Below are 54,257 nucleotides of genomic sequence, written 5' to 3'. Positions count from 1 at the left end.
CTGGTTGCTCATGGCATCTCCTAATGGGCCTCATCATGAGGTTTGGAGGTGTCTAAGAAACGAGGGGTGATTAATTTACAAGTACTGGCTACATTGTCGGCCGCATGACGCAAACTGCTTACTAAAAAGCTAGTTGCGTGCCTTATGTCGAGGCACGCCGCTCTGTGCTCCAAGATCAGACTCCTGCGTCTTGGCATGTCTTGGGATTTGCTTTGCTTTTTAATCCGTTCTTCAGAGCAAGAAATGGCTTTTCGATCAAATTCCAAGATATAGCCCCTGCGGCCCATGATGCAGGGACTGATATGGCTATGATCCAGTAAGGGCCTGCCCAGGGCAGTAGGTTTGCTGCTACTTGTTGTATCGGAAAGGCATAGAGATATATTCCGTAAGAGTAGTCTTCAATGTGGCTGGGCAGTTTGATTTTCTTGCAATAGGCGAAAAAAATCGTCGCGTAACAGATGGTTATATTTAATATCGCGTCAGCGGCGTCTGAGTTTTTGAATACTATGCACAAGCCAAAAAGACCAGCCAAAAGCAACGGGCTATATGGAATGCGTGATCTGAAGACGTAAAGAAGAGCCCCAGAGAGGAATAGACAGGCTAGTTTTATAGTGCCGGTTGAGAATTGCTCTGTTGTAAAATGGAGAGTAATTAGTATGGCAAAAGCTGTTGGTATGGAATTCTTAAATGGTATTCTTGGGTATATGGAAAGAATTGCTGCAGAGGCCATGAGTAGATACATTCTCATCTCTACAGGAATCGTCCACAGGCTTCCGTTAACACTGGTTCCATTATTGGTTTCAGTGAATTTAACATCCGGCAGGTTGAATTGGGTGCTGTTAAATACTGATAGCGGTTTTAGTAGGTAGGTGTATGTTGTGCTGCTCGAAAAGTAGTCTCTTGCAGGTAGCGCGGTGAATATGGGGCCAATCACAAAGGCCATCAGCAAGAGGCAGGCAATGAGTCCGGGATATATCCTGAGGATCCTAGAAATCATATAGTCTTTTAGACTGTTTTTTTCTGCGCTCGCCGTAATAAGGAATCCGCTGACGACGAAGAATATGTCAACTCCGATTCCGTGTATTGGAGTAGGTATGCCCAGGGCTATATGAGGCTCTATGCAGTGGCCACATTGTGTCGCTGCAAGCGGGAATGAGTGGCCTATTACTACCGCTGTAGCAGCTAGCAGGCGAATAAATAAGAAATTATTGTCGCGACCGCGAGCGCCAATTGTGTCAGCTAGAGACTTCATAGCAACCTTTGCTTTGCATTTTTTTTGAAAGTACCGTCCCCTTTGATCTTAAGGGGGTTTCCAGCAGCCTGTAGCTTATTTCTGAAAAGCTTAGCGTCATTGCTAGGAAAGATAGTATGTAAAATATTGTGTGTGGTGTGTCAAAGTTTGTTGGCGTCGGAGCTGTCGGTGCGCTGAAAAAAAATTGTTTTGTAAGGGAGAGGCATATTACGTGAGTCAAATATATTGAGTAAGATCTTGACCCAAGGTAATTCATTATTCTGGATATATAGTTATTCTTCGTAAAGTAGCGCTGATTGTAACTTGCAATCCAAACCAGAACGGCTGAACCGACTGCGGTCAGGCCCATCGCAAAAGGTAGCGGGGGGAGTGGGGCGGTAAGGCTCGCCAGCAGAACAATGGCCCCGAGTAGAAGGGGGGTTAGTATGTAGCCATTATTTAGGAAGGTGGGCTCAACTCTTTCGTATGATTGCGATCCATGCCAAAGGGCAAGAAGGACGCCGAACGAAATAGCATCGGTGCGCACGGCCCATAGCTCTGGAGTTGGGTGTACGAGTTGTCGATTGATAAAAAACTGGGCCAGAATCAGCACAACAAAAAAAACAGGCATCCAGCGCTTACCGAACAGCACCGCAATCAACGGAAGCGCAAAGTAAAATTGGTTCTCTAGAGAGAGGCTCCAATAGATTCCTGTATCTCCAAGGGTCCCCGCGTCTCGCGCTGAAGAGTATATGATATTGAAGTATTGGAATGCCGCAGCTGTGGCGGATGGAAGTATTTTGTTGAACTCAAGGAAGACGCCTTTATTGCTCAGGAAGTAGGAGCAAGCTAGGCATATACATATCCAGAATAGCGCAGAAGGCATTAGTCGCCAGAATCTTCTTACCCAGAATGGTGCGGAAAATTTGATGAATGACGACCATGATCTAGAGTCTGGGATTTCGTTCTTTATTGACTTTGTAATGATAAATCCGGATACGCAAAAAAATAAATCTACCCCATATCCAAATCTAAAATTTTCTAGAATTATCCAGTATTGTGAAGTGGGTGAAAGTATGACTGCGATGTGAGCCAGGATAACGAGGATAATTGCGAGCGCCCGGAGCGCTTCAATGTCACCGTTCTTCTTCATTGTTGCGTGATCGGCTGTCTGCATAGTCGTATTTATTAATCCTGCATAATCGACACGCATTCTAACCAAGGCCCGCCTCACGCGGGATTTTTTGTTTCTGGAGAAAGCCATGGACATCCGTTCCGTTTGCCACTCGATCATCGAGCCGGCGCTGTTGCTGCTGCCCGCGAAAATGGAAAACCCGCAGGCGGTTGTCATGCGGCTGGCCATTGGGCTGCAGGAGTAGCGGTTCACCTAGTGGCGCCAGATGGGCAATGGTCCGCCGAAGTCGTTCTGGCAGGCGGTGCAGGGCGGCGGGATGGTGACCGGCCTTCTGCGGTACCGCGTCGAGAGCGTCCGCGACCTAGCCACCGGCCTGTACGCCGTGTGCGGCGTACAGGCCGCAACGGGTGTGTGGAGCGCCATTGAGCACGGCGACGTTCTGGCGGCCGCCTTGGCGCGTCTGCTGCTTCATACCGGTCCAGCCCGCCTGCCCGAGTTGGGCAAGGAGTCCGTGGCCTGGAATCTTTACCTGCGTACCTGGAGGCCGGGTGCCTATGATCGCGGCAATCCCGTCCTGCGCGCCGACCTGCGGAAGAAGTGGGCAGCGAATTACGCCGCGGCGCTGGAGGCGACCCAGTAACTGGCGGGTGGAAGGCGGCAGCGCTGGAGCTTTCGGCCCGCGCCGCCAGATCAGAGACTCAGGTCTTACGCGGCCTGCAAGGGGGCACGGTTAGGCGACATATGGTTCAAATCCCTATCTCTCCGCCATTACATATGGCCAGAACCCCTGAAATGCCTAGCGTTTCAGGGGGTTTGTCTTTTTGGGGCTGGCAATCGGTCAGCGGCAAAGGCAGCTTCTGCCTGTCTGCGACCCGCTCTGGGCGACACGGCACGTCATTCTCCTTTCGCCACCAAAGCCTTTCCATTGCCGGACCAACTTCGAGTTGCCTCGTCCGACGTGGCGATGCATGTGCGTTGCCCGCTTATTACCGCGTATTGGCCGCACATCCAGGCCGTCACATTGATGTGCCTTCCGAGCTGCCGGAGAATCGGGTCATGGTTCAGGAGCCGGAGGCAGAGATGCTGAATGACTTTCGCTGCGGCAGCTGCAGCAGGTTGCTTGCGCGGGTGGGTGAATACACCCAAATACAAGTGAAGTGTGTCCGTTGCGGCGCGCTTAATCATCTGAAGGCCTCGAGCCTCCACCCATCGCCTTTGAGCGAAACGACTGCAGCATCGGCTGCTCAATAACCTCTTCGTTTCTTTTCGGGTGAATTCATAATGACGACCGTAACTGAAAAACTGATTCAACTGGCTCAGGATGGTTACTATCCGCAGGCCTTCACGGGGTTGGCTGCTGTAGGTGGTGACTCGGCGCTGAATTATCTGCTGGAGCAGTCCTATGTTCCGGCGAGAGTTGATGCTGTGATTCCGGCGTTGGGGCAGATCGGTGGCCAATCGGCCGTGGCCCGTCTGCAAGAGTTCGCGGCCAGTGACGTCGACGCTACGCGAGCCGGCGCTTATCAGGCGCTGGCAGTCACTGGCGAGCCATTTGTGGTGGACTTCCTCTTCGATGCCATTGCTGCGGAGTCGTCGCCGATCTTCAAGAGTATCGCCGTCAACTCCCTGGTTCTCGCCCTGCAAAATCAGTAACGCGCTGGCCCGGCGATAACGCCGGGCCTCTTCTCATCAAGCATCATCCGCAATACCCATCCATCTTCTGCCGATTCCCCTCCGTGGGATTCGCCTGGTACTGCTGCCGCCAGAACTGGCACGGCGCGCTGTTGAAGCGCTTTTCCTGCTCCGATTTCTCCACTTGTCGATTCTGCTGTTCCTGCGTGGCCTGCTGGCGTTGCAGGTACTGCCGGAACATCTCTTCGTTACTGCGCGCTGGCGGGGGACTGGTCGAAGTTTCCGCAGATGGTTGCGCGAGGCGGGTGACGACGGCGGTCGGAAGGTCGGGCCAGATCAGCCAGGCGGTGGCGGCGACGGCCAGGCAGCCGAGCCAGATGCCGGTGGCGATGGCGAGGGTGAGTTTCCAGAATCCGAAGGTGGGCTGCGACATGGGCTGAGGCTTTGGCTGGCTATGCCCCACTGATAACTCATCCGAGCCCTGAAGGGAAAGGGGCAAGCCCGCGGCGCTGGGGCGCCGCGGGCGGGTGCTCACTTCGGAGCGGCAGCGGACTCGTAGGCTTCCAGGGCGCGCAGGGAGTAGATGTAGGCGGCGCCGGCATTGAGGGAGATGGCGGTGGCCAGGGTCTGGGCGATCTCGGCTTCGGTGGCGCCGGCCTTGCGCGCGGCCTCGGCATGCACGCCGATGCAGCCGTCGCAACGGGTGGTGATGGCCACGGCGATGGCGATCAGTTCGCGGGTCTTGGCATCCAGAGCGTCGCCGTCAGCGGCAGCAGCTTCCAGGGACTGGTAGGCAGCGATCATCTTCGGGTGTTTCTTGCCCAGGGCGCCGAAGGCTTTCTTCACGGCGGGGACGTACTCGGACCAGTTGAACAGCATGGTGCTTCTCCTTGAGGCCGGGAGGGATGGGGTGTGGCCTTGAAGCTTAGTCTGCGTCAGCCGGCGTGCCGGGTATTGTCTGTTCCGCTCAGATTTTTCATCGATGCGCTCGACTGCTTTGCGGCAGCCCGGCACACGACCTGTCAGCGGGCGTCGAGGATTTCGTAGCGCTGGCGGGCGCTGCCGGTGCCGACTTCCACTTCGTCGCCGGGGTGGCGATGAAGCTGCGCGCTACCCAGCGGTGCGCGGGTAGTGATGACGAGGATTTCGCTGCCTTCGCATTGCACCTTGAGGCCGGCGCCATCCGGGCCGATGAAGACCCAGCGCTGCTGATCTTGCTCGTTGACCAGTTGCACCAGGGCACTGGTCTGGATGCCTTGTTCTTCATCGAAGTCGCGCAGTTGCAGGTTCTCGAACAGCGCCAGGGCGTGGCGGATCTCCTCCACGCGGCGCGACTGGCCGGCGGCAAGGTAGGCCGCTTCCAGGCCGAGGGTGTCGTACTTGTTCTCGGCGATGTTCTCCTCGTGGGTCGCGGTCTCGTGGGCCGTCTGTGCGGCGCGCACGGCGATCTCCAGGTCTTCGGCGAGGCGGGAGAGGATCAGTTGGTAGGCGCGTTTCTTGTCCATGGCGACAGGCTGGAAATAAAGGCGCCTATCCTAGGGGCTTTGCCAGGCCGTGCGAAGGAGCTTTCAAGATTTTCCTGCGGTGGCCGATAGAGCGGCTGAATTCCCGGAACAAAGGACATCCGGCATGAGCCTTTCCATCACCCCCGCCATCCAGACTTTTGCCACCCAGCTTCGCGTGGCGAGCGATGCCAGTACATCGGCAGTAACTGCCAATGAAAGCGCCGGCAGCAATGCTGAAAGCCCGCGTCTGCAGGCCGGCGGAACAGCACCGAGCGGCAAGAGCAGCAAGAGTTCCGGCAGTTCCGGAAGCTCCAGCACGACGGTCGAGCAATTGCAGAAGCGCCTGAAGGAATTGCAGAAGCAGTTGCAGCAGGAGCAGCGCGAGCTGGCCGAGGCGCAGCGGCGTCATTACTCCTCGGAGGCCGAGCGGACCGCCGCGCTGATGGCGCTGCAGAGCCGCATCGCCAGCACCAGCGCCGCCATGCAGCAGACTGCTGCGGCGCTGGCCGAGGCGATCCGCCGGGGAGGCGGCAGCGGCAGCGGCTCGATGGTCAGCGACAGCGCCTGAAGTGAATCAGTAACCGCTGAGGATGTTGACGATCACGCCGCTGGCGATGGCGACCAGGATGTAGTCGCCGTTGACGTACAGCCAGCGATGGTCGCGTGGCGGTGCGTACAGGTGACGGGCGTGCCAGTCGGTAACCCAGTAGCGGTCGCCGCGATAGCTCGGCTCCACGACCACGCCGCGGCGCCAGTCGCGGTGGGGCACCGGCATGCCGGCCTGCGGACGGTAGTCCGGGTTGCGATAGCCATGGGCGTTGTTCTGGCCGGGGCGTGCCTGCTGGTTGTAGCCGCCCTGTGGCGCGCGCTGCGGCTGCTGGTGCTGCTGTTGCGGCCCGCGGTTGTCCTGCCGGTCCTGGCCGTTGTTCGGGCCATTGTCCGGACCGGGGCCGGGCTGGGCGAAACTGGCCAGCGGGCTGCCAAGCATCAGGGCAGCACAGAGCAGGGCGACGGACTTCTTCATGGTGTTCTCCTGGCGCAACCGCAACGGCGGTGCGTATTTCTGCTTTCATCGTCCCGGACGATCCGGGTATTTCATCTGACCGCAGTGCTGCGTCAATGAGTGCCAAGGCTAAGTAAATGTCTGGTAAAGAGTTTTTCCAGTTTGTCAGCTTGTGGATACAAAGCCGGGCATGAGTCGCCAGGAGGTGGCTGCGTCCTTTTACCTTTGTGCGTATTCAGCATTTGATGATATGTTTGCAGTAAATGCACTGGATGGAGTCCCGCCATGAGCGCTCTGCTGATGGAAAACCCGGCTGCCGATGCCGTCCTAGCGAAGGCTGTGCTGACTGCCCGTGAACACCTGGCAATGACCCAGCAGGAACTGGCTGCCATCGTCGGCGTGGACCGCAGCGCGGTGAGTCGCTGGAAGCAGAACGGCCTGCGCGTGGACAGCAAGACCGGCGAACTGGCGCTGCTGCTGGTGCGCATCTACCGCGCGCTGTTCGCGCTGTTCGGCGGCAACCATGAAGACATGCGCCACTTCCTGCGCACCGAGAACCGCCACCTGGGTGGTGTGCCGTTGGCGTTGATGGAGCAGGTGCAGGGCCTGGTCGCAGTGGTCGAATACCTGGACGCCATCCGGGGCAAGGTCTGAATGTCCTTCGCAGCCGGTGCCCGTCTCTGGGCGAAGCATGAGGATTCGGTCATCGCCCCCATTCGTGGGCGCCTGGTGCGTCTGGTGGAAAGCCAGGGCCAGGTGGCGACTTTGCAACTGGTGGACACCCTGGAGGAGCAGGCGTTGCTCGAGGAGTTGCTGGAGACCAGCAAGCCCCGCATGCCACCGCCCGCCGAGTCGCTGCACTATCTATTGAAGACGCCGTTCCGCTATCCACCGCTACGCTGGGGCTCGCGCTTCGGCCGGCGGCATGAGCCGAGCCTGTTCTATGGCGCGCTCAAGCTGGAAACGGCCATGGCGGAGTCGGCGTTCTACCGCTTCGTGCTCTGGGAAGGGATGGCGACGCCGCCGCCCAGTGGGCGAATCCTTTCCGAGCATGCTTCGTTCGAGGCGCGTTTCCAGGTGCAGAAAGGCGTGCGCCTTCACCTGCCGCCGTTCCGTGAGCACGAGGCGCTGCTCGATCCGCAGGATTACAGCGTCACCCAAGGGTTGGGTAGCGCCATGCGCGATGCGGGTGTGGAAGCGTTCGAGTATCGCTCGGCGCGTTGTCCGCAGGGCGGTATCAATGTGGCGTTGTTCGTTCCCGCAGCGTTTACCGAGAAGCGTCCGCGCAATCTGATGCCGTGGCTGTGCGAGACGACTTCCGAGTACGTCGCCTTCAAGCATGCGCAGGTGCCCGACAGCCCGCGACTCTACCGGCGCGAGCAGTATCTGGTGGATGGCAGGCTGCCGCATCCGGCCTGACCGTTCATCGTTTTGCCACTGTCGTGTCATGGTGAGCGGTGTATGTTTCGGGATGGCCAAGCAGGGAGCGCCAGACCATGGATATACGGATAGCCGTCCATCCCAGCGACGATCGTCGCTGGCGCGTGTACCTCAACCAGTTCTTCTACGACTGCAATAGCCGCAGTGCTGCCGAGCGCATTTATGCGCGGGTCAGCGCCGCCGAGCGGCAGTCGATTCAGCTTCCCGAACCACCCCGCATCGTCCGGCCGCAGCGACTGCCGCGCCGCCAGGTTCAGATCGCATGAAATTCTCCGGGTAACGGCGTCGGAAGACGGAGCTTCCGGCGCGCGCGTCGCCTGTGTTGAATGCACTGTCTGCCTGAGAATACTTCTTATCCACTGCCCTGAAACGGGGCGGTCGGCTGCTGCGTGGCGCGCACTTGTGCACAATGCTGACGCACTCTGTCAAGTCCCCGAAACATTGCAGTTGGCCACCTCGTGAATTTCCTTGCGTTTTTTAACTTGTTGAAAAATAAAGGAAATTTCTATTGGTGAAAAAATCACCAATCTGTCACACGGCCCCAGTTCACTGGGGGTATGGGCAGTTTTAAGCAAGTTCTCCACTGAGTTATCCACAGCTTCTGTGGATTGTCCCGAGCGCTTGCTCAGGAGCCTTGTTCCAGGGCCTTTACAGCGGACGAGGGCTCATCGCGCGGGTGACTGTTAGACTGGCGCGATCCATTGCCACACCCGGAGTTCTGCATGCCCCTCGATCTTTCCGCCCTGTTGCTCGGTGCGCTCGCCGGATTGCTGCCCATGGCGGCGCTTGCCTGGCGTCTGCAGGCGCGCAGGGTGGAGGTGGAGCAGGAGGCAACCCTTCTGCGCGAGCGCCTGGCCACCGCGCAACTGGCACAGGACGGGCTGTCCGCCCAGGCCGAGGCGGATCGCGAGGCCTTCCAGCGCTTGAGCGGCCGGCATGGTGAACTCTCCGCCGAGGCAGCGGCATTGCGTCGTGAGGTCGAACTGGGCAAGGACGAGCGCGCGCGCCTGGGTAACGCCGAGCAGGACTGGCAGGCCGAGCGTGCCGACAAGGAAGTCGAGCTGCGTCGACTCTCTGCCGAGCATGCAGCGCTCTCGGCCGAGCTGCGCGAGCAGCAGGAGAATCACCAGCAGCGCCTGGGCGACCTGCAAGCGGCGAAGGATGACCTGCGTGCGCAATTCGCCGAGCTGGCCGGGAAGATCTTCGACGAGCGCGAGCAGCGCTTTGCCGAGTCCAGCCAGCAGCGCCTCGGGCAACTGCTCGACCCGCTTAAGGAGCGCATCCAGTCCTTCGAGAAGCGCGTGGAAGAGAGCTACCAGGCCGAGGCTCGTGAGCGCTTCTCGCTGACCAGGGAACTGGAGCGCCTGCAGCAGTTGAACCTGCGCCTGGGCGAGGAAGCCACCAACCTGACCCGCGCGTTGAAGGGCCAGAAGACCCAGGGCAACTGGGGCGAACTGGTGCTCGAGCGGGTGCTGGAGCATGCCGGCCTGGAGAAGGGCCGCGAGTACGAAACCCAGGTCAGCCTGCGCGCGCCGGATGGCGAGCGCTTCCAGCCCGACGTGCTGATCCGCCTGCCTGGCGACAAGCAGGTGGTGGTGGACGCCAAGGTGAGCCTGACCGCCTACCAGCAGTTCATCGCCGCTGATGACGAGGTGATCCGCCAGCAGGCGCTGAAGGCCCATGTGCTGTCTTTGCGCAGCCATGTGAAGGGCCTGTCCGACAAGGATTACCGCCGCCTCGAAGGCCTGCACAGCCTCGACTTCGTGCTGCTGTTCATGCCCATCGAAGCGGCCTTCTCGGCGGCGCTGCAGGCCGAACCGAACCTGTTCCAGGAAGCCTTCGAGCGCAACATCGTGATCGTCAGCCCGACCACCCTGCTGGCGACGCTGCGGGTGATCGACAGCCTGTGGCGCCAGGAGCGGCAGAACCAGAACGCCCGCGAGATCGCCGAGCGTGCCGGCGCGCTGTACGACAAGTTCGTGCTCTTCGTGCAGGACCTCGACGAGATGGGCACTCGCCTGCAGCAGCTGGACAAGACCTACGCGGCGGCGCGCAACAAGCTCTGCGAGGGGCGTGGCAACCTGATCAGCCGTGCCGAGCAGGTGAAACTGCTGGGTGCGCGGGCCAGCAAGAACCTGCCGACGGATTGGCTGGAGCGGGCACTGAGCGATGATGCGCCGCTGGTGGAAGAGGGCGAGTAACGCGGGTCTGCGTTATCGCCTGAACACCTGAATTTCCTTGTAGGAGCGGGCCACGCCCGCGATCGCGCGCATGGCGCGCTCCTACAGGTACGCACCTTCAGAACAGTGAGTAGGGCTTGCCGGCCGTCCCATCGGCGAAGCGCCGTAGCCTGAACGCATGAAGGTCCATCCCTGGTTCGCCCTTGTGAGTCCACTGGCTCATCAGCTGCCCGACGATGGGCCCCATGGCGAAGCCGTGGCCGCAGAACCCGGTAGCGATCAGCAGGCCAGGCACTTCCGGCGGGGCGTCGAGCACCGGGATGCCGTCGGGCAGCACATCGATCAGGCCTGCCCAGCTTTCCACCACCTTCACATCGCGCAGCGCCGGGAATGCTCTGGCGAGATTTTTCTGTGCCTGGAAGACGCGCGCGGTATTCGCCTTCACCTGCGGATCACGCTCGCCGAGGACCGGGCCGTTCACGCTTCTTTCCGAGCCGGGCAGGCGCTGGCACAGATCGTGGAACAGTGCGCCGTTGAGCTTGAAGGAGAAGCCCGTGCGGTGTTCCGGCAGGTGCGGCAGGTAATGCCTGGCACCGCGCAAATAGTCGAGATTCAGGTCGATGTCGGCCTGGGTTTCGTCGGCGAGGTTGAGGCTGCCGTCGGCGCGCTGACGGAAGCCGATGCCGTGGCCGATGAAGCTCTGCGCGCCGACATCCGGCCCGGGGCTGGTGCGCGAGACGGTGCAGCGCACGGCCTGTTGCGGCAATGTCAGCCCGAGGCTCTGGACCAGGCGCCAACTGCTGGCACCGGCGCAGACCAGCAGTTGCCGGGTTTTCACATAGCCACGCTCGGTCTGCACGCCGCAGATGGCGCCGGCGGCGCGGTCGATACCGGTGACGCCGCAGCCTTCGACGAATACGGCGCCGCGCTCCATAGCACGCAGTGCATAACCTGGAGCGACGCGGCGCGGCTCGGCCTGGCCGTCATTGGCGGTGTAGAGGGCGCCAAGCGCAGGGTCGCTCAGCGCCGGCATCAGTTGAGCGACTTCTGCGCGACCCAGCAGGCGGGTGCCGAGCCCGAAGTTGGCGGCGACCTTCAGCCAGTCCTCGTACTTGTGCTGTTGCTCCGGTGTTTCAGCGAGGTACAGGCAGCCGCCCTGACGCCATTCCAGCGGTAGTTGCAGCTCCTCTTCAAGACGCTCCCACAGCGGAATGGCGGCCATCATCAGCGGCACTTCCGCCGGGTCGCGCGCCTGCTGGCGGACAAAGCCCCAGGCGCGGGTGGACTGCTGGCTGGCGAGGCCGGCCTTGTCCAGCACCAGTACGCTCAGGCCAAGGCCGGCGAGCTGCCAGGCAGTGGCGCAACCCATGATGCCGCTGCCGGCGATGACCACGTCCACCTGCTCCGGCAGGCGCTCCAAGCGGGAGGACAGGGCGGGGTGAAGCGGGTAGGTTCCCATCGGCATACGGCGGCATCCCTGAATCGAGTAACGGATGCCGCAGTATGCGATCGGCGCGCGCCGCGCATCCACTGCGCGGGCGCGCCGGCAGGTGTTACGAAGCGCGCGCGGCCCGGCTGGCAGCCGGCGAGCGGGCCAGGTAGTCCAGCGCTTCCTGGGTATTGGCCTCGTGGTCGGGGTGGTACCAGGGCTTGAAGTAGCGCAGGAAGCTGGTGGCCACCGAGCTGATCTTCGGCAGCACGCCGGACTTCGAACCGTCGCGCCAGATCGCCGCAAAGGAGCGTGGCCGGGTGATGCTCGGGTCCTGTCGCGACAGGGTGCGGGTACCGAAGGCGAACAGGTAGATGATCAGCGGCCAGACCACGAACATCCACAGCTGGCGGCTTATGAAGGTGCCGCCCAGGTGCACGTGCAGGTCGTGGGCGACGTTGCGGTGCTCCACCTCTTCGGCGCCGTGCCAGCGGAACAGGTCGAGCAGTACCGGGTCGGCCTTGGCGCGGTCCAGCGCGTCGGCCTCCAGGATCCATTTGCCCAGCACGCAGGTGAAGTGCTCCACCGCCGCGACGATGGCGCAGCGCTGGCCGATCCACCAGCGCTTGAGCCAGGCCGTGCGATTGAACAGGGTAAGTCCCAGCGGCGTGTCGCTGAGCAACTGTTCGAACAGGTAGTCCATGACCTTGATATACCGCGTCGAGTCGATGCCGTGGTGGCTCAGGTAGCGCTCCAGCGCGCCATTGTGGGCGCGGGCATGCATCGCCTCCTGGCGGATGAAACCCTGCACGTCGTCGCGCAGACGGCCTTCCTTCACGAAGGGCAGGGCCTTGTTGTACAGCCGGCAGAACCACAGCTCGCCGGCCGGCAACATCATGTGGATGACATTGACCACGTGCGAAGCCTCGGGCTCGCCGGGAATCCAGTGCAGGGGCGAGTCGCTGTAGTCGAACTGCACCTTGCGTTGCACCAGCTTGTGATGAGGGTTGTTCATGGGGATTCTCAGGCAGTCAGGTTGAGGCGGGCGAACAGGCGCGACAGCCAGGGCATGAAGCGCCATTGCAGGGCGCCCAGATGCACTTCGCTGCCAACCTTCACCACCGGCTGGTTGCGTTCCACCGCGCGGGTGATACGTTCGCCGACGGTGTCCGGGCTGAGCCGGCGCCGACGGTAGAAGCGCTGTACCTTCGCGCGGTGTTTCGCCTGTTGTTCGTCATCCAGTCCGGCGAAGCGCGTGGCCTGGACGATGCCGGTATCGACGAAGCCCGGGCACGCCGTGCTGACGCCGATGCCATTGCCCGCCAGCTCGGCGCGCAGGCACTCACTGAGCATCAGTACCGCCGCCTTGCTGGTGGCGTAGGCCGGGTAATTGCGTGACGGCGCGAAAGCCACACCGGAAGCGACGTTGACCAGGTGCCCTGGCTTGCCGCTCTCGACCATCTGCTTGCCGAACAGCCGACAGCCGTCGATCACACTCCACAGGTTGATGCGCAGCAGGCGCTCCCATTCCTCCGGGGTGGTCTTGAGCATCGGCCCGGCCATGCCGATGCCGGCGTTGCTGACCACCACGTCGGGCACGCCGAGGCTGCTCTTCACCCACTGCGCGAAGCGTTCCATGGCGGCGCTGTCGCCCACGTCCACGCAGTAGCTGTAGGCGCTGGCCCCCACCGCGCGGGCCAGTTCGGCGCTGCGCTCGGCGGCGGCCGGGTCGATGTCCGCAGCCAGTACGCTGGCGCCGCGTTCGGCGAAGCTCAGCAGGGTCGACCGCCCGATGCCGCCGCCCGCGCCGGTGACCACCACCAGCTTGCCGGCGAACGGGCCGGCACCGGGTTTCAGTGCGGCGCGCTGCAGTTCCGGCGTGGCTTCGCCGCCTTCGATGTGGCTGACGAATTCGTCGATCCAGCTGCCCAGTCGGGTCGGGTCGGCGAGCAGTTGCCAGTGTCCGGCGGTGACGTCACGGCGCCACAGGCGTGGCGCCCACAGCGAGAGTTGTTGGAACAGTTGCTGGCCGACATAGCGGTCGCGCGTTGGCACGATGAGTTGCACCGGCACCTCGGTATGGCGCTTGCGCGGCTTGAAGATCGAGGTGATGAAGTTGGCCCGGTAGAGCTTCACGCCATGCTCGCCGTCGCTGGCCTGGTGCGGGTTGCGTGCGGGGTTGCGGATGCCCTCGACCTTGCGCAGGTACTGCGGCCAGGCCTTCGCCGCGCCGAAGCGCCACGACAGCGACGGCAGCAACGGCAGATGGAAGTAGTAGATGTACCAGGAGTGCAGCAGCTGGCTGGCCATCTGCAACAGCGCGCGCGGTGTCTTGCGGCGCAGGCGATCGCGCATCCAGAAGCCGACGTGGTCCAGGCAGGGGCCGGAGACGCTGGTGTAGGAGGCGATGCGCGCGCGCAGCTGCGGATCGGTGACGCTCTCCCAGGTCTGAATCGAGCCCCAGTCATGGGCCACCAGGTGCACCGCGCGCTGCGGGCTGACCGCATCGAGCACGGCCTTGAGGTCCTGGCTGAGCAGTTCCAGGCGGTAGTCGCGGGTCTTGCGCGGCTTGTCCGATTCGCCTGCGCCGCGCACATCGTAGGCAACCAGTTGGTAGCGCCCGGACAGGCGACGGATCAGCGGCAGCCAGACTTCATGGTTGTCCGGATAGCCGTGGACGAACAGCACCATCGGCAGGTGCGGTTCTCCCCAGCGCCACACGGCCAGGCGTACGTTGCCCGATTGCACGTCGAGGCGCTCCGGCGTCGGCAGTGCCTTTTCCAGCATCGCGTTCATGCCACCTCCCGCCGCGCCGGGGCGCTGATCAGGCCGCGGGCGATCCAGCGGCGCACGTGGGGCAGGTCGTCGTCCAGCCAGTAGGCGTCGTCTGCGGTGACCACCAGCAGCTCCTCGAACTTGGCGCCCACGCCGCGCAGCCCCAGGTGTGGCTCGACCGCCCAGAGGCCGGGTGTCGGGGCGTGTTGCGAGCGGTCGTTGCTCGACCACAGCGGTGACCAGCCTTCGCGGCGGCCGGTGACCAGAGCGTTCTTCATCAGCGTGGCGATGTTGCGCACGCCGAAGCGCGCCAGCGAGGGGCCGCTGTCCCGCGCGCCGAGTTTTTCCACGCGGTGGGCCAGCACTTCGAAGGGGTAGGCCTTGTGCCGCGGCAGGGTGCCCTGGCGCTGGCAGAGGCGGTCGACCGACTGGCTGACTTCGGCCAGCGGCAGGCGCCGGCGGACCTGTTCGACGATCAGGTTGCGGTGCGCCAGCAGGTCGTCCATCAGGCGCTCCACCAGCAGGTTGTGGCCCAGCGCGCCGGAGTAGCCGACGTCGGCGGTGTAGGCACCCAGGGTCGGCGCGCAGTCGAGGATGAAGGGCATGCCTTCTTCCAGACGCTGCTTGCCGGGGTAGAAGGCCAGGTTGAAGCCGCCCAGGTGGCGCAGGCCGTCGAAGCCCTTGAACGAGGTGCGCGGGCCGAACCAGGCGAAGGGCTGGTGGAACCAGTCGCGCACGCCGTGATCGAGCAGCCAGGTCTTCATCAGGGCGGCGGTCTCGCGCTCGCTGATGCCCGGACGCAGTTCGCCGGCAATGGTTTCGCAGCAGCGGTAGGCCAGTTGCTGAGTCTCGCGGAAGTGCCGCAGGTCTTCGGGGGTGGGCACCCAGGCGCCTTGGGACATGACTTTCTCCAGGCTGGTTGTTGTTATCGTGACATTGAGCAATGTCACGATCGATGCTGACCCATTGGCGGTCGATGCGCCATGCCGTGCGCGCCGGGCCTTGAGTGTTACCGGGACGCGGAGCCGCTGGCGGCGCGGGTTGTGGAGCGGCGGGGGATTTGCGGCGGGTGCAGTTCCCGTCTTTGGTTGGGCTGCCGGGCTGTGCGGCGGATCACTTTGGGACTAGTGCTTTCGATTGTTCTGAGGGCGCAACGGTGACTATCATCCGCGCCATGAGCACACCCCTGAATCTGCTGCAGCGCCTGCTGCAACGCCCGGACGATGCGCCCTCCACGGTGGAGGACGAGCGCGAGTACACGGTGGATGAGCTCGCCCGCGAGGGCGGCACCACGGTGCGCAACCTGCGCGCGTATCAGGATCGCGGCCTGCTGCCGCCGCCCGAGCGCCGCGGCCGCGCCGGGGTGTATTTCGCCAGCCACCTGCGCCGGCTGCGGCTGATCAACCGCCTGCTGGAGCGCGGCTACAACATCGCCAACATCAAGGAGCTGCTGCAGAGCTGGGAGCATGGCCACGACCTGGACCATGTGCTCGGCCTCGACGAAGCCATCGTCGGCCCGTGGAATCTGGAGTCCCCCGGCAGCATCGAGTTCAGCGACTTGCAGGCACTCTTCGGCGATGAGCTCGATGACGCGGTGATCGACCAGGCGCTGGCGCAGGGTTTGCTGGCCTTCGATGGCGAGCGCATCAGCATTCCCAGCCCGCGCCTGTTTAACGCTGGCGTCGAGCTGTACCGCGCCGGTATTCCGCTGGCGGCACTGCTGGATCATCTGGCGGTATTGCGCACCGACACCGAACACCTGGCCGCCGGCATCGTGCGGCTGGTGGTGACCCATCTGGTGGACAAGCCAGGCGCCGACCTGCTGCCCGGCGCAGCGGACCTCGAGCGCCTTGCCGAAGTCTTCCAGCGCCTGCGGCCGGTGGCCGAACAGGTGGTGCTGGTGGAGCTGGCGCGCGGCCTGAAGCGTTCGGCCAACGAGATGCTCGGCGAGCGCGTCGGGGAAATCCTCCGGCGGCTGGAAACTCCGGAGTAACGGCTCAGGTACGGCGGGTCACCTCGGCCAGTTTGCCGCGCAGCCAGCGTCGTGCCGGGTCGTCCTCGCTGGCCTCCGACCAGATCTGCACGAAGTCGAAAGGTGCCAGTTTCAGCGGCGGTTCGAAGCTCGCCAGGCCACAGTTTTCGAGATCATCCGGGAGCATCCGCGCGGCGATGGTCAGCACCAGGTCGGTGCCCGCCAACAGGCTGGGCGCGACGCTGAAGTGCGGTACGGTGGCGGCCACCTGACGGCGCCGGCCGAGTTTTTCCAGGTGACTGTCGATCTCTTCCGCCGGGCTCTGCTGCAGGGCGACCCGCAGGTGCGGGGCGGCGAGATAGTCGTCCAGGTCCAGGCGCTGTCTTTCGCCCAGGGTTTCCCTCGAGCACAGGCAGACGAAGCGTTCCTCGAACAACTGCTGCATCCGCAGTCCTTCGGGCAGCATCGGGAAGACCCCGAGCGCGACATCCAGCTCGCCGCTCGCCACCTGCTCGGCCATGCCCACCCGCGAGGCCTGCCTTACGTCCAGGTGAATGCCCGGCGCCTCGCGGCGCAGGAGCGGCAGCAGGGCCGGTAGCACTACCCAGGCGCCGTAGTCGGACATGCCCAGGCGCAACTCCATCTCGGCGCTGGCCGGGTCGAAATCGTCGCCCAGCACCAGCCGGCGCACACCGCCGAGGATTTCCCGCAGCGGCTCGGCCAGTTCGAAGGCGCGGCGGGTCAGTTGCATCTGGTTGCCGGCGCGCACCAGCAACGGGTCGTCGAGCAGGTCGCGCAGGCGGTTGAGCGCATGGCTCACCGCCGGCTGTGTCATCGCCAGCCGCTCCGCCGCGCGGGAGACGTGGCGCTCGTCCAGCAGCGCATCGAGGATCACCAGCAGGTTGAGGTCGATGCGGCGCAAGTCATGAATCGAGTGCATCTGTGCTGTACCGATCATTCATTTCCATGCGCGGGATGGATAGCAGAAGCTGAAGGCATCGACAAGAAACGGAGGAAAGTCGATGTCGAAATTGCTTCTTCTGCTGCCTGCCATTGGTGTGGGCGCGCTGGTCGCCCTGCAGGCCGGCAGCAATTCCCTGCTCGGTCGCCAGCTGGGGCATCCATTGAGTGCCAGCCTGACGTCCCTGGGCGTGAGTCTGGCGGCGGTGATCATCGCCCTGCTGGCCTTCCGTGTGCCGTTGCCGCCGGCAGCTGGCATCGCTACCACGCCGTGGTGGGGCTGGCTGGGTGGGCTGTTCGGCGCGGCTTACCTGACGGTTGCGGTAATGCTGGCGCCGCAGCTGGGGGCGGCGACTTTCCTGGCCTGCGTGGTGGCGGGGCAGATGCTGATGTCGGCGTTGTGCGACCAGTTCGGCTGGGCCGGTTTCCCGGTGCGGCGGCTGTCAGTCGAGGGCTTGCTGGCCGTCGGGTTGATCATTGCCGGGGTGGTGTTGCTGCAGTGGCGGGGGAGGGTGGTTTGAGTTGAGTGCGGAGCTGGCCGGGAATCCCCTCTCCCTGAAGGGAGAGGGCGGAGGAGAGGGTGCCAAGCCCGCGCTGAGGACCATCACCGCAAACTCAAATGCCGACTCAACAACGCCCTTAGCGCCGCCGGTTTCACCGGCTTGGGCAGGAAGTCCAGACCGGCTGCGTGGATCTGCGCCACCAGTTCGGGACGGGCGTCCGCGCTGATCACCACGCCGGGCACAGGCTCGCCCAGACGGGTGCGCAGCCAGGCCATGAGGTCGGTGCCCAGCTCGCCGTCGTCGAGGTGGTAGTCGATCAGCGCCAGTTGCGGGCGCGCATCGCCTTCCAGCAGCGCCTGACATTCCTCGCGGCTACGTGCGGTGAGCACGCGGCAGCCCCAGCGGGTCAGCAGGCTGTTCATGCCGGTGAGGATGCTGTCTTCGTTGTCGACGCAAAGCACCTGCGCGCCGTTGAGCTGTTCCGGGGTTTCCACCTTGTGGCCGTTGAGCGGCGCCGGAGCCGGCTGGCGCGCCAGCGGCACGCTGACGCTGAACACGCTGCCCTTGCCCGGCCAGGAGCGTACTTCCAGACGGTGGCCGAGCACCTTGCACAGTCGATCGGCGATCGCCAGGCCCAGGCCCAGGCCCTTTTCGGCGCGGGTCTGGTGGCTGTCCAGGCGTTTGAACTCCTCGAAGATCACCTGCAGCTTGTCCGGTGGGATGCCCGGGCCGTGGTCCCAGACTTCCAGGCGCAGGTGCCCGGCCTCGCGGCGCACGCCGAGCAGCACATGGCCCTTGGCGTAGCGGAAGGCGTTGGTGAGGAAGTTCTGCAGCACGCGGCGCAGCAGTTTGATATCGCTTTCCACGCGCAGCTTGCTGCCGCGCACATGGAAGTCGATGCCGTGCTCCTGGGCCAGCACGCGGAACTCCACGCCCAGGGTGTCGTACAGGTTGCTCAGCGGGAAGCCCGCGACGTCGGCGCTGACACGGCCGCCCTCAAGGCGCGAGATATCCAGCAGGTCGGTGATCAGGTCCTCCGCCGAGCGCAGCGACGAGTCCAGGTGGCGCACCAGTTCAGTGGCCTCCTCGGGCAGTTTTTCCTGGTGGGCGAGGGCGGCGGAGAACAGCCGCGCCGCGTTCAGCGGCTGCATCAGGTCGTGGCTGACGGCGGCGAGGAAGCGCGACTTCGACTGGTTCGCCGCCTCGGCGGTGCCCTTGGCCTCGGTGAGTGCCTGGTTGAGCTGCGACAGTTCGAAGGTGCGCTCCTGCACGCGCTGCTCCAGGCCTTCGTTGGCGTCCTTCAGGCCCTGCTCGGCGTCGCGGTAGTTGGTGATGTCGGTGAAGCTCATGACGAAGCCGCCGCCGGGCATGGGGTTGCCGATCAGCTCGATCACCCGGCCGTTGGGGAATAGCCGCTCGGAGGTATGCGGCGTGCCCTGGCGCATCCAGTACAGGCGCTTGGCGACGTGCAGGTCCGGATCACCCGGCCCGCAGAGATTGCGCTCGGCGTTGTAGCGGATGATGTCGGCGATCGGGCGGCCGACGTAGATCAGCCCGTCCGGGTACTCGAACAGTTCGATGTAGCGGTGGTTCCAGGCCACCAGGCGCAGCGACTGGTCGACCACGCTGATGCCCTGGGTGATGTTCTCGATGGCGCCCTGCAGCAGCGCGCGGTTGAACTGCAGCACCTCGGAGGCTTCGTCGGCGATCTTCACCACGTCCTCCACCTGCATCTCGCGGCCTTCGATGGCGGCCTTCACCACGGCGCGCGCGGAGGAGGCGCCGAGTACGCCGGCGAGCAGGCGCTCGGTGTGGGCGATCCACTCGTCGTTGGCGTTCTGGCTGGGAGTGAAGCCCTTGCCCTGGCGGTAGGCGAAGCGGATGAAGCTCTGTCGCGCGCGTTCCTCGCCGACGAAGCGGGCGGCGAGCATCAGCAGGTCTTCCAGCTGTACCGCGAGCATCGAGCGCGAGCTGAGTTTCTGGGAGATTTCCTGGCCGATGAAGCGGCTGGCCTGCCAGTGCTCGGAGACGCGGGTGCGGGAGAACACCGAGACCAGCCCGAACAGCGCGAAGTTGCCGATCAGCGAGAGCAGCACGCCCAGGGTCAGCGGCTCGATGGACAGGCCGAACGGGCGGCCGGCGAGCCATGCCAGGCCGGGGAATGTCTGCAGCGGCCAGCCCAGACCCTTGGCGACTACCGGCAGCACCAGCGTATAGGCCCACAGCAGCGAGCCGGCGGCGAGGCCGGCGAACACGCCGCGGCGGTTGGCCTGCTTCCAGTACAGCGCGCCGATCATCGCCGGGCCGAGCTGGGCGATGGCGGCGAAGGCGATCTGGCCGATGGTGGCCAGGCTCGCGGTGGAGCCCAGCAGGCGGTAGCTGACGTAGGCCAGCAGGAGGATCAGCGCGATGCTCACCCGGCGCACGGTCAGCAGCCAGTGGCGGAACACCTCGAACGGCTGCTCGGCTTCGCCTTTGCGGCGCAACAGCCAGGGCAGCAGCATGTCGTTGGAGACCATGGTGGACAGCGCCACGCTGGCCACGATGACCATGCCGGTGGCCGCCGAAGCGCCGCCGATGAAGGCCAGCAGGGCCAGCGCCGGATGCGCCTCGGCCAGCGGCAGGCTGATCACGAAGGAGTCGGGCATCACGCCGGCGGGCAGGTGCATCTGCCCGGCAAGGGCGATGGGCACCACGAACAGCGCGGCCAGCACCAGGTAGATCGGGAACACCCAGCGCGCCAGGTTGAGGTCGCGCGGCTCGATGTTCTCCACCACCAGTACGTGGAACTGGCGCGGCAGGCACATGATGGCGGTCATCGCCACGCCGGTCTGCAGCAGCATCGCCGGCCAGTGCACGGTCTCCTTCCAGTATTCGGTGAGCTGCGGGGCGACGCGGGCCTGGTCGACCAGGTCGCCGAAGCCGTCGTAGAGGCCGTAGGTGACGAAGATGCCGACGGCGATGAAGGCGGTGAGCTTGACCAGCGACTCGAAGGCGATCGCCAGCACCATGCCGCGGTGGTGCTCGGTGACGTCCAGGTTGCGGGTACCGAAGACGATGGTGAACAGCGCGAGGATCAGCGACACGATCAGCGCCGTGTCCTGGGCGCGGATGCCGGTAGAGTCGGGGCCGGCGCCGATCAGCAGGTTGACGCCGAGGACGATGCCCTTGAGCTGCAGGGCGATGTAGGGCAGCACGCAGACCACGCAGATCAGCGCCACCACCACCGCCAGCGCCTGCGACTTGCCGTAGCGCGCGGCAATGAAGTCGGCGATGGAGGTGATGTTCTCCTGCTTGCTGATCATGATCATCTTCTGCAGCACCCAGGGTGCGAAGAGCATCAGCAGCACGGGGCCGACATAGATCGGCAGGAAGGACCACAACTGGTCGGCGGCCTGGCCGACGGCGCCGAAGAAGGTCCAGCTGGTGCAGTAGACCGCCAGGGACAGGCTGTAGACCCAGGCGCGGACACGCGGCGAAAGAGGGGCGCGACGGCGGTCGCCATAGAACGCGATGGCGAACAGGACCGCCATGTAGAGCAGGGCGACCGTTGCGATCAACCCACTGGACAACGACATGCTGACTCCGGAAGTGAACTGGCTCCCCCGCAGGAGCACTGTGGCATCGAAGCAGTTTCGCATCAAAGTCCGGAACTGTCAGACACCTGCTACCAATGTCTCAGTGGCGCTGTGTCACGCCTCACACTTGAGAGCGGAGCGCCGGGCTGGTAGCTTGCCGGCCTTTTCGCGGTCCGTCCGTCGAGCGCCATCCGGCGCGCGGCACTTCAGCCGGCCGCTACGCTCTGATGTGAGCGAAGATTTCGCGTCGTGTTTCGAGGAGGGCGCCATGTTCAGACCGTTACCCATCACCTTGCAGCGCGGGGCCCTGCGCCTGGAGCCGATGGTGGAGGCCGACGTGCCGGACCTGGTGACGCTGGCGGAGCAGAACCGCGACGTCCTGCAGTTCATGAGCGCGCCGGGGCGCCCGGACTGGTACCGCCAGGGCCTGGCCGACCAGCGCGAGGGCCGTGCGCTGCCGCTGGTGGTGCGGCTGGGCAACCAGATCGTCGGCACCACGCGCTTCATGGACTTCCTCCCGGCGCTGCCGGCCTGCGAGATCGGCGCCACCTGGCTGGACCAGGCCCAGCACGGCAGCGGCCTCAACGCCACCATGAAGTACCTGATGCTGCGCCACGCCTTCGACAGCTGGAAGATGGTCCGCGTGCAGTTCAAGACCGCCGCCAGCAACGAGCGCTCCCAGCGTGCCATCGAGAAGCTCGGCGCGGTGCGCGAGGGAGTGCTGCGCAACCACCGGCGCCTGGCCGGCGGGCGGCTGGACGACACCATCCTCTACAGCATCACCGACCAGGAATGGCCGCAGGTGAAGGCCGCGCTGGAAGCTGGTTTCAACGGCTGAGTGATACTCTGTTCGCGGCTTCAAAACCCCTCACCCTAACCCTCTCCCCATGGGAGAGGGGACCGATCGGCGCAGGATGAAACCGCTATGTCAGCCGGCACGGATTGCCCCCTCTCCCCCTGGGAGAGGGTTGGGGTGAGGGCAAGCACAGGCACAGAGGTGCCAGCAATGGCTCGGCGTTTAGATCATTCCAGGGCGGAGTAGTGCATGGCAGAACACGACGCGAGTGGCGAACGCACCCGCTTCTGGCGCGCCCAGGAGCTGGGTGGCGTCGAGCTGCTGCACGCGCGCTATATCGAGCAGGTGTTCTCGCCCCACGTCCATGAAGGCTTCGCCTTCGTCATGATCGAGCAGGGCGCACAGCGCTTTCACCATCGCGGCGCCGAGCACTTCGCCCCGGCCGGCAGCGTGGTGTTGATCAACCCCGACGAGGTGCACACCGGTTCCAAGGCCGACGAGGCCGGCTGGCGCTACCGCGGCTTCTACCCGGAGCTGGCGCAGGTGTCCGGCGTGCTGGAGGAGCTGGAGCTGGAGCTGGGCGGAGGCGGTACGCCGTCGTTCGATGCCAGCGTGGTGTTCGACCCGGAACTGGTGCAGGCGCTGTTCGCCGCCCACCGCCTGGTGGATTCCGATGCCACCGTACTGCAGCGCCAGACCTGCTGGCGCGAGGCGCTCCTGCTGCTGTTCCAGCGTCACGCACGGATTCCCGAGGCACCGCCGGCGGGCAATGAGCCCGTGGCTGTGGCCCGCGCCCGCGAGCTGCTCGGTTCGCGGTTGATGGAGCCGCCGTCGCTGGAAGAGCTGGCCGCTGCCGTCGGGCTGTCGCCTTTCCATTTCGCCCGCGTGTTTCGCAAGGCCACCGGCCTGCCGCCACATGCCTGGCTCAAGCAGCGCCGGCTGGAGCAGGCAAGGGCGCTGCTCAAGCAGGGCTGCATGCCGGTGAATGTGGCGATGCAGCTCGGTTTCGCCGACCAGAGTCACCTCAGCCGGCAGTTCAAGCAGGCCTATGGCGTCGGCCCCGGCGAATACCGCCAGGCCTGTGCGCGATCTTTCCGCCCCGTCTGATTTTTCCGGCGTCGTTATTGGCCAGAGCCCGTCACCGAAGGGCTGCTGGCCTATTGCCGTGGCTGATGAACAGTCGTTCGAGATGCCGAAAAGAGAATCTGAGTCAACCGGAATATTTTGTCATTTGCGATACATTTGCATTTACAAAATTTACAATCAGTTCTAATTTCCCGCCCCTTCACGAAGTACCCGGGGAGGGGGAAGCATGTCGCACGTTCGTTCGTGGTCGCGCCTGGCGATCGCCGTAGCCCTGGCCACGCCGCTGCTGCCAGCGCAGGCCGAGGAAGAGACCAAGGAGCTGGAGACCGTTACTGTGGTCGGAGACTGGCTCGGCGAGGCCGACCAGCAGGTGGTACAGAACCACCCCGGCGCGCGCACCGTGGTGCGCCGCGAGCAGATGATCGAAGAAGGCGCACAGAACGTGCGCGACGTGCTGCGCGGCATTCCCGGCGTGCAGGTGCAGGACAACAATGGCACCGGCGGCAGCGATGTCTCCCTCAACGTCGGCGTGCGCGGTCTGACCTCGCGACTGTCGCCGCGCTCCACCGTGCTCATCGATGGCGTCCCGGCCGCCGTGGCGCCCTACGGCCAGCCGCAGTTGTCGATGTTCCCGCTGTCGGTGGGCAACCTCGACAGCGTCGACGTCGTGCGTGGCGCCGGCTCCGTGCGCTACGGACCGCAGAACGTCGGCGGGGTGATCAACTTCGTCACCCGCGCGATTCCCAAGGAATTCTCCGGCGACGTCGGCAGCACCGTGGAAACCGCTTCCCACGGCGGCTGGAAGAAGCTCTACAACGCCTTCCTCGGCGGCACCGCCGACAACGGCATGGGCGCTGCACTGCTGTACTCGGGCGTGAAAGGCGCGGGCTACCGCGACAGCAACGACGCCACCGATATCGACGACGTGATGTTCAAGACCCACTGGGCCCCCACCGACGCTGACGAGTTCTCCGCCAACTTCCACTACTACGATGGCAGCGCCGACATGCCCGGCGGCCTGACCCAGGCGCAGTTCGACAAGGACCCGTACCAGTCGGTGCGCGACTACGACAACTTCACCGGCCGCCGCAAGGACGTCTCGCTCAAGTACAAGCGGCAGATCGACGACCTCACGCAAGTGGAAGTGCTGACCTATTACAGCGACAGCTTCCGCGGCAGCACCATCGCCAACCGCGACCTCAAGACCCTGGCGTCGTACCCGCGCGACTACCACACCTTCGGTATCGAGCCGCGCGTGTCGAGGATCTTCATGGTCGGCCCGACCACCCAGGAAGCGAGCATTGGCTACCGCTACCTGAAGGAAGCGATGCACGAGCGCGCCAGCCAGGTCGCGCTGATCAACAACATCCCGACCACGCTGCCGACTCCCGGCGGCGACGGCCACACCTACCAGGACCGCACCGGCGGCACCGAGGCGAACGCCATCTACCTCGACGACAAGATCGACGTGGGCAACTGGACCGTCACCCCGGGCATCCGCTTCGAGCGCATCTCCACCGACTGGCACGAGCGCCCGGTGATCGACAACAAGGGCAAGCCGGTCCAGGAAAAGAACCGCAGCAAGGACTACAACGAGCCGCTGCCGGCGCTGGCGGTGATGTATCACCTGTCGGACGAGTGGAAGCTGTTCGCCAACTACGAGACCTCCTTCGGCAGCCTGCAGTACTTCCAGCTCGGCCAGGGTGGCAGCGGCAACGACACTGCCAGCGGCCTGCAGCCGGAGAAGGCGAAGACCTACGAAGTGGGCACCCGCTACGACAACGGCACCTGGGGTGGCGAAGTCACGCTGTTCTACATCGACTTCGACGACGAACTGCAGTACATCAGCAACGACGTGGGCTGGACCAACCTGGGCGCCACCAAGCACCAGGGTATCGAGACCTCTGCGCACTACGATATGGCCGCGCTCGACCCGGTACTTGCCGGCCTGACCGCCTACGGCACCCTGACCTACACCCGCGCGACCTACGAAGGCGAGATCCCCGGCTTCAAGGGCCGCGACCTGCCGCTCTATTCGCGCCAGGTGGCGACCATCGGCCTGCGCTACGAGCATGACCGCTGGACCTACAACTTCGACGGCTTCGCCCAGTCGAAGCAGCGCGCGCCCGGCCCGACCACCAATGCCAACGGCAGCTTCACCGGCAACTACATCACCGAGCCGACCGCCGATGGCCAGTACGGCGACATCCCCGGCTATGTGCTGTGGAATGCCCGCGTGGGCTATGACTTCGGTCCTCAGGCGTCGAACCTGAAGGTTGCCGCCGGGGTGAAGAACCTCTTCGACCAGATGAACTACACCCGCTCCAGCGACAACAATGCCGGTATCTACCTCGGCGAGCCGCGCACCTTCTACGTGCAGGGCAGCGTCGGCTTCTGAGGTCATCCCGGTAATTGAAAAGCCCGTCCTTCGCGACGGGTTTTTTCTTGCCCGGTTTGCACGGTTCGAATGGATTTGTGCGGGAAATGTGGCTTTTCTTCACGCTGTTGCCGTCATATCCGTGCTGTCATTCCGGCTCAAGGCCGCTACGCAGGTATACAAGGACGATGTCTCAACACTCGCAATTCGCCCTGCTGGGCACCAAGCGATTCCTGCCCTTCTTCATCACCCAGCTGCTGGGTGCGTTCAACGACAACATCTTCAAGCAGTCGCTGATCCTGGCGATCCTCTACCACCTCACCGTCGGCGGTGACCGCAACCTGCTGGTCAACCTCTGCGCGTTGTTGTTCATCCTGCCGTTCTTCCTGTTCTCCGCCCTGGGCGGACAGTTCGGCGAGAAGTTCAACAAGGACGCGCTGATGCGCGCGCTGAAGCTGGCCGAGATCGTGATCATGGCAGTGGGCGCCGCGGGCTTCGTGTTCGGCAGCCTGCCGCTGCTGTTCCTCGCGCTGTTCGCCATGGGCACCCACTCGGCGCTGTTCGGCCCGGTGAAGTACTCGATCCTGCCGCAGCACCTGCGCGAGGACGAACTGGTCGGCGGCAACGCTCTGGTGGAAATGGGTACCTTCCTCGCCATCCTCTGCGGCACCATCGGCGCCGGCGTGCTGATGTCGCGGCAGGACTACGCCGCCGGCGTCGGCATAGCGGTGGTGCTGGTCGCCGTCTGCGGTTTCCTTGCCAGCCGCAATATCCCCCGGGCGGCCGCCGCACTGCCGGACCTGAAGGTCGACTGGAACATCTTCCGCCAGTCCTGGAGCATCCTCCTGCTCGGCCTGCGCCAGCGCCCGGCGGTGTCGCGCTCGCTGGTGGGCAACTCCTGGTTCTGGTTCCTCGGCGCGGTCTACCTGACGCAGATCCCGACCTATGCCAAGGAGTTGCTGCACGGCGACGAGAGCGTGGTGACGCTGATCCTCACCGTGTTCTCGGTCGGTATCGCGCTGGGCTCGATGCTTTGCGAAAAGCTCTCCGGCAAAAAGGTGGAGATCGGCCTGGTCCCCTTCGGCTCCATCGGCCTGAGCCTTTTCGGCATCCTGCTGTGGTGGCATTCGGGCGGCTTCCCGCAGGGCGAGCAGCCCTACAACTGGCTGGCGGTGCTGGAGCATTCGCAGTCCTGGGCGGTGCTGGCGGATATCCTCGGCATCGGCATCTTCGGCGGCTTCTACATCGTGCCGCTGTACGCGCTGATCCAGGCACGCACCGAGGAGGACAAGCGCGCACGGGTGATCGCCGCCAACAACATCCTCAACGCGCTGTTCATGGTGGTCGCGGCGATCGTCTCGATCCTGCTGCTGTCGGTGGCGAAGCTGTCGATCCCCGAACTGTTCCTCGTGCTCTCGCTGATGAACGTCGCGGTGAACGTGTACATCTTCAAGATCGTTCCCGAGTTCACCATGCGCTTCCTGGTCTGGCTGCTGACCCACTCGATGTACCGGGTCGACCACCGCAACCTCGAAGCCATCCCCGATGAAGGCCCGGCCGTGCTGGTGTGCAATCACGTGTCCTTCGTCGATGCGCTGCTGATCGCCGGTTCCGTGCGTCGCCCGGTGCGCTTCGTCATGTACTACAAGATCTTCCGCATCCCGGTGCTCAACTTCATCTTCCGCACCGCGGGCGCGGTGCCCATCGCCGGGCGTAACGAAGACGCCGAGACTTACGAGAAGGCTTTCGCCAAGGTCGCCGAGTACCTGCGGGAAGGGGAGTTGGTGTGCATCTTCCCCGAGGGCATGCTGACCCTGGACGGCGAGATGAACGAGTTCCGCGGTGGCGTGGAGCGCATCATCGAGGAGACCCCGGTGCCGGTGATTCCGATGGCGCTGCAGGGGCTGTGGGGCAGCTTCTTCAGCCGCGATCCGCAGAAGGGCTTCTTCCGTCGCCTGTGGTCGCGGGTCTGCCTGGTGGCCGGCCAGCCGGTGGCACCGGAGGATGCCCAGCGGCTGGCGCTACAGGAGCAGGTCGCCGTGCTGCGGGGTGCGGCGCGCTGATCGTTCTCGCCGCAAAGAAAAAGCCCCGGCAATGCCGGGGCTTTTTCATGGGCGTGTCGCGGTTCAGATAACCTGAACTTCGTCAGCCTGCAGGCCCTTCTGGCCTTCAACCACAACGAAGGAGACCTTCTGGCCTTCCTGCAGCGATTTGAAGCCGGTGCCCTGGATGGAGCGGAAGTGCACGAAGACATCGTTGCCGCTTTCCGGAGTGATGAAGCCGAAGCCCTTGGCGTCATTGAACCACTTGACGGTGCCGGTCTGACGATTCGACATGGAAATACACCTTGAACAATTGAATATTGTTTTGCGGAAAAGTCCGCGCTCGTCCTGAGTTGCAAGGTGCAGTCGAAGCCGGTTGGCGGGGCGTGGCCCCGCCTGGTCACGAGCCACAGTGACCCAAGCAAACACAGTGGCCCGCAGCATACCGACAAATTTTCGGGAAAGCGACAGCCCGCCGGTATCGAGAACCGATACAGCGTCAGTGGCTCAATTTCAGGCCGACCAGTCCGCACAGGATCAGCGCAACGCTGAGCAGGCGTACCGGCGCCATGGACTCGCCGAACAGCACGATGCCGACGATGACGGTGCCCACTGCGCCGACGCCGGTCCAGATGGCGTAGGCGGTGCCCAGCGGCAGATTTCTCATGGCCAGGCCAAGCAGCCCCATGCTGGTGATGATCGCCAGCACGGTCAGAGCGGTCGGTATCGGACGGGTGAAACCTTCGGTGTATTTCAATCCGACGGCCCAGGCGACTTCGAACAGGCCGGCGACGAACAGAATGATCCAGGACATGGAGCTCTCCAGACGGTGGATGGTATGGAGGGCCGTCCCCGCTGGAGCACCGGAAGGTGGTGAGGTCGTCCTCACAATGTGCAGTATTTTGCACAAAACCGGTGCGCCGGGCAAGCCGGCGCCGGTTTTCTGCCCTATTGCGGGGCTTTTTCCCGGACCGATGGCTCGTCGGTCATGCGGCGGAACCAGGTGGAAAGCGTCGCGCCGGAGATGTTGTGCCAGACGCTGAACAGTGCGCTGGGCACTGCCGCCAGCGGCGAGAAGTGTGCGCTGGCCAGGGCCGCGCCAAGGCCGGAGTTCTGCATGCCGACTTCCAGCGCCAGAGACTTGCGCTGCGCCAGCGGCAGGCCGAAGACCTTGGCGGTGAAGTAGCCGAGCAGGAAGCCGAAGCCATTGTGCAGGATCACCACGGCCATGATCAGCAGGCCGGATTCGGCGATCTTCGCCTGGCTGGCGGCGACCACGGCGGCGACGATGATCACGATGGATATCACCGAAATCAGCGGTAGCACGTCCACCACGTGACGCACCCGCGCGCCGAGCAGGCGCTGGGCAGCGAGGCCTAGGACGATGGGCACCACGACGACCTGCAGGATCGACCAGAACAGTGCGCCGAAGGAGACCGGCAGCCACGCCGAGGCCAGCAGCCAGATCAGTGCCGGGGTGAGCAGCGGGGCGAGGAGGGTGGTCACGCCCGCGATGGCCACCGACAGCGCCAGGTCACCGCGTGACAGCCAGGTCATCACGTTGGACGCGGTGCCGCTGGGGCAGCAGCCGACCAGGATGACGCCGACGGCGATTTCCGGCGGCAGGTGCATCAACTGGCAGAGCAGCCAGGCCATGCCGGGCATGATGACGAAATGGGCAATCACCCCGAGGGTGACGCGCCAGGGATGTCGGGCGACTTCGGCGAAGTCCTCGACCTTGAGCGTCAGGCCCATGCCGAACATCACCACGCCGAGCATGGGCACGATGGCGACGGTGAGCGGGGTGAACAGGGAGGGAACGAAGAACGCCAGGATGGCGAAGAGCAGCACCCAGAGGGCGAAGGTGTTGCCCATGAAGCGGCTGAGCAGGATGAGAGCACGCATGGGCCGTCCTTCTTTTTATGTGGGCCTTGTTGTGTTGTCAGGCGCCGCGCGGACGCGGCGCCTGCCGGGGCATCAGATGCCTTCGGGCATCGCCTCGCCACCGAGTGCTTCGATCAGTGCCGGGATGAACTCGGCGAAGGTCAGCATCATCAGGGTGAAGCTGGCGTCGAGCTGGCCGAGGGCATCTTCGCCCCCGTCCTGTTCAGCCTTCTCCTGCAGCATGTCTTCGAAGCGCAAGCGCTTGATCGCGACCTTGTCGTCGAGGACGAAGGACAGCTTGTCCGACCAGGCCAGGGACAGCTGGGTGACCAGCTTGCCGGAGGTCAGGTGCAGCTGGATTTCCTCGCTGGTCAGGTCCTGGCGCTTGCAGCGCACCACACCGCCGTCTTCGTGGGTATCACGCAGCTCGCACTCATCGAGGACGAAGAAGTCGCCGGCGGCTTCCTGGGTCTTCACCCAGTCGGTCAGGGTGGCGGTCGGCGCGGTCTTCACGGTCAGCGGGCGAACCGGCAGCGAGCCCAGGGCTTCGCGCAGGGTCGACAGCAGGTCTTCGGCCTTCTTCGCGCTGGAGGTGTCGACCAGGATCAGGCCGAGGCTCGGGGCGATGGCGGCGAAGGTCACCGAACGGCGGATGAAGGCGCGCGGCAGCAGGGTCTGGACGATCTCGTCCTTGAGCTGGTCGCGTTCCTTCTTGTAGACCTTGCGCATCTGCGCAGCTTCGATCTCGTCGACCTTCTCCTTGAGCGCGTCACGCACGACGCTGCCGGGGAGGATGCGCTCTTCCTTGCGCGCGCTGACCAGGAAGAAGCCCTCGCTGGCATGCACCAGCGGGGCGTCCGGGCCCTTGCCGAAAGGCGCGGAGAAACCGTAGGTGGTCAGTTCCTGGCTGGCGCAGGAGCGCGCCGGCTTGCTGGCCAGGGCTTTCTCCAGGGCATCGGCGTCGATCTGCAGATCCTGGGTGAGGCGGTATACGAGCAGGTTGCGGAACCACATGAGGGGCTAACTCCTGGACACAAAGGGTGCATTATTCCGTTCGGCGCGGTTCAGGCCAACCCCGTTTCGTCATTCGCACTCTTCATCTAAGCCTTTGGAACATCTGAAAATTTTTTTCATCCGGGGGCTTGTCAGGTGCAAATGTCCTCCGTAGAATGCGCCCCACTTCGAGACGAAGGGTGATTAGCTCAGCCGGGAGAGCATCTGCCTTACAAGCAGAGGGTCGGCGGTTCGATCCCGTCATCACCCACCACTCGAGGTCCGACGCAGCGGTAGTTCAGTCGGTTAGAATACCGGCCTGTCACGCCGGGGGTCGCGGGTTCGAGTCCCGTCCGCTGCGCCACAATTCGAAAAGCCCTCAGGTAGCAATACCTGAGGGCTTTTTCTTTGCCTGCCTTTCTTATCTGCAATTGGCTTTCCTGCGAAGCTTCCCGTCGAAAGTTGCCCGTTTCGATCACAGCGATTCCGTGCTGCCCGTCTGACTTATCCTGTTAATTTTCTTATAAGTTTGCTGTGGGAACTTCTCCCCCGGTAGTGGTTCCTATTGCCCATAGCCACTGGCCACGAGCGCCTGATAAGCTCGCGGCTTCATTACTTCAGCCATGACGGCGCAAAGACAAGGATTCAGCATGAAACAACATCGGTTGGCGGCAGCGATCGCGCTGGTCGGCCTGGTTCTCGCGGGCTGCGACAAACAGGCCGCCGAAGTGGAACTCAAGACTCCTGCGCAGAAAGCCTCCTACGGCATCGGCCTGAACATGGGCAAGAGCCTCGCCCAGGAAGGCATGAATGACCTGGATTCGAAAGCCGTCGCCCTGGGTATCGAAGACGCCGTCGGCAAGCAGAAGCAGAAGCTGACCGACGAAGAGCTGACCGAAGCCTTCACCGCCCTGCAGAAGCGCGCTGAAGAGCAGGTCGCCAAGAAGAATTCCGAGGCCCTGGAAGCCGGCAAGAAATTCCTCGAGGAAAACGGCAAGCGTGAGGGCGTGGTCACCACCAAGTCCGGTCTGCAGTACGAAGTCGTGAAGAAAGCCGACGGCGCGCAGCCCAAGGCCACCGACGTCGTCACCGTTCACTACGAAGGCAAGCTGGTCGATGGTACGGTCTTCGACAGCTCCATCCAGCGTGGCAGCCCGATCGACCTGCCGGTTGGCGGCGTGATTCCGGGTTGGGTCGAAGCCCTGCAACTGATGCACGTCGGCGAGAAGATCAAGCTCTTCATCCCGAGCGAGCTGGCCTACGGCGCCCAGAGCCCGAGCCCGACCATCCCGGCCAACTCGGTCCTGGTGTTCGATCTGGAACTGCTGGCCATCAAGGACCCGAACCAGCCTGAAGCCGAAGCTCCTGCCCCGGCCGCGGAAGCGCCCAAGCAGTAACTGAGTACCTTCGTACCAGAGAAAACGCCCCGTTACCCACGGGGCGTTTTCATTTGTGCTGGAAGCGCTCTGGAACGCTGCGCTGACCGCCGGGTCTGAAAGGGAGTAACCTTGGGGCCGGTGTTACCCTTATGCACATATTTGACGCAGATGAAACAATGTCCTCCCCTTGACATTGGCGGGCCCATCGCTTAGCCGCAACTGCATGATTTTTAACGCATTTACAGGGCTGAACAAAAAATCGCCGATCTGTCTGCAGGCCTCGTGGCTCGGGCGTTTTGGCGGTATGGGGGGTGGCTTTCAACAGAGTTATCCACAGGAAAGGTGGATAACCTTAACCAGCCCTGTACGAATCTTCCTATCGAGGTGAGTCGATGAAAAAGCCTCCGGGATTTGACCGTTTCCTGAAGCTCGCCAGCCGTTTCATCGCTGGTGGGAGATTGCCGGCGCTGCTGTTTGCGGTGTCGCGCAAGAGTGGCCGGGTGAAGCTGGCCAAGACCGACCTGAAGCTGCTGCAGGAGTTGCTGGTGGCCTGGGTGCGCGGCGATTACCGTGGCATCAGTTCCCAGGCGCTGGTGTCGGTGGTGGCGGCGCTGTTGTACTTCCTCTCGCCGGTGGACCTGGTGCCTGACTGGCTGCTGGGCGTCGGTTTTCTCGATGACCTGGCGGTGCTGGCCTGGGTGATTCGTCGCTGGCAATCGGAGATCGATGCCTTCAAGGTCTGGCGCGATGCGCAAGGCGTGGAAACCCGCGAAGCCCTGAAGCAACTCCCGCCGCCCGAAGCGATTCAGCGCCTCTGACCCAGCCGCGCCGTCTGTTCGCCAAGCAGGCGCTGGATCGAGCCGTCATTCACCATCGCCTGCAGCACGGCATCCAGTCGCTCGGCGGGTAGCGGCAGCGCCGGGCCGTACGAGCAGTAGATGGAGTAGCGCTGCACATTGCTGCTGTTGATCGCCACGGGCAGTTCATGGTGCTGTGCGAGGAGGAATTCCAGCGGGCGGCGCATCTCGATCAGTGCGTCCAGGCGATGGGCTTCGAGCATGTGCAGGCGGGTATCCAGGTCGCGCACGTCGGCGCGTTTCACCCGGCCTTCGGCGAAGGCCTGCATCAGCGGGGCGGGGTAGACATACCCCAGGCTGGTGCCGATGCGGATGTCGTGCAGTTGCGCGAGGTTTTCCACTGGCGGCGCGTCCGCACGCTGGGCCAGGGCATCCTCTTCCTCGAACAGACTCGGCGACCAGTGCAGCTTCTCCGGCGCCTTCATCCACTGCGGATTGTTGATGCACAGCAGATGGATCGCACCCTGGGCGAGCGCCGGTTCTGCGCGCTTGTCCGGCGTTTCCACGAAGCGAACCTCGAGCCCCAGGCGCTGTCCGACGCTTTCGCCCAGATCGCGAATGAAGCCAGGTGCCAATTCATGGTCGATACTTTCTGCGTAGGGCATGCCGTTGCTTGGCGAATAGCCCCAGCGCAGTTCCTCGGCGCCACACAGTGCGCTGGCCAGGCATAGGCAGAATGGAAGGAGGCGCTGCAAGTCGGTCCCCATGTCTGGTGGCGAGAGGCGCTGCGCAGTATAGCCGGCACAGGCGCGCATCAGGCTGTTAAGATGGCCGCCTGCAAGGAGTGTTGTCATGAACGTTCAAGTCATCATGCGTGACGGCGAAGCGGAGTACGCCGTGGTTCCCTGGGCCGAATACCAGGCCCTGCTGGCTGCCGCCGGCCGTGGTGTCGCCCAGGTCGTCAAACCCGTTGCCGCCCCGGCACTCGACGAGAAGCCGGACTGGAAAACACTGCGTGAAGCCCGAGGCTTATCCATTGAGACGCTGGCGCGTTCGGTGGGTATAAGCCCGTCCTACCTGGGACAGATCGAGAACGGCGAGCGCGAAGCCAGCGACGCCATCCAGCATGGCCTGCGTCGTGCCCTGGGCACTGGGGAGTCCGCTTCTTGAGCGTGCAGATCAGTCGCAAGCATTGGGAAGGCCTGCTCGGCGAGCTGGAAGATGCCCGCCGCCAACGCCATCTGCTCACCTACCGTGCGCTGATCGAGCGCCTGCAACTGCCGACCCCGGCGATGACCGTGCTGACCGCCGCGCTGGAACACCTGGCTGCGCTGGATGCCCGCGGTGGTCGTCCGCTGCGCAGCTCGCTGGTGATCAGTCAGGGCGCCAGCCGCCTGCCTCGCACCGGTTTCTTCGAGTATGTCGAGCGCCTGGGGCGTTTCTCCGGCGCCCCGGACGGCCCCGCTGCCGCCGGCTGGCATGCGGCGGAAGTCGCGCGCGTCTTCGAGTTCGAGTACCCCGAGGAACTCTGACGTGGCGACACCCCGCGAGCTGTTCTGGCGCCTGCGAGCGCGGTTGAGTTACGCCCTGGCGCGACGCCTGATGGGCTGGCCGTGGATGGTTCGCCAGCCGCGTTCCTGGGCCTGGATGCAGGGCCAGTTTTCGCGCATGGCCGCTCTGGGAGATGTTGGGGCGCAGAGCTTCTACGGACACCTGCTGCTGTTCCGCGGACAGGGTTTTGGCGCTCGCGAGGAAGGGTTGCGTCTGCTGCGTCTCGCTGCGGCAGAGGGTGACCACAAGGCGGCCTACCAGGTAGGTGTGCAAGCGCTCAAGGGTGATACCCGCCATGCCGCTGATGCGCAGGAAGCCGCACGTTACTGGGGTCAGGCAGCCGAGGCGGGCCACCCGCTGGCGGCGCGCAAGCTCGGCGAGTTGTATCGCAGCGGCGGCCCCGGACTGGAGCCCGATGATGCCCAGGCCGAGCACTACGAAACGCGCGCCCGAGAGCTGGGCCTCTGATTCACTCGGCCGTGAGGATGTGCAGGCTGTAGCCGGGCATGTTCTTCGCGTGGCGCTTGGCCTCCGAGGCCAGCCCGGCCAACTGGCTGGCATCCAGGCGCTGCCCGGCACCGCTCTTCACGTGCACTACGCCAATCGACAGTGATAGCAAGGGATATTCCTCGCGCCGCCCCTGGCGGTTGTGCGCGACGAAGCAGCCTGCGTCCAGATGCTCGCGGCTATAGAAGCGCCGGCACTGCCCCTGGAAATCCTCCAGCAGGTGATTGAGGCGTTCGCGCCAGTCCTGCGTGCCCAGCACCAGCATGAAGTCGTCGCCGCCGATGTGGCCGACGAAGTCCCGCGTCGGGTCCACCCGCTCGCCCAGGCACTGCGCCAGGCACAGCAGGACTTCGTCGCCGCGCGCGTAGCCGTAGAGATCGTTGAAGGGCTTGAAGCTGTCGATGTCGACGTAGCACACCACGGCCTCGCGGCCCTGTTGCAGCAGGCGCGCCAGGCACTGCTGGATGGGCACGTTACCCGGCAACAGGGTCAGTGGGTTGGCATGCCGGGCCTGGCGGATCTTCTGCTCGGTAATCAGCTTGAGCACGTCGATCACCCGACCCAGGCCGAGGTAGCGGCCGTTCAGGGTGATGATGAAGTCTTCCTCGATGCGCTGCCGCGCACGACTGGTGAGCAGGCGGCTGACCTGCTGCAGCGACTGGCTACGCTCCACGGCGAGGAAGTCGTCGCTAATCAACCGGCTGATCGGCTTGCGTGCATACAGCTCCGGCGCGAAGGGCTTGAGCAGCGCGTCGGCCAGCGCGTGCCGGTGGACAATGCCTACCGGCTGGTCATCGCGGTCCAGCACGGCCAGGGAGTTCAGGTTGGCCTGGGCGCGGAAGGCTTCCAGCACATCGCCGATGGGCGTGCTGTCGCGCACGGCCGGTTGCTCCAGCAGCAGCGGTTCGAGATCGGACTGATCCTCGGCAAGCAGTGCACCGGCGTTGTCGACTTCTGGCAGCAGGGCGCGCGCATCGCGCGGCGGAGTTTCGTTGGGGCGGCCGAGCAGGTAGCCCTGCACCAGGTCCACGCCCATCTCCGAGAGCACCGCCAGCTCTTCCGGAATCTCGATGCCTTCGGCAATCACCTGGGCGCGGGAGGCGTGGGCCATCTTCAGGATCGAGCCGACGAACTCGCGCTTCACCGCATCCAGGTGGATGCCTTCGATGAAGTGACGGTCGATCTTCACGTAGTCGGGGCGCAGCTCGGACCACAGGCGCAGGCTGGAATAGCCGGCGCCCAGGTCGTCCAGCGCAATGGAGAAGCCCATGGCGCGGTAGTGGTGCAGCGCGGTGTCGAGGAGGCTGAAGTCCTCGATGGGGGTCTGCTCGGTCAGCTCGATCACCACGTCGCTGGGCGAGATGCCGAAGGTCTGCAGCAACTGCAACGTGCGGCCGGGCTGGTGGGTCGGTTCCAGCAGGGACTCCGGGGACACGTTGAGGAACAGCTTGCCCTCCAGCTTCAGGTCGCGGAAGCGTGCGCAGGCCTTGCGTCGGCAGAGCAGCTCCAGCTGGCTGAGGCGGCCGCTGCTGCGGGCGATACTGAACAGCGGCAGGGGCGAGTGCAGGGGGCCATTGGACGGGCCGCGGGTAAGCGCTTCATAGCCCACCAGGCGCCTTTCCGAAAGCGACAGGATGGGTTGGAACAGGCAGTGCAGGTCGCCGTGAGCGAGGATCTGGTCCAGCGCGCTCAACTGCTCGGTGACGGTCATGACGGTTCTCGGTGGCTGTAAAAAGCAAAAGGGCCGGTTTCCCGGCCCTGTGCATTTCACGACAGCGTCATGACTGTTTGATTACATCCGATCAGTGTTTGGCGACCTGGGAGTCCAGATTCAGGTAATCGATCAGGATGTGCCCGGATTCGGTGAGGTAGGCGTCGTCCTGCGGCTTGGTCTTGTCTTCTTCCGGCAGGGCGTTCTCGTCTTCCTTCTTCAGCTCCTTGAGCGGCTCCTGGCCCTTGGATTTGCGCAGGGCATTCTCCATGGCCAACTGGCGGTTCTCGATGCTGGTCTGCTGGGCGCGACGCTTGGCTTCGTTGAGGCTGACGGTCTTCTCCTTCATCAGCTCCTGGGCCAGGGCGAGACGCTCGCGGGCATAGACGAAGTCCGCGTTGTGCTCGGTGCGCGCGTCGTGGCGGGTGCGCAGCTGGTCGAGGAACGGCTTGAACGGATCGGCCTGGGCCTTCAGCGCGGGCTTGATGGTGTCCCACGGCATGGAGTCGGGCAGGGCACTCTCGCCGATTTCCTTGTCGTCGACGATGGACGGGTAGGCGATGTCCGGGATCACGCCCTGGTGCTGGGTGCTCTGGCCGGAGACGCGGTAGAACTTGGCCAGGGTCAGCTTCAGCTCGCCATGGTTGAGCGGCTGGATGGTCTGCACGGTGCCCTTGCCGAAGGTCTGGCCACCGACGATGAGCGCGCGGTGGTAGTCCTGCATGGCGCCGGCGAAGATCTCCGAAGCCGAGGCGGACAGGCGGTTGACCAGCACGGTCATCGGGCCGGTGTAGAAGGCCTTGCCCTCGTCATCGTTGAGCACGTCGACACGGCCGTCGCTGTTGCGCACCAGCACGGTCGGGCCCTGGTCGATGAACAGGCCGGTCAGCTCGGTGGCTTCCTGCAGGGAGCCGCCGCCGTTGTTGCGCAGGTCGATGACGATACCGTCGACCTTGTCCTTCTGCAGTTCGGCGATGAGCTTCTTCACGTCGCGGGTGGTGGACTTGTAGTCCGGGTCGCCAGCGCGGTACGCCTTGAAGTCGAGGTAGAACGCGGGCACGTCGATGATGCCCAGCTTGTAGTTCTTGCCTTCGTGGTCGATGGTGATTTCCGACTTCTTCGCTGCCTGGTCTTCCAGCTTCACCGCCTCGCGGGTGATGGTGACGATCTTGCTGGTCTGGTCGTTCGGCGCGTTGGTCGACGGGATCACTTCCAGGCGGACCTGCGAGCCTTTCGGGCCGCGGATCAGCTTGACCACTTCATCCAGGCGCCAGCCGACCACGTCGACCATCTCGCCCTTGCCCTGGGCGACGCCGATGATCTTGTCGGAGGTGGCGATCTGCTTGCTCTTCTCGGCAGGGCCGGCCGGTACCAGGCGCACGACCTTGACGTAGTCGTTGTCGCTCTGCAGTACGGCGCCGATGCCTTCCAGCGAGAGAGACATGTTGATATCGAAGTTTTCCGCGCTGTCCGGCGACAGGTACTGGGTGTGCGGATCGTAGGTCTGGGCGAAGGCGTTGATGTAGGCCTGGAAGATGTCTTCGCTGCGGGTCTGCTCCAGGCGCATCAGCTGGTTCTTGTAGCGCTTGGTCAGCTGCTCCTGGATGGCCTTGTTGTCCTTGCCGGCGATCTTCAGGCGCAGGACTTCGTCCTTCACCTTCTTGCGCCACAGGTCGTCGAGCGCGGCGCTGTCTTTCGCCCAGGGCGATTTCTCGCGGTCGATTTCCAGCGATTCGTCGGTGTTGAAGTCCATCTTGTCGACGCCCTTGTTCAGGGTGGCCAGGGCGAAGTCCAGGCGCTCCTTCAGGCGGTCGAGGTGACGCTTGTAAATGGTGAAGCCGGGCTCCAGTTCGCCGCTTTTCAGGAAGTCGTCGAACTGGGTGCGCCAGGGCGCGAACTGGTCGATGTCGGCGGCGGTGAAGTACATGCGCGCCGGGTCGAGTGTCTTCAGGTAGCTGTCGTAGATTTTCGCCGAGCGCTCGTCGTTCAGCGGCGGCTTGTTGTAGTGATGGCGCTTGAGCAGCTCAACGATGTTGAGGCTGGCGATCACTTGATCCCGGTCGGGCTGCAGGCCGTCCCAGACGTTCGGGCTGGTGGTCGCCGCGAACGAGGAAAAGGCGGTGGCGCCGAGGATGAACAACAGGGCGGTACGGGGCAAAAATCGCTTCATGCTGATTCGACTGATCGCGGAGTTATGACGCATATTAGGCCTTAATTGGCGGCGCCGGGTTCAATCGCAGGTGAATTCGGCGCGAAGAAAGGGCCCGACCTTACGGATCGGGCCCTGCGAAGTCACTATGGAGGCAGCGTGAACGCATTGCAAGGCATCGAAGGGCGAGTGGAGTGGGCCGAGCGCCCGAACCCGACTTGCGCACAGGGACAGATCCGCATCCAGGTCGCCGCCGCGGGACTCAACCGCGCCGACCTGTTGCAGGTGGCCGGTCTCTACCCGCCGCCGCCGGGGGCGAGCGACATCATCGGCCTGGAATGTTCCGGCGTGGTGACCGAGGTCGGCGCCGGCAGCACCTGGCAGGTGGGCGACCGCGTCTGTGCCCTGCTGGCCGGTGGCGGCATGGCCGAGGAAGTGGTGGTGGACGAGCGTCATGCGCTGCCGGTGCCTGCGGGCCTGAGCCTGGCCGAGGCCGCCGCGCTGCCGGAGGTGTACGCCACGGCGTGGCTGAACCTGTTCATGCTCGGTGCGCTGCAGCCCGGTGAGAAAGTCCTGCTGCACGCGGGCGCCAGCGGCGTCGGCTCGGCCGGCATCCAGCTGTGCAAGGCCTTCGGCAGCCCGTGCTGGGTGAGCGTCGGTTCGGCCGACCGTCTCGCCTATTGCGAGGGCCTCGGCGCCGAGGGCGGCGCCCTGCGCGGCGAGAGCCTCGAATCGCTTCGGGATTTCGCTCCCTTCGATGTGATCCTCGACCCTGTTGGCGCGAACTACGCCAAGCTGGACCTGGAAATCCTCGGCCGCGACGGTCGATGGGTGGTCATTGGCCTGATGGGCGGTCGCAAGGCCGAACTGGACCTGGCCCTGCTGCTGGGCAAGCGTGTCCAGCTGATCGGCTCGACCTTGCGTTCGCGCGACGCCGACTACAAGGCGCAGCTGATCGCCGAGCTGGGACAGAAGGTCTGGCCGCTGTTCGAATCCGGCAAGTTGAGCCCGCAACTGGAACGCACCTTCCCGGTCCGCGACGCGCAGAGCGCGTTCGATGCCCTGGCGAGCAACCAGGTGCAGGGCAAGGTGGTGGTGCTGATCGACGAAAGCCTGAGCTGAGTCGATTGCAGCAATGAAAAGGGCCGCTGATGCGGCCCTTTTCATTGCTGATGGGAATCCTACTTCCAGTTCAGAACGTCCCAGCCCATCTTCTGCGCGTGCTCCAGCAGCACCGGGTCAGCGTTCACCACGTGCGGCTTGCCCACCAGCTTGAGCAGCGGCAGGTCGTTGCGCGAGTCGGAGTAGAAGTGCGCGTCAGCCAGCGCGCTGTCGTCGCCTTCCAGCAGGTCGAGCAGGCGCAGCACCTTGCCTTCGCGGTAGGTCAGCACGCCCTCGGTGCGGCCGGTGTAGTGGCCGTTGAGTACTTCCAGGTCAATGGCCAGCACTTCGTCGATGCCGATGCGTTCGGCGATGGGCTGGACCAGGTGTACGCCCGAGGCGGAGATCACCAGCGGACGGTCGCCAGCCTCGCGATGGCGGGCGAGGCTGGCGCAGGCATCGGTGTGGATCAGGGGCTCGATCACGTCCTCGACGAAGGTTGCCACTTCCCGCTCGATCTCATCCACGCTGCGCCCGGCCATCGGCTCCAGGGCGAAGGCCATGTAGTCCTCCATGGGCAGTTTGCCCTGCGCGTACAGCGCCATCAGTTCGGCGTCGCGCTTGAGGAACGACTCCGCGTCCACCCAGCCGAGATCGGCCATGCGCTGGCTCCACAGGCTCGCGCAGTCGCCGTCGATCAGGGTGTCGTCGAGGTCGAATATCACCAGGGCCATCAGGCCACCTCCCGAATGCTTTCAAGGTCGATTTGCAGGCCGAGCTGGGTGCCGGCCGGGTACAGCCGCTCGGCGCTGCGATTGAGGACGTCCACGGTCAGCTCGACGCCACTGGCGTCGACCCGGTAGCGGATCACGTTGCCCAGCAGGCTGTGGGAGAGTACCCGAACCGGGATGCCTTCGCCCGGCTCCACGCTCAGGCGCAGGGACTCGGGGCGGATCGCCACCTGCTGGCGGAACGGGCGGTCCAGCAGCTTGATTGCCTGGGCGGCGTCGAGCAGGTTGTAGTTGCCGATGAAACCGGCGGCAAAGGCGTTTTCCGGCGCGGTGTAGAGCGTCTCGGCGTCGCCGCTCTGGACGATGCGCCCGGCGTTCATCAGGACGATGCGGTCGGATAGCGTGAGGGCTTCTTCCTGGTCGTGGGTGACGAACACCGTGGTCAGTTTCAGCTCCTGCTGGATGCGGCGGATCTGCTCGCGCAGGTGCTTGCGGATGCGCGCGTCCAGCGCCGACAGCGGCTCGTCGAGCAGCAGCAGGCGCGGGCGGGTGACCAGCGAGCGAGCCAGGGCGACGCGCTGGCACTGACCGCCGGACAGCTGGTGCGGATAGCGCGCCGCCAGCGGGCCGAGTTCGACCATTTCCAGCGCCTCGCGCACGCGCTGGGCGGATTCCGCTGCGGGTACCTTCTGCATGCGCAGGCCGAAGGCAACGTTCTGCTCCACGGTCATGTTGGGGAACAGCGCGTAGCTCTGGAACACCATGGCGATGCCGCGCTTCTGCGGGCTCCTGGGCACGATGTCCTCGCCGTCCAGCAGGATGCGCCCGCTGTCTACGGCAGTGAGACCGGCGATGCAGCGCAGCAGGGTGGATTTGCCGCAGCCGCTGGGGCCGAGCAGGGTGACGAACTCGCCGCGCTCGGCGGCAAAGTCGATGTCCTGGAAGACCGTGGTGCTGCCGTAGCTCTTGTTCAGTGTCTCGACGCTGAGGAAGCTCATGTCTTGTCCTTGTTAAGTCTGTTCGCCGCCCAGGTGAGCAGCAGGACGAAGAGGAAGTAGGAGACCACCACCGCGCTGGTGTAGTGGCCGCTGCTGTTGCGCATGTTGTTGAGGAACACCTGCAGCGTCTCGTAGCGGGTGCCCACCAGCAGGTTGGCGAAGACGAACTCGCCGATGAGGAAGCTGAAGGACAGGAACAGCGCCACCATCAGGCCCTTGCGCAGGTTCGGCAGCACCACCAGCAGGGCGGCCTGCCAGGTGCTGGCGCCGAGCAGGTGGGCGGCGTCCATCAGGTCGTGCAGGTTGATCGCCTGCAGGTTGTTGCTGATCGCCCGGTACATGAAGGGCAGGGCGATGGTGAAGTAGCAGCCGATGAGGATCCACGGCGTGCCGACGATGGGCACCGGGCCCGAGGCGTAGAGCTGCAGCAGGCCGACCGACGACACTACCGGCGGCACCGCGAAGGGCAGCAGAATCAGCACGTTCATCAGCGCGTCCAGGCGCGGGAAGTAGTAGTGGATGACGAACATCAGCGGCAGCACCAGCGCCACGCTGAGGATCAGCGCGCCGAAGCACACCAGCAGCGACTGGCCGAAGGCGACGAGGAAGCGCGGGTCGCTCCACAGGGTCAGGAACCACTTCAGGGTCAGCCCGTCCGGCAGCACGCTGGCGCTCCACGAGGTGGCCAGCGAGTAGAGCAGGGTGGCGGCCAGCGGCACCAGCAGGATCAGGAACAGCGCATAGACCACCACTCGGTGGTACAGCGGACTAACGTTTCTCGACATGGTAGCTCCGGCGCAGCAGCCACTGGTGGGCCAGGGTAATGATGCTCATCAGGCCGACCAGCACCATCGCCAGCGCACTGGCCATGTTCGGGTCGAGGAACACGTCGCCCGAGACCAGCCCGGCGATGCGGATCGGCACCACGTTGAAGTTGCCGGTGGTCAGCGAGTAGACCGTGGCGTAGGCGCCCAGCGCGTTGGCCAGCAGGATGACGAAGGTGCCCAGCAGCGCAGGCGTCAGCACCGGGATGCCGATGTGGCGCCAGAACGCCCACTGGCTGGCGCCCAGCAGCGCGGCGGACTCGCGCCAGTCTTCGCGCAGGGCGTCGAAGGCCGGGTAGAGCAGCATCACCCCCAGGGGAATCTGGAAGTAGGTGTAGAGGATGATCAGGCCGGTCTTCGAATAGAGGTTGAAGTCCTCAATGATCCCCGCCTGTTTCAGCAGCAGCGTGATGGCACCGTTGAAGCCCAGGATGATGATGAAGGCGAAGGCCAGCGGCACACCGGCGAAGTTGCTGGTCATGTTGGCGAAGGCCATCACGAAGTCGCGCAGCTTGCTGTCCACCTGGCGCAGCGAGTAGCTGCCGAGGATGGCGATGGCCAGCCCGATCAGGCTCGACCAGACAGAAATCTCCAGGCTGTAGCGGATCGCCTGCAGGTAGAACGGCGAGCCGAAGATTTCGCTGAAGTTGCCCAGGCCCCAGCCATCGCCGGTGCGCACGCTGTTGATCATCACCCACAGCAGCGGCGCGAGCTGGAAGGCGAAGAAGAACAGCGCGAAGGGCAGCAGGCAGAGCAGGGCGAAGAGTTTTCCGGTGTTCGATCTCATGCCTTGAGCAACTCCCGGCAGACCGGTTTGTCGTGGGCGGCGCCAAGGATTTCGCACAGCGTGCCGCAGAGTTCGATCTGGCGGGGGCGCGCCTGGTCATCGAGGCTGAACGCCTCGCCGAAGACGAACAGCGGCACTTCGCGCTCCTCGGGGAGGATGCCGCCGTGGCTGCGGTCGTCGTTCATGCCGTGGTCGGCGGTGACCATCACCTGGTAGCCGGCGGCCAGCCACTGGTGCAGGTACTCGGAGAGGATGATGTCGACGTGCCGCGCGCTGTTGCGGTACTGCGGCGTGCCCAGGCCATGCTTGTGGCCGGCGTCGTCGATGTTCATCGGGTGCACCAGCAGGCAGTTCGGCGCATGCCGGCGGCGCAGCGACTCGGCATCGGTGAACAGGTGCGAGTCGGGGTAGTGGTCCGTCCAGTAGAAGTGGCCGTGCTGGATCGGCAGGGATTCGTCGTCGGTATGACGGTCGCGCGCCGGGTCGAACGGCGTGCGGTTGTACAGCTCGCTGACCCAGTTGTAGGCCGCCGCCGCGGTGGTCAGGCCGGCATCGCGGGCGTAGTGGAACAGGCTGCGCTGGTTGGACAGGCGCGACACGTCGTTGTGCAGGATGCCGCTGTCGATCGGGCGCACGCCGGTGAGAATGCATTCGTACAACGGGCGCGACAGTGAAGGCAGCTCGCATTCGAGCCGGTAGAGCTGGCCGCGGCCGGCGTTGCACAGGGCCTGCAGGTGGCCCATGCAGTCGTGGGCGACGCTGTAGTTGAGGCCGTCGAGGACGACCAGGATGACGTCGTGGCGCATGGGCGGGGCCTTCGTTGGAACGCGGCCGCCCCGGTGCGAGCCGGGGCGGCTGGGCGTCATTGCATGTTGATGATGACGTTTTCCTGCCACAGGCGCGGCAGACGCTTGGAGGTCTCTTCCCAGGCCTTGGGGTCCTTGATCGGCTGGGCCTTGGCGTACTGCTCGTTGGGCAGCAGCTTGGCCTTCACGTCATCCGGCAGGGTCAGGTGCTCGGCGCGAATCGGACGGGCGTTGCCCTTGGCCAGGTTGATCTGCCCGGCGTCGCTGAAGATGTACTCGCGGGCCAGCTTGGCGGCGTTCGGGTTCTTCGCGTACTTGTTGATTATGGTGGTGTAGCCGGAGATCACCGAGCCGTCGGAGGGGATCAGCACCTCGAAGCGCGACGGGTCGATCTGGTCGCGGTAGCTCAGGCCGTTGAAGTCCCAGACGATGCCGACTTCCACTTCACCCTTCTCCAGGGTGTTGATCACCGGGTTGGTCAGCGACAGACGACCCTGCTTGGCCAGCTGGGCGAAGAACTCCAGGCCCGGCTTGATGTTCTTCTCATCGCCGCCGTTGGCGATGCTCGCGGCCAGTACGCCGTTGACGGCCTGGGCGGCAGCGCTGACGTCACCGATGGTGACCTTGTACTTGCCCTTGAGCAGGTCGGCCCAGCTGTGCGGAACGTCCTTCACCAGTTGCTTGTTGACGATGAAGGCGATGGTGCCGGTGTAGGCGAGCGCCCAGTGGCCGTCCTTGTCCTTGGCCCATTCCGGGACCTGGTCCCAGGTGCTGGGCTTGTAGGGCTGGCTGACGTCCATCTGCAGGGCGATGGGGCCGAAGGCGGCGCCGACGTCGCCGATGTCGGCGCTGGCGTTCTCTTTCTCGGCCTTGAACTTGGCCAGCTCCTGGGCCGAGCTCATGTCGGTGTCCATGTGCTTGAGGCCGTACTTGCTTTCCAGATCCTTCCAGGTGTCCTTCCAGTTCGCCCAGCTGTCGGGCATGCCCACACTGTTGACCTGGCCTTCCTTGCGGGCGGCGGCTTCCAGCGATTGCAGATCGGCGGTGGCCGCCATGGCGAGGCCGCTGCCCAAGGCAATGGCCGATCCCAGCAGTGAAGCAAGCAAGCGTTTCATTCGGTGCTCCTTCGGATGACGTTCAGTGTTTTCAAGCGTGGTCTAGATCAGCAAGACGCAGGCCAATCTAAGCGGGGTGGATGACAGTTTGATGTAAGCCCCAGGCGCGCCGGCCCGGCCCTGAGCGGCCGGCGGGTCGTAGGGGAAAAGCGTAGACCATCGCCAATGCCCCGATTCGCCTGGGCTACGCTGGTGTCGTTAACTGGCATGGCGACTGCTTGAAAAGGCATTGTCACGGGACGGTCATGGGGCTTTCCTAGGATGACCGCACCCCGTCGGGGGAAAGAAATGCCCCGTTCTGGGGCTGGACTAGTCCAAAAGAGGGAATCGAATGCGCGATACGGCGCTACCCACGGTCACGGCGATCTGCCGCGCACTCATCGAACAGATCGACAGCGGCCTGCTCAGCGCCGGCGGCAAGCTGCCGGCCGAACGCAAGCTGAGCGAGCTGTTCGACACCACGCGGATCACCCTGCGCGAGGCGCTGGGGCAACTGGAGGCCCAGGGGCTGATCTACCGCGAGGAGCGTCGTGGCTGGTTCGTCTCGCCGCCGCGGCTGCTGTACAACCCGCTGGTGCGCAGCCACTACCACGCCATGGTGGAAGGGCAGGGCCGGGTGCCGGAAACCGAGGTGCTGTCGGCCCGGCAGATTCCCGCCAGCGCGGCGATCTGCGAGCTGCTGGAGCTGCCGGCGTTGTCCAGCGTCTACCAGGTCCGCCGGCTGCGGCGGGTGGATGGACGGTTGGTGCTCTATGTCGAGCACTACCTCAACCCGGCATACTTCCCCGGGATTCTCGACAGCGACCTGACCTGCTCACTCACAGAGTTGTATGCCAGCCGCTATGACATCCGTTACGGCCGCGTGCGCTTCGACATGGTGCCCACGGCCCTGCACGGCGAGGCAGCCAGCGTGCTGCGCGTCGCCGAGGGCAGCCCGGCGCTGCGCATCACCCGCATCAACGGCGACCAGCATGGGCGCATCATCGATTGTGACCTGGAGTTCTGGCGGCACGATGCCATCCACGTGAGTGTGGAAGTGCCGGATTGATTGCAGGAGCGGAGTGCTGGAAGAAAAACGCCCGGCTTGTGCCGGGCGTTCGGGTCAGGGCAGGTCGGCGCTATCGTAGAAGGCGCTGAGTACCTTGGCCAGGTAGTGCAGGTCCTGGCTGCCGGCCAGCTCGCGGATGGAGTGCATGGCGAAGGTCGGCAGGCCGATGTCGACCGTGCGCACGCCGATCTGGCTGGCGGTGATCGGGCCGATGGTCGAGCCGCAACCCATGTCGCTGCGGGTCACGAAGCTCTGCACCGGCACTTCGTTTTCCAGGCACAGGTGGCGGAAGAAACCGGCAGTCTCGCTGTTGGTGGCGTAGCGCTGGTTGCTGTTGATCTTGATCACCGGGCCGCCGTTGAGCTTCGGGCCGTGGTTGCCGTCGTGCTTGTCGGCGTAGTTCGGGTGCACGCCATGGGCGTTGTCGGCGGAAACCAGCAGTGAGCGTTGCACGGTACGGGTGAAGGCATCGCCCTCGGGCAGCAGGCGGCGCAACACCTGCTCCAGGAACGGGCCGTCGGCGCCGCAGGCGGAGCAGGAACCCACTTCTTCGTGATCGGTGCAGACCAGCACGCCGCTCTGCTCGTCGCTGCTGCCCAGCAGGGCCTGCAGGCCGGCGAAGCAGGACAGCAGGTTGTCCAGGCGGGCGCCGGCGATGAAGGCCTGGTCGAGGCCGATCACGGCGGCGCGCTGGGTGTCGTAGAAGCTCAGCTCGTAATCGAGGATGGCGTCGGCGGTGATGCCGTGCTCCAGCTGCAGCTGTTCACCGAGCAGGTCTCGGAAGTCACGGGTCTCGCCGGCGGCGACCTGGGCGAGGATCGGTGGCAGTTCGGTCTGCGCGTTGATCGACCAGCCCATGTTGGCTTCGCGGTTGAGGTGGATCGCCAAGTTCGGGATCACCGCGATGGGCGCCCTGAAATCGATCAGCTTGCTCTCGACCTTGCCGGCCAGGCGGAAGGTGACGCGGCCGGCCAGGGACAGGTCGCGGTCGAACCAGGGGGCGAACAGCGCGCCGCCGTAGACTTCGACGCCCAGCTGCCAGTAGCCGTTGCGCACCAGCTCGGGGTTCGGCTTGACGCGCAGGCAGGGGCTGTCGGTGTGCGCGCCGACCAGGCGCAGGCCGTTCTCCAGCAGGGGCGCAGTGCCGAGCTTGAAGGCGATCAGCGAAGAGTCGTTGCGGGTGACGTAATAGCGACCACCGGCTTCGGTGCGCCAGGCGTCGCGCTCGTCCAGGCGCTGGTAGCCGGCCTCTTCGAGACGAAGGGCGAGGGCCTGGGTGGCGTGGAAGGGGGTGGGGGAGGCCGCGAGGAAATCGATCAGGCCCTGGTTGAGTTCTGTACGCATGGGTAACTCCGGACAGCGAATGGCCGGAAGTTTAACGTAAATGCACGAATCTGCGGCCTGGGGACGGGGTGTCGGGCGTACAACCGTTTACGGTTGCACGCCGATCAGAGAGCGGTCAGAACGGCGTGGGCGACTCGAAGCGCAGGCGCTCGCCGGTCTGCGGATGGGTCAGCGCCAGCATGCTGGCGTGCAGACACAGGCGGTCGCGCAGCTCCAGGGCTTCGCCTTCGGCATACAGGCGATCACCCAGCAGCGGGTGGCCGATGCTCAGCATGTGCACGCGCAGTTGGTGCGAGCGGCCAGTGATCGGCGTGAGCTCGACGCGGCTCCAGTTGCCGTGGCGCTCCATGACGCGCCAGAAGGTCAGCGCATGGCGGCCCTGCTCGAAGTCCACCACGTGGCGCGGCTTGGTCGGCGGGTCGTAGCGCAGCGGCGCTTCGATGCGACCGCTGTCCAGCTCGGGTTCGCCCCAGCACAGTGCGGTATAGGCCTTCTCGGTCTCGCGGTCGTGGAACTGGCGGGACAGCTCGCGGTGGCTGTCGGCGTCGCGGGCCAGCACGATCAGGCCGGAGGTTTCCCAGTCCAGGCGGTGGACGATGCGCGCTTCGGGGTAGCCGTTCTCCTGCAGGCGGGTGATCAGGCAGTCCTTGTTGTCGTCCGCGCGGCCGGGCACGGAGAGCAGCAGGGTAGGCTTGTTCACCACCAGGAGGGCGGCGTCCTCATGGACGAATTCGATCTGGGAAAGCGGCATGGAAGCTCGTACGCGAAAGTAAGTGGGACAGAAACGACTGCGGCGGCCGAAGCCGCCGCAGATTCACCCGGGCCGGATCAACGCTCCGGCAGGGTGATGTTGAGTTCCAGGATCGAACAGCTGCCCTGGTTGGCCAACTCGACCTGGACTTGTTCCTGGTCGATGGGCACGTATTTGCGGATCACTTCCAGCAGGTCTTTCTGCAACTGCGGGAGGTAGTCCGGTTGCGAACGGTTGCCGCGCTCGTGGGCGACGATGATCTGGAGTCTTTCTTTCGCGATGGATGCGCTGTTTTGCGCCTTCCGGCTGCGGAAGAAATCTAAAAGGCTCATTCACGTCCTCCGAACAGTCGTTGCAGGAATCCTTTCTTCTGCACGTCGAGGAAACGGTGGGGCATTTCTTTGCCCAGCAGTCGCTCGACGGCGTCGCTGTACGCCTGGCCGGCATCGCTTTCTTCGTCGAGGATGACCGGTACGCCCTGGTTGGATGCCTTGAGCACCGCCTGGGATTCCGGGATCACGCCGAGCAGACGGATGGCCAGGATTTCCTCGACGTCCTCGACGCCGAGCATTTCGCCCTTGGTGACGCGCTCGGGGTTGTAGCGGGTCAGCAGCAGGTGTTCCTTGATCGCGTCCTCGCCTTTCTCGGCGCGGGCGGATTTGCTGGCCAGCAGGCCAAGCATGCGGTCGGAGTCGCGGACCGAGGACACTTCCGGGTTGGTCACGACGATCGCCTCATCGGCGTAGTACATGGCCAGGTGGGCACCTTTCTCGATGCCGGCCGGGGAGTCGCAAATCACGTAGTCGAAGGACTGCTTGAGTTCTTCGATGACCTTGCCGACGCCTTCCTGGGTGAGTGCGTCCTTGTCGCGGGTCTGGCTGGCGGCCAGCACGAACAGGTTCTCGAGGCGCTTGTCCTTGATCAGGGCCTGGGTGAGGGTCGCTTCGCCGTTGATGACGTTGACGAAGTCGTAAACCACGCGGCGTTCGCAGCCCATGATCAGGTCGAGGTTACGCAGGCCTACGTCGAAGTCGACGATGACGGTCTTGTGGCCGCGCAGGGCCAGGCCGGTGCCGATGGCTGCGCTGGTGGTGGTTTTACCGACGCCACCCTTACCGGAAGTGACTACGAGGATCTTGGCCAAGGTGATTCACCCCAAAGAAAAAACGAAGAATTCTGGTCCCTGAAAGTCGCGGCAGTATCCGTTAAAGGCGGGTGATGTTCAACACGTCACCCGACAGGCTGACGTGCACCGCCTGCCCCCATTGCGGACTGCGTCGAAGGTCTTCGGCGACCTTGTAATTACCAGCGATGGACACGAGTTCCGCGGCCAGTTGCTGGCAGAAAATCCGCGCGCTGGTGTCGCCCTTGACACCGGCCAGGGCACGACCGCGCATCGGACCGTACACATGGATATTTCCGTCGGCGAGAAGTTCCGCACCGGGGCTGACGGGAGCGAGCACGATCAGGTCGCCGCCGGCGGCATAGATCTGCACGCCGCCGCGTACCGGGGTGGTCACCAGCTTGGTCGGGCGGACGACCGGCGCCGGCGGCTCGGCAGGCTTTTCCGGGGCAGCTTCTGCTGTGGCTTCCTGTGCTTCGGCGGTTGCCTCGGCAGGGGCGTCGACCGGCTTCTCGGGTTTGGCCTCGGCGGCTTGCTCAGCCGGCTTCTCCACGGATTTGTCGGCCTGCACGCCAGCGCCGGCGGCCTGCTCGACGACTTTCTCGGAGAGCTTCTCGCCACGCGGGCGACGGACTGGCGCGGCGCCGGTCACCTGCGGGACGGCGTCCTTGGGCTCGACCGCGCGCTCGCGCGAGGAGCCCGACGGCGGCAGCACGGGAATATCGAACATGGTGGCCAGGCGAATGTCTTCCTCGCGGCTGGCGCGCACTGCCAGGGTGCGCAGGCCGTGGCGGCGGCAGATGTCCAGCACGCCCTGCAGGTCGAGCTGGCCTTCGCCGTCGGGCAACTTGTCCAGCGCCAGCACCAGCGGGGTGTCGCGGAAGAAGTTGGGCGCCTGGGCGACCTTGTCGGCGAGCTGGCGGTCCAGGCGCGGCAGGTCATTGTGGGCCAGTTCCAGAACGGTGACGGCCAGCATGCTGCCCTTGAGCTGGAATACGGGATCGTGGTCGAGAAGGTCAGCTTGGCTCATGGTCGGACTGCGTCATCAAAATGGTTGGACTTATAGCGGACCGCCCCGGCAGCCGCAAGCGTGGCCGATTGCTAGGCCTCACGGCAGGCACAGGACGTGTCGGCAAGGTAGAATGTCGGGCTTTGATCGTGACCGGAAAGTTCCATGGACCGCCCCACCTTTCGCCGTGAGTTCCTCCATCCCCGCCATTGGCCGCTCTGGCTCGGCCTCGGCGTGCTCTGGCTGGTGGTGCAGCTGCCGTATCCGGCGCTGCTGACTCTGGGCCGTGCGCTGGGCGCGCTGATGTATCGCGTGGTCGGCAGTCGCCGGGCAATTGCCGCGCGAAATCTGGAGCTGTGCTTCCCGGAACTCTCCGCCGCCGAGCGCAAGCGCCTGCTCAAGGCAAATTTCGCATCCACCGGCATCGCCTTCTTCGAGATGGCCATGAGCTGGTGGTGGCCGAAGGCGCGACTGGCCAGGCTCGCCCATATCGAAGGCATCGAGCACCTGAAGAAGGCCGAGGCCGAAGGCAAGGGCGTGATCCTCATGGCCATGCACTTCACCACCCTGGAGATCGGCGCGGCATTGCTCGGCCAGGTGCAGACCATCGACGGCATGTACCGCGAGCACGACAACCCGGTGTTCGACTTCGTCCAGCGCACCGGCCGCGAGCGGCATAACGCCGACGCCACCGCCATCGAGCGCGAAGATGTGCGCGCCATGCTCAAGGTGCTGCGCGCCGGCCGCGCCATCTGGTACGCGCCGGACCAGGACTACGGCGCCAAGCAGAGCCTGTTCGTGCCGCTTTTCGGCATCCAGGCGGCCACCGTTACCGCCACCACCAAGTTCGCCCGCCTGGGCCGCGCGCTGGTGCTGCCGTTCACTCAGTCGCGCCTGGCCGATGGTTCCGGCTACCGCCTGACCATCCACCCGCCGCTGGAAGATTTCCCCGGCGAGAGCGAAGAGGCCGACTGCATCCGCATCAACCAGTGGGTAGAGAGTGAGATTCGTCGCCAGCCCGAGCAGTACCTCTGGGCGCACCGCCGCTTCAAGAGCCGCCCCGAGGGCGAGCCCAAGCTCTACGACAAGAAGAAGTAACGCTCCGGCGGGCTACGCTGGAAACGACGCGACAAGGACTTCTGCCGTGACCGACTCCGCCACTCCTCCCGCCACTCCCGCAAGATCATCGGCCGTCACCGGCCTGATCCTCTCCGGCGGCGGCGCGCGGGCGGCCTACCAGGTCGGCGTGCTGGCCGCCATCGCCGAACTGTTGCCGGAGGGGGCGGAGAATCCCTTTCCGGTGATCGTCGGCACCTCCGCCGGCGCCATCAATGCCGTCGGCTTGGCCTGCGGGGCGTTGTCCTTTACCGGTGCGGTGGAGCGGCTGACCAAGGTCTGGAAGGGCTTCCGCACCGGGCAGGTGTACCGCGCCGACTGGCCCGGCGTGTTCAGCCAGGCTTTCAAGTTCCTTGGCCACAGCCTGCTGGGGCTGGGCAAGCGCGAGCCGGTCGCGCTGCTGGACAGCACGCCGCTGCGCTATCTGCTCGAACGTGAACTGGACCTCTCCGGCATCGCCGCCGCTGTGCGTCGGCGCAATCTGCGTGCGGTGGCGGTTACTGCCTTCGGCTACGAGTCCGGCCAGGCAGTGACCTTCTACCAGGGCCGCGCCACCATCGATCCCTGGCTGCGCCACCGCCGCATCGGCGTGCCGACGCGGTTGCAGATCGAGCACCTGCTGGCCAGTTCGGCGATACCGCTGCTGTTCCGCCCGGTGAAGATTCTCCGCGAGTTCTTCGGCGACGGCGCGGTACGCCAGCAGGCGCCGATCAGCCCGGCGCTGCACCTGGGCGCGAACCGGGTGCTGGTGATCGGTGTCAGTGGCAACCCCACGGTGGGCAGCGCCAACGAGCAGGTGGCCAACTACCGCACGGGCCAGCCGCCGAGCCTGGCGCAGGTGGGCATCCACTTGTTGAACAGCACCTTCATCGACAGCCTCGAAGGCGACATCGAACTGTTGCACCGCATCAACTTCCTCAGCTCACTGGTGCCCGAAGAGGCTCGTCGGGCGACGCTGGGGCTGGCGCCGGTGGATGTGCTGCTGATTTCACCGAGCCGGCCGCTGGACGAGATCGCCGCGCAGTACCGCCACGAATTGCCCAGGCCGCTGCGCCTGTTCCTGCGCGGGCCGGGGGCGACCAAGGCGAGCGGGGCGGGCGTGCTCAGCTACCTGCTGTTCGAGCCGGGGTACTGCAACGCTCTGATCGAACTGGGATATCGCGACGCCATGGAAAAGCGCGCGGAGATCGCGCGCTTTCTGGGGATGGAAGACTGGTCGCTGTAAACCGCAGACGCCTGTAACAGCGGACCTTGTCCGCTGATCGCGGGCATGGCCCGCTCCTACAGGGGGCCGGCGAGGCTTCAGACGGCGAAGACACCATCGCGGTAATCGCGCAGGGCCTGCTCGATCTCCTCCCGGCTGTTCATCACGAACGGGCCGTACTGCACGATCGGTTCATTGAGCGGCTTGCCGGCCAGCAGCAGGACGCGTGCGCCCTTGTCGCTGGACAGCTGGATCTCGTCGCCCTGGCCGAGGCGCACCAGGCGGTTGGTGGCGACGGCCTCGTCACCGCGCTCGCCCGGTACCTTGAGCGATCCTTCGTAGACGTACAGCATCACCCGATGGCCCGCCGGAATGCGCGGTGCCACGGAGGTGCCTGCCGGCAGCACCAGGTCGTAGTAGTGCGGCTCGGTGCTCGGTCGTTGCACGGCACCCTCGGTGACGGTCTGGCCATCGTCGAAGCGCCCGGCGATCACGGTCACGCCCACGCCTTGCGCGGTGGTCACGCGGGGCACGTCCTCGGGTTCGATGTCGCGGTAGCCGGCCGGGGAAAGCTTGTCCTTCGCCGGCAGGTTCAGCCATAGCTGGAAGCCGCGCATGGCGCCTTCCACCTGCTCGGGCATCTCGCTGTGGATGATGCCGTGGGCCGCCGTCATCCACTGCACGCCGCCGGGCTTGAGCAGGCCGGTGTTGCCCAGGTGGTCTTCGTGACGCATGCGCCCTTCGAGCATGTAGGTGACGGTCTCGAAGCCACGGTGCGGGTGGGCCGGGAAGCCGGCGATGTAGTCGTCGGGATTCTGCGTGTCGAACTGGTCGAGCATCAGGAACGGATCGAAGCGTACGATGCCGGGGCCGCCGATCACGCGGGTCAGGCGCACGCCGGCGCCGTCGGAGGCCGGGTGGCCGATGTGCTGGTCGATCACGGTACGTAAACGGGTCATGGGGACCTCCTTGATCTGTGAATGGAGATCATCCTAGTCCCAATTGATGGATAAATGGTTGCGAGTTTTTCAGTCTAACTATCGATGAATTCGATGCTTATTCGGAAAGAAAACCGCCGCCCGAAGGCGGCGGTTCCGGCTTACTCCTGGATCTGCAGGCGCCGGGCTTCGGTGTAGAAGTAGCGCAGCTTTTCGTACTCGAACGGCGTATTCATCTGCCCGTAGCGGAAGCTGTTGCTGTAGCGTTTGTTGACGATCTCCAGCACCGGCAGCTCCCAGTACTCGCGACTGAGGTCGGAGTAGTCCAGGTAATTCACTTCGCGGGCGGCGATGAAGTCGGTGACCAGGCCGCCGGTGTCGCGCAGGTTGGACGGGCCGAGGATCGGCAGCATCAGGTACGGGCCGTCCGGTACGCCCCAGTAGCCCAGGGTCTGGCCGAAGTCTTCGCTGACCTTGGGCAGGCCCATGGCCGTGGCCGGGTCCCACAGGCCGCCGATGCCCAGGATGGTGTTGAACAGCAGTCGCGCGGTGCTGTTCGCCGCGCGCTCGGGCTTGAGTTGGGCGACGCTGTTGAGCAGGGTCGGCACCTCGCCCAGGTTGCTGAAGAAGTTGCTCACGCCGGTGCGTACGAAGCGCGGGGTGACGTACTCGTAGCCGTTCACCACGGGCAGGAACACCCACTCGTCGAAGCGGTAGTTGAAGTGGTAGACCCGGCGGTTCCACGAC

At 64.4% G+C, this 54,257-nt stretch carries 55 protein-coding genes, 2 tRNA genes and 1 pseudogene (2 of these 58 cut by a window edge); 25 read left to right on the top strand and 33 right to left on the bottom strand.

Annotated elements, in window-relative coordinates; translation table 11 throughout:
• The 3 genes from IB255_RS30745 to IB255_RS02655 form a co-directional block, all read right to left on the bottom strand.
• Positions 1-12 carry the 5' end (the start) of a transposase gene (locus IB255_RS30745; RefSeq protein ID WP_225594641.1) on the bottom strand. 114 nt of this gene lie to the left of the window's left edge, so only the first 12 of its 126 coding nucleotides appear in the window; the start codon lies at positions 10-12; its stop codon lies beyond the left edge, outside the window.
• A gap of 163 nt (positions 13-175) precedes the next feature.
• Complete coding sequence (locus IB255_RS02660; protein ID WP_081520184.1) at positions 176-1,252, bottom strand: acyltransferase family protein; 1,077 nt, start codon at positions 1,250-1,252, stop codon at positions 176-178.
• Entirely contained in the window at positions 1,236-2,495 is a 1,260-nt protein-coding gene (locus IB255_RS02655; RefSeq protein ID WP_225594640.1) for an acyltransferase family protein, read from the bottom strand. Before IB255_RS02655 ends, IB255_RS02660 begins: the two co-directional genes overlap by 17 nt.
• A gap of 136 nt (positions 2,496-2,631) precedes the next feature.
• On the opposite strand from IB255_RS02655, the gene IB255_RS02650 reads away from it, so the two are divergent.
• The 3 genes from IB255_RS02650 (at position 2,632) to IB255_RS02640 (ending at position 4,019) form a co-directional block, all read left to right on the top strand.
• A complete protein-coding gene (locus IB255_RS02650) occupies positions 2,632-3,006 on the top strand; it encodes a hypothetical protein (protein ID WP_225594639.1) in 375 nt (124 codons plus the stop codon).
• Between the two features lie 440 nt (positions 3,007-3,446).
• Positions 3,447-3,617 carry a Com family DNA-binding transcriptional regulator gene (locus IB255_RS02645; RefSeq protein WP_081520350.1) on the top strand — a complete coding sequence of 57 codons (171 nt, stop codon included), beginning with the start codon at positions 3,447-3,449 and terminating at the stop codon, positions 3,615-3,617.
• A gap of 30 nt (positions 3,618-3,647) precedes the next feature.
• Positions 3,648-4,019, top strand: coding sequence for a HEAT repeat domain-containing protein (locus tag IB255_RS02640; protein WP_081520186.1), 372 nt, complete (start codon positions 3,648-3,650; stop codon positions 4,017-4,019).
• A 43-nt stretch (positions 4,020-4,062) separates the two neighbouring features.
• On the opposite strand, the gene IB255_RS02635 is transcribed toward IB255_RS02640, so the two are convergent.
• From IB255_RS02635 to IB255_RS02625, 3 genes are all read right to left on the bottom strand, one after another.
• Positions 4,063-4,431, bottom strand: a complete 369-nt coding sequence (locus tag IB255_RS02635) for a hypothetical protein (RefSeq protein WP_081520187.1) — start codon at positions 4,429-4,431, stop codon at positions 4,063-4,065.
• A gap of 98 nt (positions 4,432-4,529) precedes the next feature.
• A complete protein-coding gene (locus IB255_RS02630; RefSeq protein WP_192209779.1) occupies positions 4,530-4,877 on the bottom strand; it encodes a carboxymuconolactone decarboxylase family protein in 348 nt (115 codons plus the stop codon).
• A gap of 143 nt (positions 4,878-5,020) precedes the next feature.
• A complete protein-coding gene (locus IB255_RS02625) occupies positions 5,021-5,503 on the bottom strand; it encodes a transcription elongation factor GreAB (protein ID WP_192209778.1) in 483 nt (160 codons plus the stop codon).
• Between the two features lie 124 nt (positions 5,504-5,627).
• Between IB255_RS02625 and IB255_RS02620 the strand changes: the two genes are divergently transcribed.
• Positions 5,628-6,071: a hypothetical protein gene (locus IB255_RS02620; protein WP_081520189.1), complete on the top strand. Its 444-nt coding sequence runs from the start codon at positions 5,628-5,630 to the stop codon at positions 6,069-6,071.
• A 6-nt stretch (positions 6,072-6,077) separates the two neighbouring features.
• Here IB255_RS02620 and IB255_RS02615 read toward each other — a convergent pair whose 3' ends face one another.
• Positions 6,078-6,527, bottom strand: coding sequence for an RcnB family protein (locus tag IB255_RS02615; protein ID WP_081520190.1), 450 nt, complete (start codon positions 6,525-6,527; stop codon positions 6,078-6,080).
• A 264-nt stretch (positions 6,528-6,791) separates the two neighbouring features.
• On the opposite strand from IB255_RS02615, the gene IB255_RS02610 reads away from it, so the two are divergent.
• The 4 genes from IB255_RS02610 (at position 6,792) to rmuC (ending at position 10,147) form a co-directional block, all read left to right on the top strand.
• On the top strand, positions 6,792-7,160 hold the full coding sequence (locus IB255_RS02610) for an antitoxin Xre/MbcA/ParS toxin-binding domain-containing protein (RefSeq protein ID WP_192209777.1): 369 nt from the start codon (positions 6,792-6,794) through the stop codon (positions 7,158-7,160).
• Positions 7,161-7,925 carry an RES family NAD+ phosphorylase gene (locus IB255_RS02605; RefSeq protein ID WP_081520192.1) on the top strand — a complete coding sequence of 255 codons (765 nt, stop codon included), beginning with the start codon at positions 7,161-7,163 and terminating at the stop codon, positions 7,923-7,925.
• Between the two features lie 77 nt (positions 7,926-8,002).
• Positions 8,003-8,212, top strand: a complete 210-nt coding sequence (locus IB255_RS02600; RefSeq protein ID WP_139791670.1) for a hypothetical protein — start codon at positions 8,003-8,005, stop codon at positions 8,210-8,212.
• A 510-nt stretch (positions 8,213-8,722) separates the two neighbouring features.
• Positions 8,723-10,147, top strand: a complete 1,425-nt coding sequence (gene rmuC, locus IB255_RS02595; RefSeq protein WP_192209869.1) for a DNA recombination protein RmuC — start codon at positions 8,723-8,725, stop codon at positions 10,145-10,147.
• Positions 10,148-10,244: 97 nt separating this feature from the next.
• On the opposite strand, the gene IB255_RS02590 is transcribed toward rmuC, so the two are convergent.
• The 4 genes from IB255_RS02590 to IB255_RS02575 form a co-directional block, all read right to left on the bottom strand.
• A complete protein-coding gene (locus IB255_RS02590) occupies positions 10,245-11,591 on the bottom strand; it encodes an NAD(P)/FAD-dependent oxidoreductase (protein ID WP_192209776.1) in 1,347 nt (448 codons plus the stop codon).
• An 88-nt stretch (positions 11,592-11,679) separates the two neighbouring features.
• Entirely contained in the window at positions 11,680-12,570 is an 891-nt protein-coding gene (locus IB255_RS02585) for a metal-dependent hydrolase (RefSeq protein WP_192209775.1), read from the bottom strand.
• 8 nt (positions 12,571-12,578) lie between these two features.
• The gene (locus IB255_RS02580; RefSeq protein ID WP_192209774.1) at positions 12,579-14,351 is read right to left on the bottom strand and encodes an SDR family oxidoreductase; all 1,773 of its coding nucleotides are present in this window, start codon (positions 14,349-14,351) and stop codon (positions 12,579-12,581) included.
• Positions 14,348-15,232: a M24 family metallopeptidase gene (locus IB255_RS02575; protein WP_192209773.1), complete on the bottom strand. Its 885-nt coding sequence runs from the start codon at positions 15,230-15,232 to the stop codon at positions 14,348-14,350. Before IB255_RS02575 ends, IB255_RS02580 begins: the two co-directional genes overlap by 4 nt.
• A 392-nt stretch (positions 15,233-15,624) precedes the next feature.
• Here IB255_RS02575 and IB255_RS02570 point away from each other — a divergent pair, with 392 nt between their 5' ends.
• Positions 15,625-16,323 carry a MerR family transcriptional regulator gene (locus tag IB255_RS02570; RefSeq protein ID WP_230986170.1) on the top strand — a complete coding sequence of 233 codons (699 nt, stop codon included), beginning with the start codon at positions 15,625-15,627 and terminating at the stop codon, positions 16,321-16,323.
• Between the two features lie 4 nt (positions 16,324-16,327).
• Here IB255_RS02570 and IB255_RS02565 read toward each other — a convergent pair whose 3' ends face one another.
• Entirely contained in the window at positions 16,328-17,242 is a 915-nt protein-coding gene (locus tag IB255_RS02565; protein WP_192209867.1) for a LysR family transcriptional regulator, read from the bottom strand.
• A gap of 82 nt (positions 17,243-17,324) precedes the next feature.
• Between IB255_RS02565 and IB255_RS02560 the strand changes: the two genes are divergently transcribed.
• On the top strand, positions 17,325-17,783 hold the full coding sequence (locus IB255_RS02560; RefSeq protein ID WP_081520199.1) for a DMT family transporter: 459 nt from the start codon (positions 17,325-17,327) through the stop codon (positions 17,781-17,783).
• Positions 17,784-17,866: 83 nt separating this feature from the next.
• Here the strand turns inward: IB255_RS02560 and IB255_RS02555 are convergent, their stop codons facing one another.
• Positions 17,867-21,343 (bottom strand): PAS domain-containing hybrid sensor histidine kinase/response regulator, encoded by a 3,477-nt coding sequence (locus IB255_RS02555; protein WP_081520200.1) that lies wholly within the window; start codon positions 21,341-21,343, stop codon positions 17,867-17,869.
• Positions 21,344-21,582: 239 nt separating this feature from the next.
• Here IB255_RS02555 and IB255_RS02550 point away from each other — a divergent pair.
• The 4 genes and pseudogenes from IB255_RS02550 (at position 21,583) to IB255_RS02535 (ending at position 27,665) form a co-directional block, all read left to right on the top strand.
• Positions 21,583-22,181: pseudogene (locus tag IB255_RS02550) on the top strand (GNAT family N-acetyltransferase).
• A 207-nt stretch (positions 22,182-22,388) separates the two neighbouring features.
• Complete coding sequence (locus tag IB255_RS02545) at positions 22,389-23,246, top strand: helix-turn-helix transcriptional regulator (protein ID WP_081520202.1); 858 nt, start codon at positions 22,389-22,391, stop codon at positions 23,244-23,246.
• 205 nt (positions 23,247-23,451) lie between these two features.
• Positions 23,452-25,623, top strand: a complete 2,172-nt coding sequence (locus IB255_RS02540) for a TonB-dependent receptor family protein (RefSeq protein ID WP_081520203.1) — start codon at positions 23,452-23,454, stop codon at positions 25,621-25,623.
• A 167-nt stretch (positions 25,624-25,790) separates the two neighbouring features.
• On the top strand, positions 25,791-27,665 hold the full coding sequence (locus IB255_RS02535; RefSeq protein ID WP_081520204.1) for an MFS transporter: 1,875 nt from the start codon (positions 25,791-25,793) through the stop codon (positions 27,663-27,665).
• Positions 27,666-27,728: 63 nt separating this feature from the next.
• On the opposite strand, the gene IB255_RS02530 is transcribed toward IB255_RS02535, so the two are convergent.
• The 4 genes from IB255_RS02530 to rdgC all read right to left on the bottom strand — a co-directional run bounded on the left by IB255_RS02530 (position 27,729) and on the right by rdgC (position 30,542).
• Complete coding sequence (locus IB255_RS02530) at positions 27,729-27,938, bottom strand: cold-shock protein (RefSeq protein ID WP_045210321.1); 210 nt, start codon at positions 27,936-27,938, stop codon at positions 27,729-27,731.
• Between the two features lie 205 nt (positions 27,939-28,143).
• Positions 28,144-28,458: a quaternary ammonium compound efflux SMR transporter SugE gene (gene sugE / locus IB255_RS02525; RefSeq protein ID WP_017522056.1), complete on the bottom strand. Its 315-nt coding sequence runs from the start codon at positions 28,456-28,458 to the stop codon at positions 28,144-28,146.
• A 134-nt stretch (positions 28,459-28,592) separates the two neighbouring features.
• The gene (locus IB255_RS02520; RefSeq protein WP_081520205.1) at positions 28,593-29,549 is read right to left on the bottom strand and encodes a bile acid:sodium symporter family protein; all 957 of its coding nucleotides are present in this window, start codon (positions 29,547-29,549) and stop codon (positions 28,593-28,595) included.
• 72 nt (positions 29,550-29,621) lie between these two features.
• A complete protein-coding gene (gene rdgC, locus IB255_RS02515; RefSeq protein ID WP_017522054.1) occupies positions 29,622-30,542 on the bottom strand; it encodes a recombination-associated protein RdgC in 921 nt (306 codons plus the stop codon).
• Between the two features lie 177 nt (positions 30,543-30,719).
• Between rdgC and IB255_RS02510 the strand changes: the two genes are divergently transcribed.
• The 4 genes from IB255_RS02510 (at position 30,720) to IB255_RS02495 (ending at position 32,718) form a co-directional block, all read left to right on the top strand.
• A tRNA-Val gene (locus IB255_RS02510) sits at positions 30,720-30,795 on the top strand.
• Between the two features lie 13 nt (positions 30,796-30,808).
• Positions 30,809-30,885: transfer RNA gene (locus tag IB255_RS02505), tRNA-Asp, on the top strand.
• A gap of 286 nt (positions 30,886-31,171) precedes the next feature.
• Positions 31,172-31,918 carry an FKBP-type peptidyl-prolyl cis-trans isomerase gene (locus IB255_RS02500; protein ID WP_081520206.1) on the top strand — a complete coding sequence of 249 codons (747 nt, stop codon included), beginning with the start codon at positions 31,172-31,174 and terminating at the stop codon, positions 31,916-31,918.
• 374 nt (positions 31,919-32,292) lie between these two features.
• Complete coding sequence (locus IB255_RS02495; RefSeq protein WP_045210318.1) at positions 32,293-32,718, top strand: YkvA family protein; 426 nt, start codon at positions 32,293-32,295, stop codon at positions 32,716-32,718.
• On the opposite strand, the gene IB255_RS02490 is transcribed toward IB255_RS02495, so the two are convergent.
• Positions 32,706-33,464 carry a transporter substrate-binding domain-containing protein gene (locus IB255_RS02490; RefSeq protein ID WP_192209866.1) on the bottom strand — a complete coding sequence of 253 codons (759 nt, stop codon included), beginning with the start codon at positions 33,462-33,464 and terminating at the stop codon, positions 32,706-32,708. The genes IB255_RS02495 and IB255_RS02490 overlap by 13 nt on opposite strands.
• A gap of 85 nt (positions 33,465-33,549) precedes the next feature.
• Here IB255_RS02490 and IB255_RS02485 point away from each other — a divergent pair, with 85 nt between their 5' ends.
• The 3 genes from IB255_RS02485 to IB255_RS02475 all read left to right on the top strand — a co-directional run bounded on the left by IB255_RS02485 (position 33,550) and on the right by IB255_RS02475 (position 34,716).
• Positions 33,550-33,867 (top strand): helix-turn-helix domain-containing protein, encoded by a 318-nt coding sequence (locus tag IB255_RS02485; RefSeq protein WP_081520208.1) that lies wholly within the window; start codon positions 33,550-33,552, stop codon positions 33,865-33,867.
• On the top strand, positions 33,864-34,229 hold the full coding sequence (locus IB255_RS02480; RefSeq protein ID WP_081520209.1) for a hypothetical protein: 366 nt from the start codon (positions 33,864-33,866) through the stop codon (positions 34,227-34,229). Before IB255_RS02485 ends, IB255_RS02480 begins: the two co-directional genes overlap by 4 nt.
• A gap of 70 nt (positions 34,230-34,299) precedes the next feature.
• Positions 34,300-34,716, top strand: a complete 417-nt coding sequence (locus IB255_RS02475; protein WP_225594682.1) for a tetratricopeptide repeat protein — start codon at positions 34,300-34,302, stop codon at positions 34,714-34,716.
• A 1-nt stretch (position 34,717) separates the two neighbouring features.
• Here the strand turns inward: IB255_RS02475 and IB255_RS02470 are convergent, their stop codons facing one another.
• On the bottom strand, positions 34,718-36,466 hold the full coding sequence (locus IB255_RS02470; protein WP_192209772.1) for a bifunctional diguanylate cyclase/phosphodiesterase: 1,749 nt from the start codon (positions 36,464-36,466) through the stop codon (positions 34,718-34,720).
• A 91-nt stretch (positions 36,467-36,557) separates the two neighbouring features.
• Positions 36,558-38,636 carry a carboxy terminal-processing peptidase gene (locus IB255_RS02465; RefSeq protein ID WP_081520212.1) on the bottom strand — a complete coding sequence of 693 codons (2,079 nt, stop codon included), beginning with the start codon at positions 38,634-38,636 and terminating at the stop codon, positions 36,558-36,560.
• 138 nt (positions 38,637-38,774) lie between these two features.
• On the opposite strand from IB255_RS02465, the gene IB255_RS02460 reads away from it, so the two are divergent.
• Positions 38,775-39,737: an NAD(P)H-quinone oxidoreductase gene (locus tag IB255_RS02460; RefSeq protein WP_192209771.1), complete on the top strand. Its 963-nt coding sequence runs from the start codon at positions 38,775-38,777 to the stop codon at positions 39,735-39,737.
• 59 nt (positions 39,738-39,796) lie between these two features.
• Here IB255_RS02460 and IB255_RS02455 read toward each other — a convergent pair whose 3' ends face one another.
• Genes IB255_RS02455 through IB255_RS02430 form a run of 6 tightly spaced genes read right to left on the bottom strand, consistent with a single transcriptional unit; the run spans position 39,797 to position 44,977 of the window.
• Positions 39,797-40,450 (bottom strand): HAD family hydrolase, encoded by a 654-nt coding sequence (locus IB255_RS02455; protein WP_081520214.1) that lies wholly within the window; start codon positions 40,448-40,450, stop codon positions 39,797-39,799.
• Complete coding sequence (locus IB255_RS02450) at positions 40,450-41,445, bottom strand: ABC transporter ATP-binding protein (protein WP_192209770.1); 996 nt, start codon at positions 41,443-41,445, stop codon at positions 40,450-40,452. The genes IB255_RS02455 and IB255_RS02450 overlap by 1 nt, the downstream gene beginning before the upstream one ends.
• Entirely contained in the window at positions 41,442-42,230 is a 789-nt protein-coding gene (locus IB255_RS02445) for an ABC transporter permease (protein ID WP_192209769.1), read from the bottom strand. Before IB255_RS02445 ends, IB255_RS02450 begins: the two co-directional genes overlap by 4 nt.
• Positions 42,214-43,056 (bottom strand): ABC transporter permease, encoded by an 843-nt coding sequence (locus IB255_RS02440; RefSeq protein WP_015478217.1) that lies wholly within the window; start codon positions 43,054-43,056, stop codon positions 42,214-42,216. Before IB255_RS02440 ends, IB255_RS02445 begins: the two co-directional genes overlap by 17 nt.
• Positions 43,053-43,862 carry an alkaline phosphatase family protein gene (locus tag IB255_RS02435; RefSeq protein ID WP_192209768.1) on the bottom strand — a complete coding sequence of 270 codons (810 nt, stop codon included), beginning with the start codon at positions 43,860-43,862 and terminating at the stop codon, positions 43,053-43,055. The genes IB255_RS02440 and IB255_RS02435 overlap by 4 nt, the downstream gene beginning before the upstream one ends.
• A gap of 56 nt (positions 43,863-43,918) precedes the next feature.
• On the bottom strand, positions 43,919-44,977 hold the full coding sequence (locus IB255_RS02430; RefSeq protein WP_192209767.1) for an ABC transporter substrate-binding protein: 1,059 nt from the start codon (positions 44,975-44,977) through the stop codon (positions 43,919-43,921).
• 331 nt (positions 44,978-45,308) lie between these two features.
• On the opposite strand from IB255_RS02430, the gene IB255_RS02425 reads away from it, so the two are divergent.
• Positions 45,309-46,025, top strand: a complete 717-nt coding sequence (locus IB255_RS02425; RefSeq protein WP_081520219.1) for a UTRA domain-containing protein — start codon at positions 45,309-45,311, stop codon at positions 46,023-46,025.
• A gap of 54 nt (positions 46,026-46,079) precedes the next feature.
• On the opposite strand, the gene IB255_RS02420 is transcribed toward IB255_RS02425, so the two are convergent.
• The 5 genes from IB255_RS02420 to minC form a co-directional block, all read right to left on the bottom strand.
• Positions 46,080-47,369 carry a M18 family aminopeptidase gene (locus tag IB255_RS02420; protein WP_081520220.1) on the bottom strand — a complete coding sequence of 430 codons (1,290 nt, stop codon included), beginning with the start codon at positions 47,367-47,369 and terminating at the stop codon, positions 46,080-46,082.
• A gap of 115 nt (positions 47,370-47,484) precedes the next feature.
• Positions 47,485-48,120 (bottom strand): RluA family pseudouridine synthase, encoded by a 636-nt coding sequence (locus tag IB255_RS02415; RefSeq protein ID WP_081520221.1) that lies wholly within the window; start codon positions 48,118-48,120, stop codon positions 47,485-47,487.
• A 77-nt stretch (positions 48,121-48,197) separates the two neighbouring features.
• Positions 48,198-48,452 (bottom strand): cell division topological specificity factor MinE, encoded by a 255-nt coding sequence (gene minE, locus IB255_RS02410; RefSeq protein ID WP_045210300.1) that lies wholly within the window; start codon positions 48,450-48,452, stop codon positions 48,198-48,200.
• Positions 48,449-49,264, bottom strand: coding sequence for a septum site-determining protein MinD (minD, locus tag IB255_RS02405; RefSeq protein WP_017522034.1), 816 nt, complete (start codon positions 49,262-49,264; stop codon positions 48,449-48,451). Before minD ends, minE begins: the two co-directional genes overlap by 4 nt.
• Positions 49,265-49,325: 61 nt before the next feature.
• Positions 49,326-50,273 (bottom strand): septum site-determining protein MinC, encoded by a 948-nt coding sequence (gene minC / locus IB255_RS02400; protein WP_081520222.1) that lies wholly within the window; start codon positions 50,271-50,273, stop codon positions 49,326-49,328.
• 144 nt (positions 50,274-50,417) lie between these two features.
• Here minC and IB255_RS02395 point away from each other — a divergent pair, with 144 nt between their 5' ends.
• Together IB255_RS02395 and IB255_RS02390 are read left to right on the top strand one after the other, a co-directional pair.
• Entirely contained in the window at positions 50,418-51,350 is a 933-nt protein-coding gene (locus tag IB255_RS02395) for a lipid A biosynthesis lauroyl acyltransferase (protein WP_081520223.1), read from the top strand.
• 46 nt (positions 51,351-51,396) lie between these two features.
• Positions 51,397-52,593, top strand: a complete 1,197-nt coding sequence (locus IB255_RS02390) for a patatin-like phospholipase family protein (RefSeq protein WP_192209766.1) — start codon at positions 51,397-51,399, stop codon at positions 52,591-52,593.
• Between the two features lie 77 nt (positions 52,594-52,670).
• On the opposite strand, the gene IB255_RS02385 is transcribed toward IB255_RS02390, so the two are convergent.
• The gene (locus tag IB255_RS02385) at positions 52,671-53,531 is read right to left on the bottom strand and encodes a pirin family protein (RefSeq protein WP_192209765.1); all 861 of its coding nucleotides are present in this window, start codon (positions 53,529-53,531) and stop codon (positions 52,671-52,673) included.
• Positions 53,532-53,671: 140 nt separating this feature from the next.
• A protein-coding gene (locus IB255_RS02380; protein ID WP_192209764.1) for a VacJ family lipoprotein crosses the window boundary here: on the bottom strand, positions 53,672-54,257 show its 3' portion. Its footprint extends 227 nt past the window's final position; 586 of the gene's 813 nt are visible here — the last part of the coding sequence; its start codon lies beyond the right edge, outside the window; its stop codon occupies positions 53,672-53,674.

The sequence above is a fragment of the Pseudomonas sp. PDM22 genome (assembly GCF_014851965.1).
Taxonomy (GTDB): Bacteria; Pseudomonadota; Gammaproteobacteria; order Pseudomonadales; family Pseudomonadaceae; genus Pseudomonas.
The sequence above is the reverse complement of the archived record's forward strand: the minus strand, read 5'-3'. Positions and strand labels throughout refer to the sequence as shown.

Bases quoted from the DNA above. Each gene is read 5' to 3' on its own strand.
- IB255_RS02660 (WP_081520184.1), bottom strand. From the start codon at position 1,252: ATGAAGTCTCTAGCTGACACAATTGGCGCTCGCGGTCGCGACAATAAT.
- IB255_RS02655 (WP_225594640.1), bottom strand. From the start codon at position 2,495: ATGGCTTTCTCCAGAAACAAAAAATCCCGCGTGAGGCGGGCCTTGGTT.
- IB255_RS02650 (WP_225594639.1), top strand. From the start codon at position 2,632: ATGGGCAATGGTCCGCCGAAGTCGTTCTGGCAGGCGGTGCAGGGCGGC.
- IB255_RS02645 (WP_081520350.1), top strand. From the start codon at position 3,447: ATGCTGAATGACTTTCGCTGCGGCAGCTGCAGCAGGTTGCTTGCGCGG.
- IB255_RS02640 (WP_081520186.1), top strand. From the start codon at position 3,648: ATGACGACCGTAACTGAAAAACTGATTCAACTGGCTCAGGATGGTTAC.
- IB255_RS02635 (WP_081520187.1), bottom strand. From the start codon at position 4,431: ATGTCGCAGCCCACCTTCGGATTCTGGAAACTCACCCTCGCCATCGCC.
- IB255_RS02630 (WP_192209779.1), bottom strand. From the start codon at position 4,877: ATGCTGTTCAACTGGTCCGAGTACGTCCCCGCCGTGAAGAAAGCCTTC.
- IB255_RS02625 (WP_192209778.1), bottom strand. From the start codon at position 5,503: ATGGACAAGAAACGCGCCTACCAACTGATCCTCTCCCGCCTCGCCGAA.
- IB255_RS02620 (WP_081520189.1), top strand. From the start codon at position 5,628: ATGAGCCTTTCCATCACCCCCGCCATCCAGACTTTTGCCACCCAGCTT.
- IB255_RS02615 (WP_081520190.1), bottom strand. From the start codon at position 6,527: ATGAAGAAGTCCGTCGCCCTGCTCTGTGCTGCCCTGATGCTTGGCAGC.
- IB255_RS02610 (WP_192209777.1), top strand. From the start codon at position 6,792: ATGAGCGCTCTGCTGATGGAAAACCCGGCTGCCGATGCCGTCCTAGCG.
- IB255_RS02605 (WP_081520192.1), top strand. From the start codon at position 7,161: ATGTCCTTCGCAGCCGGTGCCCGTCTCTGGGCGAAGCATGAGGATTCG.
- IB255_RS02600 (WP_139791670.1), top strand. From the start codon at position 8,003: ATGGATATACGGATAGCCGTCCATCCCAGCGACGATCGTCGCTGGCGC.
- rmuC (WP_192209869.1), top strand. From the start codon at position 8,723: ATGGCGGCGCTTGCCTGGCGTCTGCAGGCGCGCAGGGTGGAGGTGGAG.
- IB255_RS02590 (WP_192209776.1), bottom strand. From the start codon at position 11,591: ATGCCGATGGGAACCTACCCGCTTCACCCCGCCCTGTCCTCCCGCTTG.
- IB255_RS02585 (WP_192209775.1), bottom strand. From the start codon at position 12,570: ATGAACAACCCTCATCACAAGCTGGTGCAACGCAAGGTGCAGTTCGAC.
- IB255_RS02580 (WP_192209774.1), bottom strand. From the start codon at position 14,351: ATGAACGCGATGCTGGAAAAGGCACTGCCGACGCCGGAGCGCCTCGAC.
- IB255_RS02575 (WP_192209773.1), bottom strand. From the start codon at position 15,232: ATGTCCCAAGGCGCCTGGGTGCCCACCCCCGAAGACCTGCGGCACTTC.
- IB255_RS02565 (WP_192209867.1), bottom strand. From the start codon at position 17,242: ATGCACTCGATTCATGACTTGCGCCGCATCGACCTCAACCTGCTGGTG.
- IB255_RS02560 (WP_081520199.1), top strand. From the start codon at position 17,325: ATGTCGAAATTGCTTCTTCTGCTGCCTGCCATTGGTGTGGGCGCGCTG.
- IB255_RS02555 (WP_081520200.1), bottom strand. From the start codon at position 21,343: ATGTCGTTGTCCAGTGGGTTGATCGCAACGGTCGCCCTGCTCTACATG.
- IB255_RS02545 (WP_081520202.1), top strand. From the start codon at position 22,389: ATGGCAGAACACGACGCGAGTGGCGAACGCACCCGCTTCTGGCGCGCC.
- IB255_RS02540 (WP_081520203.1), top strand. From the start codon at position 23,452: ATGTCGCACGTTCGTTCGTGGTCGCGCCTGGCGATCGCCGTAGCCCTG.
- IB255_RS02535 (WP_081520204.1), top strand. From the start codon at position 25,791: ATGTCTCAACACTCGCAATTCGCCCTGCTGGGCACCAAGCGATTCCTG.
- IB255_RS02530 (WP_045210321.1), bottom strand. From the start codon at position 27,938: ATGTCGAATCGTCAGACCGGCACCGTCAAGTGGTTCAATGACGCCAAG.
- sugE (WP_017522056.1), bottom strand. From the start codon at position 28,458: ATGTCCTGGATCATTCTGTTCGTCGCCGGCCTGTTCGAAGTCGCCTGG.
- IB255_RS02520 (WP_081520205.1), bottom strand. From the start codon at position 29,549: ATGCGTGCTCTCATCCTGCTCAGCCGCTTCATGGGCAACACCTTCGCC.
- rdgC (WP_017522054.1), bottom strand. From the start codon at position 30,542: ATGTGGTTCCGCAACCTGCTCGTATACCGCCTCACCCAGGATCTGCAG.
- IB255_RS02500 (WP_081520206.1), top strand. From the start codon at position 31,172: ATGAAACAACATCGGTTGGCGGCAGCGATCGCGCTGGTCGGCCTGGTT.
- IB255_RS02495 (WP_045210318.1), top strand. From the start codon at position 32,293: ATGAAAAAGCCTCCGGGATTTGACCGTTTCCTGAAGCTCGCCAGCCGT.
- IB255_RS02490 (WP_192209866.1), bottom strand. From the start codon at position 33,464: ATGGGGACCGACTTGCAGCGCCTCCTTCCATTCTGCCTATGCCTGGCC.
- IB255_RS02485 (WP_081520208.1), top strand. From the start codon at position 33,550: ATGAACGTTCAAGTCATCATGCGTGACGGCGAAGCGGAGTACGCCGTG.
- IB255_RS02475 (WP_225594682.1), top strand. From the start codon at position 34,300: ATGGGCTGGCCGTGGATGGTTCGCCAGCCGCGTTCCTGGGCCTGGATG.
- IB255_RS02470 (WP_192209772.1), bottom strand. From the start codon at position 36,466: ATGACCGTCACCGAGCAGTTGAGCGCGCTGGACCAGATCCTCGCTCAC.
- IB255_RS02465 (WP_081520212.1), bottom strand. From the start codon at position 38,636: ATGAAGCGATTTTTGCCCCGTACCGCCCTGTTGTTCATCCTCGGCGCC.
- IB255_RS02455 (WP_081520214.1), bottom strand. From the start codon at position 40,450: ATGGCCCTGGTGATATTCGACCTCGACGACACCCTGATCGACGGCGAC.
- IB255_RS02450 (WP_192209770.1), bottom strand. From the start codon at position 41,445: ATGAGCTTCCTCAGCGTCGAGACACTGAACAAGAGCTACGGCAGCACC.
- IB255_RS02445 (WP_192209769.1), bottom strand. From the start codon at position 42,230: ATGTCGAGAAACGTTAGTCCGCTGTACCACCGAGTGGTGGTCTATGCG.
- IB255_RS02440 (WP_015478217.1), bottom strand. From the start codon at position 43,056: ATGAGATCGAACACCGGAAAACTCTTCGCCCTGCTCTGCCTGCTGCCC.
- IB255_RS02435 (WP_192209768.1), bottom strand. From the start codon at position 43,862: ATGCGCCACGACGTCATCCTGGTCGTCCTCGACGGCCTCAACTACAGC.
- IB255_RS02430 (WP_192209767.1), bottom strand. From the start codon at position 44,977: ATGAAACGCTTGCTTGCTTCACTGCTGGGATCGGCCATTGCCTTGGGC.
- IB255_RS02425 (WP_081520219.1), top strand. From the start codon at position 45,309: ATGCGCGATACGGCGCTACCCACGGTCACGGCGATCTGCCGCGCACTC.
- IB255_RS02420 (WP_081520220.1), bottom strand. From the start codon at position 47,369: ATGCGTACAGAACTCAACCAGGGCCTGATCGATTTCCTCGCGGCCTCC.
- IB255_RS02415 (WP_081520221.1), bottom strand. From the start codon at position 48,120: ATGCCGCTTTCCCAGATCGAATTCGTCCATGAGGACGCCGCCCTCCTG.
- minE (WP_045210300.1), bottom strand. From the start codon at position 48,452: ATGAGCCTTTTAGATTTCTTCCGCAGCCGGAAGGCGCAAAACAGCGCA.
- minC (WP_081520222.1), bottom strand. From the start codon at position 50,273: ATGAGCCAAGCTGACCTTCTCGACCACGATCCCGTATTCCAGCTCAAG.
- IB255_RS02395 (WP_081520223.1), top strand. From the start codon at position 50,418: ATGGACCGCCCCACCTTTCGCCGTGAGTTCCTCCATCCCCGCCATTGG.
- IB255_RS02385 (WP_192209765.1), bottom strand. From the start codon at position 53,531: ATGACCCGTTTACGTACCGTGATCGACCAGCACATCGGCCACCCGGCC.